The following is a 57,671-nucleotide window of genomic DNA, read 5'->3' as shown; positions in this document are numbered from 1 at the left end:
CATCCGGACATGCAAAACCGAAAAGCAATGAACATGTTTCAGATACTGATCCTGGTTGCGACCGGACTGGCGGCAGGCTACTTGAGTGGACTCTTGGGTTTAGGTGGCGGGGTTATCGTGATTCCGGCACTGATCTACCTGTTGGGGTATTCGCAGCACCTTGCTCAGGGGACCACGCTTGGATTGATGGTATTACCCATCGGTCTGGCGGCTGCCCTGGAATACCACAAGAAGGGTTTTCTTGATGTACGGGCGGCCCTGATCATGGCAGTGGTGTTTGTGATCGGCAGTTACATGGGTAGCAAAATGGCACTGCAGGTAGATGCGGTAACACTCCGCAAGGGCTTTGCCGTCCTGTTGGTTGCCATCGCCCTTAAAATGTTTTTTCAAACCAGATAATTCCTGTTCAAATGACCATACATCAATTTTACGATAAGAACCTGGCACATGCTTCCTACGCCATTTTGAGCAATGGAGAAGTGGCGTTGGTTGATCCGGGCCGCGATCCGCAACCGTACTATACATTCGCTCAGAATCATGGTGCGAAGATCACCAAGGTTTTTGAAACGCATCCACATGCTGATTTTGTAAGCAGTCACTTTCAGATCCACAAAGAGAAAGGAGCTGGCATTTATGTTCATCAGGATCTTGGGGCGGGATATCCGCACATCAAGGTTGGCGATGGGGAAGTGGTTCCCCTGGGAGCAGTCACAATACGGGTATTATACACACCCGGTCATTCCCCGGACAGCATCAGCCTGGTGGCAGTGAATGAGGCAGGAAAAGACGAGGCGGTGTTTACCGGCGACTCTTTGTTCATTGGAGATTGTGGTCGTCCCGACCTGCGCGAGAATGCCGGGAATCTTACCGCCCGGAGGGAAGAATTGGCCCGCATGATGTACCATACCCTGCACCATCGTTTTCTGAAACTTGGCGATGATGTGAAAGTTTATCCGGCACATGGGGCGGGTTCATTGTGCGGCAAGAACCTGAGCGATCAATTGAGCAGCACCATCGGAGTGGAACGTGTTTCCAACTGGTCCATGCAGGAAATGAGTGAGGATGATTTTGTCAAGGCTTTGCTGGAAGGACAACCGTTCATTCCGAAATACTTCGGGTATGATGTGCGCCTGAATAAAGATGGTGCCCCGGATCTGAAGCCTGATTTCGCCTGGATTCCCGTGGTTGCATATCAGCCTGGATGGAAGCCGGATGTATTGGTGGTGGATGCCAGGCCCGCATCGAAATTCAGATCGGGCCACATGCCGGGGGCATTGAACGTGCCTTACAGTGCAACCGACAAGTTTGAAACATGGGTCGGAGCGGTGGTGGCCCCCGACGAAAAGTTCTACCTTGTTGTTGAGGAAGAATCGTCCCGGAAGGCAGCATTGGCAAGGCTGGCGTCTATCGGATATGACGCCCTGGTAAAAGGCGTGATGGTGGTATCGGAGATGGAGGGTGTCATTTCGAGCGAGTTGGAACACGATGCTTTTGAAGATGCATATGGCAACTATGTCATAATAGACATACGCCAGGAAGGTGAACACGCTGCCGGTCCTGTATTCTCGCATGCGGTGAACATACCCTTGTCGGAACTCAGGGAAAGGGTGAAGGAAGTCAATGGTGAAGCGCCGGTGGTGGTGCATTGTGCCGGTGGCTACAGGTCGGCCATCGGGACGAGTATCCTGGAGCGGGCTTTTCCGGGGCGCCATGTGTATGACCTGGGTAATCGCATTAAGACATGGATGGAGCGAATGCCATTATCCGCTTGAAGAATAAAATCTAACAACCAAATAAACACTACAGATATGGGAATTCTTAATATGTTGTTCGGAGGCGGTGGTGCTTCTGAAAAGGTGCAGGAAATGCTGGCCAATGGTGCCGTGGTTATTGATGTTCGCAGTGTGGATGAGTACAGGGGTGGGCATGTGGCCGGCTCCAGGAACATTCCATTACATACGTTGGAAGGGCATGTGGAAAAGATCAAGAAACTTAACAAGCCGGTGGTGGTGTGCTGTGCATCGGGCATGCGCAGTGGTCAGGCAGCATCCCTGTTGCGTCGCCACGGTGTGGAATGTGAGAACGGTGGCGGATGGCATCAGGTGAATGCGATGTTGTGAAAGTCATCAAAGACAAAACAGAAAGGAGTGACGATATGGCAACTTTCAATGAACTGATCAAGGGATCACAACCGGTATTGGTGGATTTTTATGCCACATGGTGCGGACCATGCAAGATGATGGCACCCATCCTGGATGATCTGAAGGCTCAGATGGGTGACCGGTTGACGATCCTGAAAGTGGATGTGGATAAAAATCCGCAAGCAGCCATGGCTTATGGTGTGCAGGGTGTTCCGACGCTGATTCTCTTTCGGGAGGGGCAAGTGCGTTGGAAACAATCAGGTGTGATGCCTGCCGGACAACTCCGGCAGGTCATCGAAGCACATGCTGCGTGAGTAGATTAGAATGCTGCAGACATCATGCCGCCAAGAAAACTGAAGAGAATGACGATGGCCATAAATCCGAGATAGATGGCAGCCAGAATGCCGATGAACTGGAAGTATCTGCGAAGGTTGGAGAGTGCTTCTCCCAGTTCCGTTGCATCGTATGAGTCAACGGCCCTCAGGGTTTTGCTTGAAAAACTGAACAAAAAATAAACTGGGAAAAAGCAGAACGCGGCCATCATAAGATAGATGATGGTGACAACACTGGAGTTCACCATTCCCTGAGTTGCGAGGGCCATCATTCCACCGGCAAAAAAGGCGACAAGCACCATCAGGCCGATGAAAACAAAGCCGAGGATGGAAAGGAAACGGGCCCATTTGGCGGTTCTTTTCAGGTGATCAGCGGCTACGGTACTCAGAGAAAGTTCCGTATTCGGGTTGGTACTTGTGAATTCCGGTGAATCAAGCGGTTTTTGTTCCATGACATGAAAACGGGGTTACGGTTTTGACGGGGAATATATATATAAATACTTTCCTGGATGTGTCCTGTCGGAAGTTGTTCGGTGGTTACGGGCTGATGCGTTTAGGACTGTGTCGTTTGTCCTTCCTGTGTTTCTGTAAATACTTCGTCAACCGGTTCCCATAATTCGATTTTATTGTTTTCGGGATCCAGTATATGTACGAATTTTCCGTATGAGTACGACTCGATTTCATCGCAGATCGTTACACCGTTTTGCCGGAGTTCTTCTACCAGCGCTTCGATGTTTTCCACCCGGTAGTTCAGCATGAATTCTTTTTCCGAAGGCTGGAAGTAGGTGGTGTCTTTTTTGAAGGGACTCCATTGCAGGTATTCTTTCTTCTCGGGGTTACGGGCGGATCTGAATTCAAAGAGTGATCCGTATTCATTCACATTCAGCCGCAAATGATCGCCGTACCATTTTTTCATTTCATCCGGATTTTCGCACTTGAAAAAAATGCCACCGATACCGGTTGCTTTACCTTTCTTGTTTTCCATGATTGATGAGGGTTAAGGCCCCTGAAGGGCATTTTCTTACTTGTTTTATGATGTCTTCCTTGCCGGCATGTTCAGTTGTGACCCAGGGGCGTTCTCCCGGCCTGAACACCGACGGAAGGCCACGGGCGCATATGCCGCTATGTATACATAGCGTAGGATCCCATTGAATGGTGATGTCTTCCTTATGATAGAATTTTTTCATGGAGCCAATATACCAATTCCGGTTGTGTCTGTTTCCGGAAACAGCAAACCCGTTCGCCGGCCGGTTGGCCGAGAACGGGTTTGGAATGGTTACAAATGGCAAAGGGATCAGTATGACCATCATGATGCCTGGTAGAGCGGATGGTCTCCTGATCGGTGAAGCAATGCGGAGAATAGAACATTCAACCTGAGGCCTCCGCGCTGTCACCATTCTTTGCCACTTGCGAAACTTGTGGCTATCAACCGGGATGAACGATGGATCCCGTGATTTCCGTCTTACGCCGGAAGGAACACCTTGCCGCCTTCCCGTGCATCAAACCGCAAATGGTTTTAATTGCGATCAGCAAGGTATACTGGCCCTCCGGCAATTGAATGGGGGTAATCTTGTAGTGGATTGCGGCAAAAGAAGAGAGGCGCTGCGAGCATTCCTAGGGGCTGCCCGGGGATCGTACTTCGCAGCGCCACTTTTTTCCGCTTTCTGGTACCAATTTCCGGCTTGAAACGGTCATTTCCCAAACCGTTGTGGATACCAATTTAGGTTCCCGACATAGGCCTTCCTTGTGGGGTTGACCACAGCTGAACCTATGTGTGAATATAGGTTGGAGCTTACTTGGACCGACCTTCTTTTAGGAGGTCGCGGATGTCTGTCAGCAGCATTTCTTCTTTGGAAGGTGCGGGCGGTGCAGCAGGTGCGGCTTCTTCCTTTTTCTTCAACTGGTTCATGGCTTTGACCATTAAAAATATGGCCAGCGCAATGATGGTGAAATCCAGTGCCGTTTGAAAAAAGTTACCGTAGTTCAGGGTGACAGCGGCCACTTCCTGGCCACCCGCATCTGTGTAAGCATCTTTCAGGACCAGTTTCAGTTCCCTGAAATTCATACCACCGATGGCTAAGCCAAGGGGAGGCATGATGATGTCATTCACCGCAGAAGCGATGATTTTACCGAACGCACCGCCGATGATTACACCGACGGCCATGTCCATTACATTGCCCTTTACGGCAAAGGTTCTGAATTCTTTTAGAAATCCCATGTTCTGTTGGTTTACTGGAATTTGTATGAAAAGCCCACACCCAGTACTTCCTTGAATTGGGTTCTGGGGCCTGATTTGTCGGTCACACCGTCATTGTTCGTGTCCACCGCAATGTTGATGTCGTCATCGTAGATGAGGTCTGTGGTTAAGGTGGCGGAAATGTACTTGTTCACCTTCATGGATACCAGCACCTGCCAGTTGACGTCGATGTTTTCAGGATGCTCAAGGTAGTTGGAAAACAGGTCGAGTTTGGTTTGAGCTGTGATGTTTTCCATTACATCCTTTTTGGCAAAGATGCGCACATAGCCTCCAAGTTCAACCCTGCTTTTTTCCCCGGGTGTGATGCGGGTGCCTGAGGTTTGGTTGTACACGGCAGGTTCTACGCCGAATGCACCCGCATCAGCCAGTGTCTGGTCATTTACCAGGGTGGCCTTGGCGGTGAATGGTGCGAGGAACGCAGTGAAGTTTTTGCTACGCTGGAAGTCGAATCCCAGGGCGCCCAATACATAGGCGGGGGCCAGGGCTTTGGAGATGATTACGGTATCATTCGGGTAATTGTAACCGTTATCCATTTGGGTGCGGAAATTGAAAAGCCCTGCATAGTGCCAGTATTTACTGGCTTTTCTTCCGTACTTCGACATCAGGTCAACCTTGTCATCTGATTTCCACCAGTGTTTCTGGTTTCCGTTTTTGATGCTTCCGTATCCGAGGTCGAGGGTATTTTCCCAGAGAGATTTGCCATGACTGTGATGGGCAAACAAACTGAGCAGTCCACTGGCTGAAACCGAATTCTGACCACCGGCTGCCCAATTGGTCAACGACACCTGGTTCAGGTTAACGGCGATCGTTCCACCGATTTTCCAACCGCTTGTGGTATCGGTTTTCGCATCTTTCAGTTTGTTTTCGGCATCGGTAACCTGTGCGTGAAGCAGGCCCGAGGTAGCGCTCAATATCAGCAGGCATCCGGTCAGTGTGCGCAATGATTTCATAGGTAAGTAGGGTTTGTTTAGCGCGGCAAAGATGAAACATTTTTCCAAAAGAACATTCGGGTGGCCAGATTGTTCGCGTAACAACCGAAATTGGCGGATGAGTGTCCGGGAGAGCCCGTTTTTATTCCTCTTTCAGCATTTCCTTTTTTCGCCGTTTCTTTTCCTCCATCAGGTCGAATTGCTGAAAGATGACCCGCACGCCTTTATCATTGTTGAAATAACTTCTGGTCCAATCCAGAAATACAATCAGCTTGTTTCTGAAACCAACCAGGCTCATGAGGTGAATAAACATCCACACGAACCACGCCAGGAAACCGCCGGTCTTCAATCGGCCCACTTCCACCACGGCCTTGTTCTTTCCGATGGTGGCCATTGATCCTTTGTCGCGGTATCGGAATGGTTTGAGGGGTTTGTTTTTCAGAAGCCTTTCCAGGTTTTCAGCCAGCAGAACACCTTGCTGGATCGCGGCGGGTGCTACCTGAGGATGGCCGTTTGGGAATGCATCACTGATCATGGCGGCGCAGTCGCCGATAGCAAAAACATGCTCGGAGCCTTCCACGCGGTTGTATACATCCACCAATATACGCCGGTTGCGTTTCTCAATGCTGTCAGCCGGAAGTCCGTCTACCGGGCAACCCTTAACTCCGGTGGTCCAGATGAGGGTGCGTGCCGTGTAATCTTTCTGGTTGGTTTGGATGTAGTCGCCGAAGTAGTCCAGTACACGGGTGTTGAGTACCACTTCAACGCCCAGTTTCTCCAGGAATCTTTTGGCACGTACGGATGACTTTTCGGAGAGTGCGGGGAGTACGCGGTTGCCGCTTTGGATGAGCAGGATCCGCATGCGGGAAAAGTCCAATTCGGGGTAATCCCTTGGCAGGATGTTCTTTTTCAGTTCGCCGATGGCTCCGGCCAACTCCACGCCGGTTGGCCCTGCGCCTGCAATGGCGAAAGTCATCAGGCTGTCTTTTTTTCGCTCGTTCTGTATGCTGAGCGCTTTCTCGAAATTCTGCAGGATCAAGCTGCGCAGGTCAATGGCTTCCGCAACACTCTTCATCGGCATGGAACTGATGATCAATCCTTCCATCCCGAAATAGTTGGTTTGTGAGCCGGTGGCGATGACAAGGTAGTCGTATTGGATTTCACCAATGTCTGTGTACACCATTTTTTCGTCGGCCTTGATCTCGCGTACATCGGCCATGCGAAAGTAGTAATCATCATAGCCGTGGAAAATCTTGCGTATGGGGAAACTGATGGAGGCGGGGTCGAGGGCTGCGGTTGCCACCTGGTATAACAGAGGCTGAAAAGTATGGAAGTTCTGCTTATCAACCAGAACCACCTGGAAGCCCTTGTTGCGAAGTTTGCGCGCCAGATGTATGCCACCGAAGCCTCCTCCGATGATCACCACCCTGGGTGATGCTGTAATGGGGATTTCTATGTTCACGTATGCCGGATGTTTGATTGCAGAAATGCATGCACAAGATCATAAAAATATCAAATTCGGTCATGCTCTCTTCCTGTGAATTTCATCCACCGGAAAGTGGTCTCCCGTTATCCTGACATCTGTCATGTTTCAACTTGATGCAGGTCATGCGCATACGCAGCATGGCACTGTACCTTTAAATAAATTTTTAATCAACATTGTTAAACCCTCAAATGCAAAATGCCATGACACTCATTAGGAGGAATTTTTCCAACTGGCCAAATCTCACGGATTTCTTCGATGACGAATGGATCAGGAACCGGTTTGCAAATACCGACCTGTCTCCTGCGGTAAATGTGGTGGATAATGAAGGGAACTACGAGATTGAAGTCGCCGCACCGGGCTTCAAAAAAGATGATATTCAGGTAACAGTTGAAAACGGTGTGCTGACCATTACCGGAAAAGTTGAAAACGAATCGGAGGAAAAGAAGAAGAATTATACACGCAAAGAGTTTTCTTCCCAATCCTTCACCAAGCGGTTCACATTGCCGGAGAACGTAGAGCAGGATAAGCTGTCTGCCAAGTATGAAGACGGCGTGCTCAGGTTGGTGGTGAACAAACGTGAGAAAGAACTTCCATCCAAGAAAAACGTGGAAGTTCAATGATTGATTCGGTTATGCGGGTGTGGGATTCCATGCCCGCATAGCTGAATTAAAAAAGTTTATTGGATAAAAAATAAGAAAATGGAAAATTTTGCCTTACGCCCCAAAAGCGACTACATGAACACTGCCGGTTTTGAATCGCTGGCCGTGCTTACCGAACGCTGGCAATCGAACCTTGATTTTTACAAAGATGAGATCAGGTTTCTGCACAGCCTGATCAGTAAATACTTCATCTGGCTGACCCATGAAGACAATGTGAGCAAAGTGCAACAACTTGCCGCAAAGGTATCGGAAGTGGATAAAGAACGGGGGCGTTTATCGCAAACCGTTGCCAAGCATATGGGGCATCTGACGCTGCTGATGGAGAATGCTTATACGCATGATGAACAAACATTCCGTGAAGAACATGCGAAACTGGAAGATGAGCTGTCGGCTTTTGTGAAAGCCTTCAGAAGCATCAAACAGGAAGTGTTTCAGGTAACGGAAAGGGTGATTGAAAGCGAAAAGCTGAACCGTCTGATCGCTGCGGAATAAATCCCTACTGGTCGTCGTTGCCCATCAGGACAAACTGAACCAGGTTGGCGCCCATTTTCAGTGCCTCTTGTCTTTTCTCTTCCGGGTCATTGTGAACTTCCGGGTCTTCCCAACCATCTCCCAGGTCACACTCGTATGAATACAGGCATACAAGTCTGCCCTGGTAAAACAGCCCGAAGGCTTGGGCGGGTTTGTCATCGTGTTCGTGGATTTTAGGTAATCCCCGTGGGAACGCATATTTCTGATGGAAGACAGGGTGGCTTGACGGAAGTTCAATGAAATCCAGGTCAGGGAAAACCTTTTTCATTTCCGGTCGGATGAACTTATCCATTCCGTAGTTGTCATCGATGTGCAGGAAGCCACCTCCCGTGAGGTAGTTCCTGAGGTTCTCGGCTTCTGCGGGAGTGAACACCACGTTGCCGTGGCCTGTCATATGGATGAACGGGTAGTTGAATATCTCCGGGCTGCCAACTTCCACCACGGTATTTTCTTCCTTCATGGCGGTACCCAGGTTGCGGTTGCAGAATTGAATCAGGTTCGGGAGGGATGTGGGGTTGGCATACCAGTCGCCCCCGCCGCCATACTTCAGCAAGGCAATCTCGAAATTACCGGGCTTCCCTGCCAGCAACGGCAGGAGGAAGAAAACCATCATCCATTTCTTCATCCTTCAAAGGTAGCAAATGTAGGAGACCTGTGACGGATTATACGGGGGCTAGGGGAGGCGCGCGTATATCACGGCTGTGCAGGTGCATGGCGGAGCACCGCACGCAGGACACGTGTATTTTCTTTCCAGGCTGTCTTTTTCCCAGTAGCGATGAATCACTTCCAATGTGTGAAATCCTGATTGCTCGAGAATATTTCCCAGGCCAACTGTTTCATTATGTTTCCAGGTCGGACAAAGAAACACTTTCACGCGCATGCCTGCCAGGAATTGCACTGCATCCTGCACAAGCACGCGGCCGATACCTTTTCCCTGATGCGGCCCGGCCACCGCGATGGTTTTTATAACCCCGACCATGCCTTCTGCGGGAAGCAACGGATGCGTGGTCAGGCCAAGACGGGTGGAAATTTCGGAGGCTTTCAGGAGCAGGATGATGCAAAAAGCAATTGTCTGCTTATCCTGATTGTAGATGATCCTGCACCTGTTGGGTGGTTGCAGGAAGGTAAGGGTGAGTTCGGGTGTCAGGTACCCTTGTCCCAATTGCTGATCCGCAATGGAAACGATATCATTCACATCCGTGTCGGAGGCATCGGTGATCGTATAATGAGTGGCCGACAACCGGGTAGGTTTTGGCCTCAAAAGTACAATTCCTAATCTTGTTTCGCCACCTTCAATGTCTGTTCACCATTATTGATCCGGATCATGTAAATGCCAGAGGGGAAGCCCGCGATGTTGATGCGTGTTTCAATACCTGTGGTTTGCCCGGATGAAATGGTTCTTCCCAGGTGGTCGAGTAGGGTGAAGGGCACGGGTCTGGTGTAGAGATTTTGTTTGAGAATGATGGCTCCGGAAGTAGGGTTCGGATACACCTTCATCCATTCAACTTCAGGTTCGTCATTCAGGCCATTTGTCATGGTGTTGAGGTATACTTTCCAATAAGGATTTACATCAACGCCATACACGTCCCTGGTGGAACCATTCCCTTCGCTGTGAACCACAAGGTCGGTCTTTCCGTCTCCGTTCATATCTAACAAAGCCCATCCCTGGTCACCCGCATCATAACTTCCAGCATCTCCGATGTTGTTGAATCCGAATGTATGTGTACTTGAAACATGGCCGCCATCCGGCATGCTCCAGTGAATGTCAGATGCGGAAAATCCATTTTCATTTCCCTGGTAAACTTTCCAATACGGATTGTTTCCTACGCTGAAGGCATCCCGGTAGGTGCCATCTCCCTGGGAATGTATCACAAGGTCGGGAAGACCATCTCCGGTCATATCCATTGTGGACCACCCCTGGTTGCCGGCACTGTAGCTACCTGAATAGCTGATGTAGCTGAAGCCGTAATTGTGGCCGTTGTACAGGTATCCTCCGTCAGGAACATTCCATTTTGAGAAACTTCCGGTAAATCCATAACCACTGTTGGTGTATACTTTCCAATAGGAGTTGTTTCCTACATCGTAGGCATCTCGGTAACTTCCGGTGCCTTCAGCATAAATAACCAGGTCAGGTTTCTTGTCGCCATCCATATCCATGACGGCCCAACTGTGGTCGCCTGTATTGTAACCTCCGGTATAGCTGAGGTTGTTAAACCCATATGCGTGGGTTGATGAAGTGTGACCGCCTGCAGGCACCTTCCAGGTGAGTGGAGATGCGGCGAAACCCGAAGTGCCGCCCTGGTATACTTTCCAGTAAGGGTTGGTTCCCACGTCGAATCCATCCCGGTATGAACCGTCACCCTGGGAGTGCACGATTAGGTCGGGTATTCCGTCTCCTGTTATGTCTGTAACCAGCCATCCCTGGTCATTGGCTTCATAAGAACCGGCATCTGCGATGTTATTGAAGCCGAATTGATGGGTGCTTGTGGTATGCCCCCCATCGGGAACGCTCCAGTTTTTTGGTGTTTGAGAAAACCCGGAGCCGTTGTTGTAATATACTTTCCAGTACGGACTGGTGCCCAGGCCAAACACATCGCGGTATGTGCCGTTTCCTTCCGAGTTCACGACCAGGTCGGGTTTGCCATCCGCGTTCATGTCCGTTAGCGACCATGCCTGATCTCCCGCTTGATAGGACCCGACATGTGCTGTTGTGTAGAACCCGTACAAATAACCGTTGTTTAAATCGCCGCCATTCGGTAGTGACCAATGAACCTCATTTTGAGAGAAGCCGGAGCCATTGCCCTTATACACCTTCCAGTATTGGTTGCCATCGTTTACGCCGAACGTGTTGCGGTGCGAACTGTCTCCTTCGCAATGTACCACAAGGTCTAATTTTCCATCGCCATCTATGTCCAACACACTCCAGCCCTGATCATTTTTTGTATAGGATCCGGTGCTGGCTATGTTGTTGAAACCAAAAGAGTGGGTGTTGCTCATGCTGCCTCCGAGCGGAAGCTGCCAGTTGAAAGGATTTGATGGAAACCCTTGTGCAGAGCTTCGGGTGTGGGTCATGGTCAATACAACCAGCAGGAGAAGGGGGTAACGGATGCGCATGTGCCTTGGCTTTAAGTGTAATGGATGCATGCTACAAAGGTAGAGCCTTTGACAAAACATGCATGAATGGCCGGGTTGCAGATTGCTTTAGCTGAAAGAATTCTTATTATTCGTGCATGACTACCGATAAATCCATTACATTGACCGAATATCCGTTCACTCGCCTTAGGATATACTTCCCGCTTCGGACCGGGGTAACTTCACGGTGATGGCCGGCGTTTAAAGAAACCCATGTAAATCTGTATCCATGCAAAAACGTTTTCTACTCTTAACCCTGTTGGGTATTCAATGCTGCTTCGCATCCGCCCAGATCGGGCCCGAGGTTTATTCATGGATCATTAACACCACCAATGCCACAGGTTACAACGGCATTCCGTCTAACATCCAACAGGTGCAGTATTCCGACAACAATGTATATGTGAGCGCCACATGCATCCCGGGATATGACATAGGACCGTGGGCCGGAAACCCCAATACACCGGCCAACCAGAATTTCGTTTTCAAAATCACCCGACATCCGGCCAAGAACACGGGCACGCCCATTCAAACCGGATTGGGACATATCGGTGTGTTCAGCAATGGCGTGTCGATCTTCAATCCGAAAGACGCCATGAGTTATAAAAATCAGAATGTGTGGTACCAGAACGCGATCATCGTGGAAGGACCGTCGTTTGATGATTGCCTCGGGCACCCCGCGGGAAACGGTGAATACCATCACCACCTGAATCCTACATGTCTGTATGACGATAGCCTGACAACCGAACATTCACCGATCATCGGATACGCTTTCGACGGATTTCCTGTATATGGTGCTTTTGCCTATGCCAATGCCAATGGTACAGGCGGCATCAAGCGAATGCAGAGCAGCTATGCCAAGCGGAATATCACCAAGCGAAACACCTTGCCTGATGGCAGCACAGCCTCCTCAACCGGACCGGATGTTTCCACCACCTATCCGCTCGGGTATTACGTTCAGGATTTTGAATACATAGACGGCAGCGGCGACCTGGATGAACATAACGGCAGATACTGCGTGACGCCCGAGTATCCGGACGGCATGTATTGTTACTTCGTGACACTCGACAGCGACCTGGTGGCTGAATATCCCTACCTCATCGGGCCAACCTACTATGGAACCGTTCAGACCGGAAATACAGGTCCGGGTAGCGGCCACAACAGCATCAACGAAACGGTGATCACCTACACAGGTACGTCCTCGGTTACCGAACCAACCGGCCGGCTAAAGTGGGGACTTTTCCCCAACCCAACCCGGAACATGCTGAACATTTACGTGGAGAGGAACATGCCCAACAACATCACTTTTGAGCTGGTGAACAGCGTAGGACAGGTTGTGCTCAGCCGCACCAACCTGCAGCCCACCGTTCAGTATTCCTTTGATCTCTCCGAATTCGGGCAGGGGATTTATTTTGCCAGGATGATCGCCGGGCAGGAAGTAGCTACCAGGAAATTTGTATTGGAGTGATTCAAGCGTTCAGCTCGCTCCACGCTTTCCGTGTCAATTCCCATCTTTTTACCGGTTGTTCGAAGTTGATGAAACCGGGTGTAGTCACGTATTCCTTCACAAATCGAAACCCCACTTTCTCCAGCACGCAGTGTGGCGCCGGGTTCAGTGCATAGGGTTCACTGTACAGGGTTTTGAGGTTCAGCTTTTTGAAATAATGCGACAGAGAAAGACGTACCAGTTCTGCCCCAAGACCTTGTCTGCGGATGTTGCTCTTCCACAGATGAAGGTGCATATAGGCATCTTCGCCAAAGCGGGTGGGGTTGGTGTTGGAATGCCCCACCGGTTGTCCGTCTGCTTCCCAGATCAGGGCAAATGATCGGCGTACCTCTACCGGCAGTTGCAACTGAGACTGCAACATGTTCGAGAATTCTTCCCGGGTGGGCATCTTCGCCAGATCAACGCCCATGCCTTCAAGGAAGGCATCGTCATTCTTAAACCAGTAATCAAGCAACAGAGGGAGGTCGGTTTCTGTGAGTTCGCGAACGTGAAGGTGTGCGGGTGATGTTGTCATGCCGAGATAGTCTGTGGTTTGCAGTTTGTAGTTTCTGGTTTGTCACATACATAAACAATGGAGGAGTTGAAATGCATGCAGCATAAAAATTGCGACGCTCGCGATGCGGTACACCAATGTACCCGCCCGGGTTCAAGTTAAGGCGTTTATTCATATGGAAGGAGAGAATCTTATGTATGAACTTTCCCAGGCGAAGAATGGTGGTGATTGGTTGGGTATCAGTCGTGAGTCTGTACTTGGCAAATGTATGTCAGGTCATTTCTGCCGGGCTTAAACAAACCACAAACCTTCTGTTGTCAAAGTCATTGTTTCTCCTACCAACTTGCGACTTTTACACCCCTGTGTCTTTTCCTTTTTTCTCCGTTATGCATAAAAGCCTTCCTATGATACGCTACCTCCTTTTGTTGCTTTTGCCAAGTATGCTGTATGCGCAGGAGCAGCTCAACTATCACCTTCGTGATGCCCGCCCGAATGCCGATGTCCAACGTCAGGTCACATCCGCCTTCAGGCAACTTACCAATGGGGAGGAGGTCGTATTCGACCTCTTGCTGAAAAAAGAAAAACGCCAGCTGTCCTTACAACAGCAAGCTTCCCTGGCGCGGGCACGATCCACCATGCTCGTAGAATACTGCGATGATGTGATGCAGCTTACCCCCAACCAGGTGATGGTAACCACCGTGCCATTCTCCTGCAGCAACAATCCGGCATCCGCATCCAATGCATCTTACCGTCAGTTTGCTACCGCCAGCAGCGGCATCAGCCAGCTGGTGCTGACCAAATCAGATGACCTCTTCCTGTATACCGGTGTCACCGACAGCTTGCCGCAGGATGATGCACAAGTCTTTACGCTGGACCCGAATCAATCGGCCCTTGTGATCGGCAGGAACGGAACTCACGTGATTTTCCGCGAGCATGCTTTCAGGCTGGATGAAGATTCAGTATGCGACCTGGTGACCCTGAAGCTATGGGAGTTTTATACACCTGAGCAGATTGTGATGGGCGGGATGACCACGCATGCCGATCGTGCGATTCTGGAAACCGCAGGTATGGTGCATATGGAAGCATGGTGTGGCGATCGCAGATTGGAACTGGCACGTTCCATCACCCTTAAAATTCCCGCGGATCGGTTGGATGGAAGAATGCAGGTCTTTTATGGAGAAAAGAAACACGGATTAGAGAATTGGAAGGCACAGGGAAAGTTACCGGTAGGTTTTCAAAGAACGGGTGATCTTGTGAGGGATGAATTTGCCGATCAGGTATTGGTTGCTGAAGGAGCCGGCAAAGATCAGGGTGGGTTCGAATCAGAAGTGATGGAATCAGTCAATGACTGCTACGTTTTGAAAAGCACCCGGCTGGATTTTATTAACTGCGACAGGTTCGTAGATGAGCCTGATCCGGTTGATCTGTTGGTTAACCTGGATAAATCCGACAAGGTGGTGGCAAGAATTGTATTCGCCGATCTGAAAGGGGTAATGCCAGGTTACTATTTCGATAACTCCCATACGCAGGTGAAGTTTTCCGGCATCCCCAAAGGCAAATCCGCTGTTGTAGTGGTTTACAGTATCCTGCCTGATCATCGGGTACAATGGGGTGTGCAACCGGTAACGGTTGGCACTGACCGGGAAGTAACAGACCTTGCCATGAAGACGACCAACGTGGAGGAGCTGAGAACTTTCCTCCGCAGTATTCGTTGGGATGCATCGCAGTGACCTAAATTCCTAATTCCTAATTCCTAATTTCTAATTATACCTCACCCTTCCACCACAATCTTAAACCCTGTCAGCAATCCGGCCAGGCCGTCGGATGAAAATCTGGCTTTGGCAATTTTGTTTTTAACTGGATCTATGATATAGCCTATGGCGTCGCTAAAGTCGGCGCCGGAAAGATTGGTCGTGTCAAAAGTGGCGCCTGACAAATCACTGCCTTTGAATATGACGGTCTGGAGGTCAGCCTCGGTGAAGTCGACCTCGTGAAGCCTGCAGTTGATCAGGGATGCACCCTTGAGTTTGCAACGAAAAAAGGAAGCCATGCTCAGGTCGCAGGATGTGAAGTTGGCGCCGAACAAAAACGGATTGCAATCTTCGAAGTGCAATCCCAGCAGCTTGCACTCAACAAAAGTTGTTTCCCGGATGGCGGTGTTCCTCAATTTTGCCATGCTCAGGTCGCACCCTTCGAACCGGCAGGAAGTAAAGGTTATGCCGGATAGGTCGGACTCGCTCAGGTTGCCTCCCGTGAAACGGCAGTTTTCATATTCACCGCTTGCCAGTGGCTGTTCACTCAGGTCTTTTCCGGTGAAGACCCGGCCTTCGAAGTAAGTATCTGATGTGTTGGCTTTCATAAGAGCGTATTTGAACCGGCGGATTCAAAATTGGCGGTTTTTTTTATGAAACACAACGATGTCGTCCGGTGTTCAGGAGACCGCCTTGTTTTTCTTGCGAACAAATACAACGGTTGCCGTCAGGTAGGCCAGGGTGATGGCGATCCACAACGGATACCGTCCGCCTTCTTGGTAGAGGTGATAGGCCATGCCGGCTGCAGCAAGGGAATTCATGGTATTGGAGATAATACCCGACAGCAATGGCAAGTTTACTTGTATGCGCATCACCACCACATTGCACATGGCAGCAAAGGCCATTAATGCGGCCATGGGAATGTGATTGCGGTTGTAGAATTCCAGTGCGAGAATGCCATATAGCACAGCGCTGATCGCGGTTGAGAAACGGCTCAGGCGGTTTCGTTTGGCGTTGGATGACTGCATAAGAAATCAATGGAGGTTATGCAAAGTTCATCTTTCTTCCGGTTCCATACAAGCCCTATCATTATCTGGAAGAATTAGGCTGACAGCAATACCTCCAGTCTCCGAAAGGCCTGGTCACGAAACCGAATAAGTACCTGGTATTCCTCGCTGTCGTAAACTTCTGCGATGGCCTCTCGGTTGGGGAATGCAATGACAGAGACCATGTCTACGGGATTTTCACCCACCATTCGGGAGGTGATGTGATAATTGTGCATCACCCGTGCCGATACATTGTCGTAAAGTTTTATCAGGCCTTGAAGGTATGTGTTCAGTGCTTTTTCTTCGCCTTCATTGATGGAGGCGATGACAATCATGAATACAGAAGTGGTCATGGTTTTTGGTACAAAAGTGCACCGGAAGTCATGCCGGATTCCTTTTCAAAATTGCTAAAACGGATGCTTGCGGAAATGACCGGGTGTGATACCGAATGCCGCCTTGAAGGCGGTTTGCATGGAAGTGCCTTCCGAGAACCCCACTTGCCAGGCGATTTCTTCGATGGTTAGTCGCGATGTTTTCAGCAATTCACGTGCTTTGTAAAGCCGGATCCAACGGATAAAAGCATAGGGTGTCATGCCGCAACATTCCCTGAATACCCGCAAAAAATGAAATTTTGACATTCCTGCTATCCGGCATAGAACGTCAAGCGATAAAGCGGCGTGGTAATGACCATAAATGTAATCCCTTGCTTTGGATATCCGGTCGTACAGTTCATTGCGTATTGCTCTGCTTTCTGCAGGAATTCGCCGGATGGCCCGGGCCGTGTCCCGATGCAAAGTAAGCAGATATGCCAGTGTTTGCATCCAGCCGTAGGGGTTGTCCGGCTCTTTCATCAGGAGTGATTTCATTGCCTTCCACGTATCAGATTGAAAATGTAATTCCTGTTTGAAGTCCGGCACCGGTACCGTGAATTCAGGATCTTCCAGCAATGTTTGATCGCTGCATATCAGGGCCGGTACACATTGCGAAATGAATGCGTGGTTGAAATGTACGTTGCATACCTCCGCGGTTTCCTCGGTACCCAATCTGTAATCCATATGATTATAGGGGTTAACCACCAGCAATGACGCATCGCAGATGCGGTACATTCTTTTTCCGAGGTAAGCCTGTGCATTTCCGGTGATATTACAGAAAATGGACAGGGATGTTTCTGTCAGTTCTTTTTGAAATCCTTTTGTGGATGTATGTACGACCAGGTTGGGCCAGGTGATCTCGTTCCGGTGTTCGCTTTCCGCCCGGTTCCGGAGCATGAGCAATACGTCTTGCGGAGCAAAATCCCGGGCGATCATTCGATGCGCTGTAGCTGAACGTAGTCGACCAGGATGCGACTGTTCGAAGCGGTATCAACCGGGGTGAGTTCGATGAAGGCGCTGATCTTCGCGGAAGAGCTCAGGCTGTGTACAAGGCTGTGGCTTTCCCAGGCCGCATTGGTCACAACGGTGTCTTTGTAGGAGGAGTCAATACCGTTGCTCAGTTTCAGGCGGATGCGGCATTGTGCGAAATGCTGACATTGCAGCCACGTGATCACTTTATACGTGCCCGGTGTCAGGCTGTCTGTGCGGTTGAATGTAGCCGGGAAACGGGTGTGCATGCCTTCGTAGGCCGCTGTGTCCAGGTGCCCTATGTAGAACGACCATGAACCGAAATGCCCTTCGGGAATCAGTTGGTTGGGTTGCTGATAAGTGCTGTCGAAGGGCAACCGGGTGTATTGCCAATGGTTCAGAATGGTGTTATTGGATGGGTCGAACTCGTCGGTGAAGATGGTCTGGATGGTGTTGTTGGGCAGCGCATCAGGATCCGGGTCAGTCTTTCTACAACCGTTCGCAATGCACACACATGTCGTCAACCATGCGATGAAAGTGCCTGTTTTGATATGTGGCCATGTGCCAGGCATGCGGCAATCAATCCAGTTTGACGGGCATGGGAACATCCCTGTCTAACCGAAAAACCGGGTAGCGGTTGTGTTCTTTTTCGTAATGAACGGAGTGGGCGTACACCCAGTACAATTGCTCCCGCGGGTTCTCCGCAAATGAATCGTCTTCGATCTTTTTCAGGTCGAACTGTTGTTTCAGGGCGGGGTCGTTCTTCAGCATTTCTGCCGCTTCATCTTCGAACAGATAAGGAGAAAACCATTCCTTCTGCATCAATACATTGTCAAAAAAGTTCCAGGCAAAGTAGCTGTCCGGGGCATTCGGTTCAAGGGTTTCCACGATGAAGCGGTTCTTGGTTTGGTTCACATATACGACCATGTCGTCTTTGCGAAGCTGTATGGGTTGTGCGTCCTTGCTCACCTTGATGTCATAATGCAGGTAGTGCCCTTCATAGGGGTGATGGACCGTCTCGTACCCATCGATGTGATATGCGCTCAGCTGCATGACCGTGTCTTTGGTGACCCGGTGCATCATGATCTTATTCATTTTCAAAAGCTCGATCACTTCCCGCCATGCCTGGGGAATGATGTAGGCTACCGGTGCTGTGACCTTTGCGGTGACCTTGTATTTGTTGTAATATGGAATCTGTTTTTCGTAAGGTTGGTTGCGGTCATAATAGAGCCTGTCCTTCCCTGTTACTTCACTGGGTTTGTAGGCGGCGGTATATCCCTTGAAAGTAATGGTTTCGGTTTGGGTTGTATCCAGTTCCCAGCGCAGGCCGAAATCTTTTTGTGTTCTTCCGTCCTGCAAGGCAATGCCCCTGATTTTGCCCAGGTATTCACAATTCTCATAGCTATACTTCAAAACGTTAGTAAGGAAGTGATAGGTTGCCTTTACGCGGACAGGATAAGGTTTCAGCATATGCGCCTCCGTGATGAAGCCGATGGTGTGGAACAGGGCCGTATACCCGGTTGAATAGCGCGGTGTTTCCAGGAAAGCCACCAGTCCGTTGTCAGGCGTGTCCCCTTTCATGTCCACGTAAGGTGTCATTTCATACCCGTCATCCGCCATGCCTTTGTACAGTGCGGGCAGCATGTTGTCTTTCATGTATTGCCCTATCAGCGGATTGATTTTGTTGGGTTGGGTCGCGATGAGGGTCATGCTGTAGCTGTAATCGGCACCGTCGGAGGTATGTGTATCGATGAAGATATCCGGCCGCCAGGTATGGTAGATCTCGGCGAAGGCACGGGCATTGCGGCTGTCGCATTTGATGAAGTCGCGGTTCAGGTCGAGGTCTTTTGCATTGCCGCGGAAGCCGTACGTTTCCGGTCCGTTCTGATTGACACGCGTTACGCTGTTCCGGTTCATCATGCCGCCGATGTTATAGGCAGGGATGATGCAGATCACCGTGTTGTCAAGGTAGAGCTGGGGCAGCTTTCTTGCGAGCAGGTCGGTGGCGAATTGCAGACTGGCATCCACGCCACAGGGTTCACCCGGGTGGATGCCATTGTTGATAAGGATGATGCGTTTGTCGCGTTTGCGGAGTGAAACAGGATCCACATCCCCGTCCTTTGAAATCAGCAACATGTGCAGGGGTTTGCCTGCATCGGTGGTGCCGTAGGTGAAGAGGAAGGCCATCGGGTTGTTTTCCGCCAGTTTCTGGTAGGCGGTGATGACCTCATCATACGAGAGGGTTTGATTTTGTTCGTAAGCCGGCGTTTGTGCACGGCTCATCAAACTACAGATGAGAAATACGCACGTGGTTCGCCAGCCTTTATTTGATATAACGGAAATCATGGCCTGCTTTGAGTTGGATCAGTGTTTCGTACATCAACCGGATCACGTGGTCGATGTCGTCTTTGTGTACTGTTTCCACCGTGGTGTGCATGTACTTCAGTGGAAGGGAAATCAGTGCCGACGGAACACCTTCTGCTGAATAAGCAAAGGAATCGGTGTCTGTGCCGGTGCTCCGTGAGGCTGCCGCACGCTGGAACGGGATCTTTTTCTTTTCCGCAACATCAATGATCATGTTGAGGAGCTTGTTGTGTACGGCCGGACCTACCGTGAGTGACGGTCCTTTGCCACAGGAGATATCCCCTTCTTCTTTCTTTTTATAGGGTGGTGATTGGGTGTCGTGGGTAACATCCGTAACGATGGCTACATTGGGTTTAAGGCGGCGGCTGATCATCTCCGCACCGCGCAGTCCGATCTCTTCCTGAACGGAATTCACCACGTACAAACAGAACGGAAGTTTTTTCTTGTTGGCGTGAATCATGCGGGCTACTTCTGCGATCATGAAACCGCCGATGCGGTTGTCGAGTGCCCTACCGGTGTAAAAGTTTTTTCCCAGTTCCATGAGGCCGTTCTCGAAAGTAATGACGGTGCCCACATGGATGCCCAGCTTTTCAACTTCGGCTTTGGAACTGCACCCGCAATCGATGAAGATGTTTTTCAGCGACGGTGGTTCTTCCTTGTCCTTCTGGCGTACGTGGATGGCTGGCCATCCGAACACGCCTTTCACAATGCCTTTTTTGGTGTGGATGTTCACCCGCATGGAAGGAGCGATCTGATGATCCGATCCTCCGTTACGAATTACAAAAATGTACCCGTCGTCGGAAATGTAGTTCACAAACCATGCAATTTCATCGGCATGTGCTTCGATCACTACCTTGTATGGGGCTTTGGGATTGATCACTCCCACGGCTGTACCATATACATCTGTCTGATACGTGTCAACGAACGGCTTGATATAATCGAGCCAGATTTGTTGTCCGCTTTTCGTGCTGCCCGGAAGTTCGGATTCAAAGCCGGTGGGCGATGCGTTGTTCAGGTAGTTCTCTAAAAATGCTTTGCTGGATTTGTTCATTGCATATGGTTTTGGACAAACAAAAATGGTGCTGGGATGGGCAAAAGTATGAAAATATGTTTGGTTGTTGGTTTTTAGTTATTGGTTACTGGAGGCGTTGAGTTGAACTTTGATGGGTAGGTTTTGTGGGGCTGGGATGTTTGGACGTTTGTTCCTGAATATGATGCCCCATATCCCATCCAGGAGCAAGTATTGGCGGCTAACATAGCAATCTGTTTCGCTATAAGCATAGAATCTGCCGGGCGAACCATTTCTCATCAGACCCCCAAATAACCAACAACCAATAACCAATAACCAACAACCAATAACCAATAACCAATAACCAATAACCAATAACCAACAACTATTAACCAACAACGAAAAACTATTAACCAACAACGAAAAACCAAAAACTAAAACCCCTACCTTCGCAACCCTGATGATTAAGCTGGAAGATACGTATCGCCATAAGGGCCTTCGCAAGCGGCTCATGGCTGTTCTAAGGGAGAAGGGTATACACGACGAGGCCGTGCTGGCCGCCATGGAACGGGTGCCCAGGCACTGGTTCATGGAGTCGGCTTTTCTGCAATTTGCTTATGACGACAAAGCCTTTCCCATCGGTGCGGGCCAAACGATTTCACAACCTTATACGGTGGCTTTTCAAACATCCCTCCTGGAATTGAAAAAAGGGGAGAAGGTGTTGGAAGTGGGTACCGGAAGCGGGTATCAAACCTGTGTGCTGTTGGAGATGGGGGTGAAGGTTTTCAGCATCGAAAGGCAAAGGGAGTTGTACGGTAAAACCAAGAAGTTACTGGAAGTGATGAACTACCGCCCGCGTCTGTTCTATGGTGATGGATATGCCGGGCTTCCCGCTTTTGCGCCTTTTGATAAAGTCCTGGTTACCGCCGGTGCCCCATTCATTCCGCCGGCCCTGATTGAGCAGCTTAAACCGGGCGGATGCCTGGTGATCCCTGTGGGAGAAGGGGGTGTGCAGGTTATGACGGTCGTGAAAAAAGACGAAGGCGGTGACATTGTGCGGGAGACTTTCGGAGAGTTCCGGTTTGTGCCTCTCCTGGAGGATAAGTCGTCGTAAGTGGCTTCCTCCCAGTTATTCGCGTGATTTTTCTGATGCCCGGGTGCAGCCATCACTGAACCCCGCTGAAATCTCCGGAGCACATACGGGCTATTTTTTTTCAACAAAGTCCGTGTCTTTTGTTGAAAACTACCGCCACGCAAGGATTTGCGGCATTTTGGAATTGGTTATCTTCGCAATCCACCCTGAAAATCCGCATGTCCGAAGAAGTTAAATATACCGAAGACAATATACGCACCCTCGACTGGAAAGAACACATCCGGTTCAGGCCCGGTATGTACATCGGGAAGCTGGGTGACGGTTCTTCACAGGACGATGGAATCTACGTGCTCCTGAAAGAAGTCATCGACAACAGCATCGATGAGTATGTGATGGGCCACGGTAAATACATCGACGTGAGCATCGATGAGGGGAAGGTGACGGTACGTGATTATGGCCGGGGCATTCCGCTCGGGAAAGTGTTGGATTGCGTATCCCGCATCAACACAGGGGCCAAGTACGATACCAAAGCATTTAAGAAATCCGTCGGGTTGAACGGTGTGGGTACCAAGGCCGTCAATGCACTGTCTGATTACTTCCACGTGGCATCTGTCAGGGAAGGCAAATGCAAATCCATCGAGTTCAAACACGGAGACGTTACCCAGGATCATAAGCTTACCAAGTCGGACGACAAGGAAGGAACGAGCATCTCCTTTCTTCCCGACCGCACCATCTTCAGCAACTACAGGTTCCGCAATGATTATGTGGAAAACATGCTGTGGAACTACGTGTACCTGAACCCCGGACTCACCATCCGGTACAACGGACAACGGTTTCATTCCAAAGACGGGTTGCTTGATTTGTTGAATTCCCGCATAGACGGCAACATCCTGTACCCGATCATCCACCTGCGCGGCGAAGACATTGAAGTGGCCATGACGCACGGTTCGTCCTACGGTGAGGAATACTACTCTTTCGTTAACGGCCAGCACACCACCCAGGGCGGTACCCACCAGGCCGCCTTTCGTCAGGCCGTGGTGAAGACCATCCGTGAGTTCTATAAGAAAGACTACGATGCGGTCGACATCCGCAGTTCCATCATCGCAGCCGTCGCCATCAAGGTCGTGGAACCCGTTTTCGAATCGCAAACAAAAACCAAACTCGGCTCCCAGGAGATTGAACCCGGCGGGAAATCCATCCTGGCCTTCGTGCAGGATTTCCTCACCACCGAACTCGATAATTATCTTCACAAGAACCCGGAGGCCGCCGAAGCCCTGCAGCGTAAGATCCTGCAGTCGGAAAAAGAACGCAAGGAGCTTTCCGGCATCCGCAAGCTGGCGCGCGACCGGGCCAAGAAGGCCAGTCTGCACAACAAGAAACTGCGTGATTGCCGTGTGCATTTCGCCGATAAACACGAACGCAACCTGGAAACCACCCTCTTCATTACCGAAGGGGATTCGGCCAGTGGCTCCATTACCAAGTCAAGAGATGTAAACACCCAGGCCGTTTTCAGCCTGCGGGGTAAACCGCTGAATTCATACGGACTCACCAAGAAGATCGTATACGAGAACGAAGAGTTCAACCTCATCCAGGCAGCGCTCGACATTGAAGAAAGCCTGGAGAGCCTCCGGTACAACAACATCGTGATTGCTACCGATGCCGATGTGGACGGCATGCACATCCGGTTGCTGTTGATCACTTTCTTCCTCCAGTTCTTCCCCGACCTGGTGAAAAACGGTCACCTGTATATCCTGCAAACACCGCTTTTCAGGGTGCGCGACAAGAAAGAAACCATCTACTGCTATTCCGAAGGGGAAAAGCAAAAGGCCATCCGCAAGCTGAAAGGCAAAGTGGAGATCACCCGATTCAAAGGACTCGGCGAGATATCGCCGGATGAGTTCAAACATTTTATCGGCAAGGACATCCGGCTGGAACCCGTGGTGGTGGGCAAAGAATCTCCCATCAGCACATTGCTGGAATTTTACATGGGCAAGAATACGCCCGAAAGACAGGAGTTCATCATCGAAAATCTCAAGGTGGAAAAGGACATGATGGACGATGAGGAAGAGGAAGAAGAGCAAGAACAAGAACAAGATGAAGAAGGCATGGAAGCGGTGGCTGATGAAGAAGTGAAGAAACCTGCAAAGAAGAAAACCGGCGCAACCGCCAAAAAGAAAAAATAACGCACCCATCCGGTGAGCGAAGAGGAAGAACATATCGAATCCGACGAGAACGGAAATACCCCCGGTTCTGACGAACAGGTCGTACACCTGTCCGGCATGTACAAGGAGTGGTTCCTGGATTATGCATCCTATGTGATCCTGGAGCGTGCCGTGCCTGCCATTGAAGACGGGTTGAAGCCTGTGCAGCGCCGCATCCTCCATTCCATGCGCGAACTGGAAGACGGACGTTATCACAAAGTGGCCAACCTTATCGGGCATACCATGAAGTACCACCCGCACGGGGATGCTTCCATTGGTGATGCATTGGTGCAAATCGGACAGAAAGACCTGCTGATCGACTGCCAGGGAAACTGGGGGAATATCCTCACCGGCGACGGTGCGGCTGCCGCACGTTACATCGAAGCACGCCTGACCAAGTTTGCACTGGAAGTCGTCTTCAATCACAAAACCACCCAGTGGCTGGCTTCTTACGACGGCCGTGCCAAAGAGCCGATGTACCTGCCCGTGAAGTTTCCGCTGCTGCTTGCGCAGGGAGCGGAAGGTATTGCGGTGGGACTCTCCACGCGCATCCTGCCGCACAACTTCAACGAACTGGTGGATGCTTCCATCCGTGTGCTGCGCGGACAAAAGCCCACCTTCTATCCCGATTTCCCGACAGGTGGGATGGCGGATTTCTCCAACTACAATGACGGACAACGCGGAGGCAAAGTGCGTGTGCGCGCCCGCATTGCCAAGGATGATAACAAAACACTTCGCATCTACGAAATTCCATTCGGCACCACCACAAGCAGCCTGATTGAGTCCATCATCAAAGCCAACGACAAAGGCAAGATCAAGGTTCGAAAGATTGAAGACAACACCGCAGAACATGTGGAGATCCTGGTGCACCTGGCCACCGGTGTGTCGCCGGATAAGATGATTGATGCCCTGTATGCATTCACTGATTGTGAAGTTTCCATTTCACCCAATACATGCGTAATTGAGGCCGATAAGCCACGCTTTATCGGTGTGAGTGAAATGCTGCAGGTATCCACCGACAGAACACTGGAACTCCTGAAAATGGAACTGGAGATCCGCAAAGGTGAACTGGAAGAACAGTGGCACTTCGCATCGCTGGAAAAGATCTTCATTGAAAAACGCATCTACCGCAAGATCGAAGAATGCGAAACCTGGGAAGAAATTCTGGAGACGATCCACAAGGGATTGAAGCCGTACGTCAAAGACCTGGTGCGGGAAGTCACCGATGAGGATGTGACCCGTCTGACCGAAATCCGCATCAAACGTATTTCAAAGTTCGACAGCTTCAAGGCCGATGAACTGATCAAAAAACTCGAGGAGGAAATCAAGCAGGTCAAGTACCACCTGAAGAACCTGGTTGATTACGCCATCGAGTATTTCAAGAACCTGAAGAAGAAGTACGGCGAAGGCAGGGAACGCAAAACAGAGATCAAAACCTTTGATACCATCCAGGCAACCAAGGTGGCCGTGGCCAATGCCAAGTTGTATGTGGATAAGGTGGAAGGCTTCATCGGGCACGGACTCAAACGTACCGAGTCCGAATACGTATGCGATTGCTCCGACATTGACGACATCATCGTGTTCCGTGAAGACGGAAAAATGATCATCACGCGCATCACCGACAAAACATTCGTGGGCAAAGGCATCATCCACGCCGGCGTATGGAAGAAAGGGGATGAGCGCACGGTGTACAACATCATTTACCAGGATGGTAAGATGGGTGCGGCCATGGTGAAACGATTTGCTGTTACGGGCATCACCCGCGACAAGGAATACGACCTGGCCCGGGGCAAAGAGGGCTCACGTATCCTGTATTTCTCCGCCAATCCCAATGGGGAAGCGGAAGTGGTTACCGTGCACCTCCGGCCCAAACCCAGCCTCAGGCGTACACAGATGGACCTGAATTTTGCTGATGTCATGATCAAGGGACGTGGTGCCGGAGGCAACATCGTCACCAAAAACGCCGTGCGCAAAGTGGTGAAAAAGGAGGAGGGGATTTCCACCCTCGGCGCCCGCAAGATCTGGTTTGATGATGTGGTGCATCGCCTCAATTCCGAAGACAGGGGTACCTACCTCGGCCAGTTCCGGGGAGAGGATAAAATCTTCGCCGTATACCAATCGGGTAACTTCGTGCTATACGGCAATGAACTCAGTACACATTTCGAAGACGACCTCGTGCTGATTGAAAAACATCGTCCAGCCAAGGTTGTTACCGCCATTTATCTTGACGGTGAAAAGGGACTTTACTACGCGAAGCGCTTTACCGTAGAACCCGGGTTCCGCAACAAAACACTTTTTATTCCTGAAGAGAAGGATACGCGCCTGGAGATGGTTACCACCAAAAAACATCCGGTTGTTCAGATTTCTTTTTACAAGGAAAAAGGAAAAGACCGTGACCCGGAAGAGATCGACCTGGTGGAATTCATCGGTGTGAAAGGGTTCAAGGCCAAGGGCAAGATGCTATCAAACTATCGCATCAAAGACATTGTGCTGCTTGCATCCGAGGAAGAGGAAGAAGAGGAGGAGGAGATTGAAGAGGTAATTTTGGATGAAGCTCCCGACGAACAAATGCCTGAAAAATCCACCCCGGAATCAGACAAAGAACCGGATGCGCCTTTGACAGAGGTGCCGCGCAAAATTGTGCCTAAAAATCCGGGGGGTGCGAAAAACCAGATCAGCCTGGATCTGGAATAGCCACCTGCATTATTCTTCCAGTGTGAGTGCGTAAATGCGCGGCCACATTTTTCCGGTCACATACAACATGGATGTTGTCGTGTCATAAGCAATACCGTTCATTTCCTGACATCCGCTGTATTGCTCGCGGGTTTCCTCCGCCAGGCGGGTGAGGTCCATTTTGCCCGTCACCTTTCCTGTGGCCGGATCAATCCTTACGATCTCGTTGGTGCGCCATACATTCGCGTAAAGCATTCCGTTAACGAATTCCAGTTCGTTCAAGTAATCTTTTGCATATCCACGTTCGGTTACCTTCAGGCGCCGCACCACTTTCCAGTCTGCGGGATTAAGGTAGGTGATCACATCGGTGCCGTCGCTCATCACGAGGTGGTGGCCATCTGTGGTGAGGCCCCAGCCTTCCGGACTCGGAATCATGAATTCGCTCAGCTTGCGGTAGGTGGAGTCTTCATAAACGAAGCCCACACCACTCTGGTAGGTGAGCTGATATACCTTGCCGTTCAGAAAAGTGATCCCTTCGCCGAAATAGCGTTTCTTGTCAATTTCCACCTTGGTATCAATCACACCGGTTTCCATGTTCACTTCCCCGAACAGCGATCGTGTTTGCGGAAGCCCTTTCGTTGCACCGGTGCTCTCAAACAGTTTTCCTTTGTGAAACAGGAAGCCTTCGGTGAAAGCCTGTTTGTCGTGTGGATATGATTTCACCACGTTGAATGCAATGTTCGGTACGGGCGGAGTTTCAGGAGGAGCTGATGTATTAGTTCCCTGAGAGCTGCCATCGTTTCGGCATCCTTGCCATACCATGATGGCACATCCCAAGACCAACAGGTAACGGTAAACGCGGAAATATGGAATTGGAGGCATGGCGTGTTTCAACTGATTTTTCGCGCCAAAGGTAGCATTCCGCTGCATGACATGCCACATACGGGGCTGTTTTTTCGCCTGATCCGACTCCGGCCGTATGCGGTCAGGATGCAAAGTAACTCACCGTTAACAAACCGGCGACAAGAATGGCAAGACTTCCGGCAACCAAACCCGCCAGTGCCATCCATTTTCCTTTGTACAGATCGGGGCGTCTCCTGATATCCCGTAGCGCCCGCAAACTGGCAGCTATGGCAAGGATACCGAAGAAGGCGCAGACGTAAAACGAAACAGCCAGGCATGTCAACGCAAGCAAACCGGCGCTGAAGCCGACAACCGCCAATCCATGTACCCGTTGTTTCGGTTGGCCGGCAGGTTGGGGATCTTCCGGCTTAACCTTTGAAACAACCCGGGTATGTTCTTTTTCCGGGTGCAGGGATGTATGCAGGAATGTGCCAGGACGAACCGGTACTCCGGTGGGTGTGGTGTATTGGGGAGGTGGAGGAGCATACATGGGAGAAGCAATCGGGAGGGGTGCCATTGACCGCATAGGTTCAATTCCGGGTTGGGCATGTTTGCGATCGGAGTGCAGCGACCATTCCACATGGTATCCCGGCCGGTACATGCGTTTTTCAACCTGGCAGGAAGTTGCGAACAGGATGCAGCAAGTCATCGCCACCAGGCATACGGAATGCGGGGAGAGAACAGACGTTTCATGGCGCGAAAGCTTCCTCAAAAATAGGAAATCGGGTTGAGGTAAAACATCTTCTTCCAACCCTGGTGGCTGCTGTCGATGCGCCAGGGATATGGGATCAGTGTAACAATGGAATAGTGCAGGTGGGCGGGCTTTCCTTTGGCATTCCCGGAATTTCCTACCGTGCCGATCAGGGTTTGGTGATCTACGAAACGACCGGGTGACACCCGGCTTTCCTCAAGGTGGGCGTAGTAGTGAATACGCCATTTGGGCCCCAGCACCAGCACCACGTTGCCACCCATGCTGATTTCTCCTGCGAACACCACCACGCCGGATGTGGCAGCATGCACGGGCGTACCCTTTCGTGCGAAGATGTCAACGCCCTTGTGGGTAACGGATTTGCCCCATGGGTAAAACCAGAACGATTTGTGGTGATAGCTGTTTGGTCCGGCGCCTTCAACGGGCATGAGCAGGTCCTGCGGCCAGGCGAGTCCGCCAATGAGGATCACAAGAACGACCCATCGCCAGCGCTTTCTACGTGATTTATTTCGATGTTTTCCTGCCATGTCAAGGTTGATGGACAGAGTCGGTTGACATGGGTAGCATGTCCAGGGAATCACGGATGGCTTCCAGTCGTTGCCAGCGTTGCAGGTCATCGGGATGCAGCAACATGTCCCTGTAGGCTTGCTGGTAGGGGTTTTCTCCGGGCCAGAAGGCATACACCAGTTTTTCGTAAGGAATGGTCATCAACAGGATGCCGGCAACCAGCAAAGGGATGGCACGGGAAAGCATGCGTTTGACGATCTCCGGATATTTATTGGACAAAAAGAAATACCCGATTCCCGCACCAATGCCTGTTGCAGCTACTCCGAAACTCAACATCATACCCGACCCGGGCCAGAACATGATTTTAAACATAATGCCGGAAGTAAGCGTTGCCAGCACCCAACTGGATGCAAAGGCGACACCTGCGCCCGACTTGCGTTCACGCACGGATTTGAAGAACTCCCTGATCGTTTCGTTTCTGAGCAGAAGAATGCCCAACGGGAAATATAAGATGGCCAAGGTGGTCAAACCAAGTACGGATGCCATGCCTCCACCCGGGACGTGAAGCAGGCGCATGATGGTGCCCAGGATGGCAAGTACGGCGGCAAATTTTTCAGTGATGCGCATGGGGCTTGTGCTTATAAAACCATAACGGCGAAGATACCGGATTTGGTTGATGAATGGATGGTTGAATGTCCGGAAGTTGCTTACCAGCTTCCGCCGGCACCACCGCCGCCAAAGCTTCCACCTCCGAAACCCCCGAAGCCTCCGCCTCCGCCCCCGAAGCCGCCACCTCCACCACCGAAGAAACCGCCTCCGCTTCCACCGCCGCGTCGGTTGTTCATGGAGTTCAGGATCCAGAAGGCCGTCCAGAAAGAAAGGTCATTTGCTCGGGCGTAATGCCGGACACGGGAATACCCGATCAGCAGGACAAGGGATGCGATGCCAAGAACCATGAGGATGCCCATCACCACGGTGACTATTTTCTGACGTGCCTGACGTTCCTCCAGCTGACTCACGGTGATCTCTCCGCTGGCCAGTTGCATGAGTACGTCAGTCGCCTGATCAATACCGTCGTAATAATTGTTTTCCTTGAATTTTGGGATCATGGTATTTTCTACGATCCGTTTGCAGATCGCATCGGGGATGGCGCCTTCCAGTCCGTACCCGGTGGCAATGAAGGTTTTTCTTTCACCCGGGCTCACCATCACCACAATGCCATTTTTGAAATCTTTTTGTCCTACGCCCCATTGATTGCCCACGGCAATGGTGAACTCGGCGGGGTCATACCCGTGCAGGTCATCGGTGATGAGTACCACAATCTGGTTGGATGTGGTGTCATCGAAGGCAACCAGTTTGTTTTCGAGTTGGTAAACCTCGGACCTGGATAGTGTGTTTGTAAAGTCGTTGACCAGCGTAGGTGGACTCGGTCGTTCTGGGATGCCTTTCTTAAAAGGTGCTTCGGCATGAATAAAACCGAAGCATGCGATGAAAAGAAATAGAAATAGTTTTAGTTTCATGATGAACCTCCGTATGAGATCTCATCCGTCAACTCGTTTTTGTCATCGGATCTCAGGGGGAAGTGTGATTTCAGTTGTTCACCGGCCATGCGAATGCCTTCCGCCAAACCTTCCCCGTATTTGTTTTCCCGGAAGCGCGACACCAGGTGCTCGCGGATGTTTTCCCAGAAATTTTCAGGCACGGTTTTATTGATGCCTTTGTCGCCCAGGATGGCCAGCTTCTTGTCTTTCACCGCCACATAAAATAAAACGCCGTTGCTTTCGCGGGTAGCGGTCATGCCCAGCTTGTCGAACAGGAACACGGCACGGTCGATCACATCACCCTTGCAACGGTTTTCCAGGTGCAGGCGTATTTCCCCTGACGTATTGTTCTCGGCATCCCGGATCGCTGCCAGGATGCCGTTCTTTTCTTCGGGTGTAAGGAACTTCCGAATATCCATATCAGAACTTGACTTCAGGCGCTTTTGCACTGGAGGCTTCGGCTTCGAAACCCTGCATGGCTTCGAACTCACCGTCGTCGGCCATCCATCCTATGAAAATTTTCGCCGGGAATCGGCGCAGGTGTGTGTTGTACGATTTGGTGGCGGCGTTGAAGTTTTCCCTGGCCACGGCAATCCGGTTTTCGGTGCCTTCCAGTTGCGCCTGCAATTCCAGGAAATTCTGGTTCGCTTTCAGGTCGGGGTATTTTTCAACGGTCACGAGCAGGCGTGATAAAGCGGATGACAATCCGGCCTGCGCATCCTGGAATTTTTTCAGATTCTCCGCATTCAGGTTGGAGGCATCAATGTTCATGCTGGTGGCTTTCGCACGCGCTTCCGTCACCGCTACCAGTACATTCTCCTCATGATCGGCATAACCTTTTACGGTGCTTACCAGGTTAGGGATGAGGTCGGCACGGCGCTGATAGGTGGCTTGAACATCCGCCCATTCGGCCTTGACATCCTCCTGTAGTTTTACAGCTTTGTTGTAGGCATTGGGGACGGCGAAGATGAGGAAAAGTACCAGGAGGCCGCATACGCCCCAGATGATGTGGGATTTTTTCATGTGAGTGTTAAATGGTTTGTTTGCCTTGTTGTGTACAAAGCATGTTCCATTCAATGATCGGTGCCAATGTGGCAGGGATTCGGGATTCGAGGTTCGTTTCTCGGTGTCAACATCGAAAAATAAACCACGAATCGTCTTAAAATCTTCCCGTCAGCCGGAGGTTCAGCTGGCGTGATGTCAGGTAATTCGGAACGGCCCATTCCAGGTTGTCCACATCCTTGATCCAGAGATATGAGTTGGTGTTGTTCACCTGGAGCAGGTTGAATACCTCCAGGCTGAGCCACATGCTGTTGAAGTGACTGAAGAAACCTTGCGTGACGGGCTTGCTGTTTTCGCCGATCAGTTGCTTGCTGAAACCGATGTCTACCCTTCGGTACGGCGGCATGCGTTTGATGGCATCCGGTGTGCGTTGCGCATGTGGTGGCCAGATCGGCAGGCCCGTGCCGAAAAGCAGGTTCAGGTGTACTTTGTAGGTTGGGTTCTTGGGAAGGTAGTCCTGGAAGTAGATGCCTACGTTCACCCGTTGGTCTGCGGGGCGCGGCACCGAACCGATGGGGTGCGTTACCCCGCTGGTATCCATATAAGAGTCGTTGCTGATGTCTTCCCTGGTTTGAAGCAGGGAGAGGTTGAACCACGAATCGATGCCCGGAACGAATTCGCCGTTGATCTTGAAATCGATCCCGGTGGCATAGCCGGTGGATGTATTTTCGGCTGCATACCTGATGCGGAGGTTGTCTACCTGGTAGGGGATCAGGTTCCGGAGGTATTTGAAGTACACTTCGGTCACCCATTTGAAGGGGCGGTTCCAGGCATGGAAATATTGATCTGCGCCTGCGATGAAATGGATGGACGTTTGGGCCTTGATGTTCTTGTTCAGCTGGCCTTCGGTGTTGCGCAGTTCGCGATAGAAAGGGGGCTGATGGTACACCCCGCTGGCGAAACGGATCACGGTTTCCCTCTTCCAGTTGGGTTGAAAGGAGAGCGAGGCGCGCGGACTGAATAACCACTGTTCATTCACGTCCCAGTATTGGGTGCGTACGCCTGCCGAAAGCTCCATGTCGATGCTGTCATTCAGCGTCCAGGTTCCCTGCGCGTATCCTGAATAACGATGAGATGAGAGACCCAGCCTGGCTTTCGATACGTCGAACAGATCCAGTGTACTGCCTGTGCCATGAGGCAGGGAGTAGCCCGCCGAATCGATGAGCGTCCATTCACTAAGCTGGTCATGGATGAGTTCTTTGCCAACCTTGAAACCCCAGTAGTATTTGGCGTTGCCATCTTTGTATTCGCCTTTGTGTTCGGCGGTGATTACTGTTGCATCCAGATAGTTGCGTGCGTGGTTCAGGAAGGAGCCGACGCCGCGGTTGAAGGCTACATCACCGAAGTTATCCTTCCCATAATCGGTTTCCAGCTCGCCCAGGTAATATTGCCCCAGTATGTCGAAGGTCTCGCTTTCATATGTTTGGAATGCGCTGCTGATGAAACGCAGTTTCGTTTTGCTGTTGGGTTTGACGTTCAAGGCGAGCGCGCCGAAATAGGTATCGAATTCATCCACTTCTTGTCCTTCGAAAAACACCCTGAGCTGCAGCGCCTGCTTAACGGTTCCGAATTCTGTGGTTCGGCTTTGGGGTACCATGGTGTAGTGATTGCGTGACCAGTTGGTGAGGGCTTCCAGCTCAATTTCAGGCGTGATGTCATAGGTAAGCAGCGACTGGAAATCGGTGAAATAAGGTTTGTATTCACCGTCGGTGTCCAGGCTTTTCAATACGTATTGGTTGGTTTTGTAGCGGAGTCCGGCCACATAGGTGAACCGGTGATTGTCGGATGCATTTTCCAGGTGAACGCTGCCTCCGAGAAGCGAACCGGAAACGGAGCCACCGAATTTGAGCGGATCTTTGTAGCGGATATCAAGCACCGATGACATCTTGTCGCCGTACCGCGCCTCGAAACCGCCGGCGGAAAATCCCACGGAGGAAACCATGTCGGGGTTGACGAAACTGAGGCCTTCCTGCTGACCGGAGCGCACCAGAAAGGGTCGGTAGATTTCAATGTCGTTCACATACACCAGGTTCTCATCGAAGTTGCCTCCGCGAACGGAGTATTGCGATGACAATTCGTTGTTGGATGACACACCGATGCCCACCACTTTCAGCAGACCTTCGATGCCCGGATTCGGTCCGGGAAGGGTGGCTGCAGGTTTGGGGTCGATGCTGCTCAGCATGTGTCCCTGTCGCTTTTTGACTTTCTCGATGTCCACCGGGTTAAGCAATGTTGCTGAAGCTTGCAGGGTTTTGTCGAGCCGGCGCTTTTCCCCGCGCGGCACGGTAACCTGTTCGGTGTACATCCCGAATGACAAGTGCGAAAAAATGATGGTGGCGGGTTGGTTGGACGGGACCCAGATGTTGTAGCGTCCGTTTTCGTCGGAGGTGGTAACGTGGTCGGTTCCCTGAAGGTGGATATGCGCCGCTTCGATCGGTACCCCGTCCTGGTTGATCAGTCTGCCGTAGACCAGTGATGTATCCTGGGCTGCGGAACGGAAGGCAATGAAAGAGAGCAGCAGTATGAACAGGGAGCGGGCCAACACATCGGAATTTAATCCTTCTTGTTTTTGAAGTCGCCCCGCTTCCATGCCTGTATGAATTTCATCCAGGCGATGGGGTTCAGCAAATGGTTGGGAGGTAGCTGGCCAGCATAGTAAAGTCGCGCCGACTCCTGTTGCATGAAGTTCCTGTAGTTCATGTTGGCGGTCATCGGTGTAAGGTCATATTTCTCTGCCATGATCTGCTTGTTCAGGTTCCGTTCGGCCCTGGCCATGTCATCATCCGGTACACGCAGGTTCATGAATGCTTCCCTGAACTGTTCCTTTGTGGGCCAGGGGTAGATAACGGTCTCCGGCAGTTGAATCGTATCATTCTGTAAAGTTTGCATCAGCACATAACGATCTTTTGACAACGTATCCGGAACGATGAAATGGGCGGATTTGTATCCTACGGCTGAAAAGATAATGGTGTCTTGTTTGCGGGCGACCAGTGAAAAATATCCGAAGTAATCAGCTGTGGTTCCCCGGTATGAGTTTTTGATGAGGATGTTCACGAACGGGATGGGAACGATGCTGTCCGAACTGATCACCACCCCGGATAATTGAATCAGGTCCTGGCTCTCCTGTGCGCTCACTTTGGCGTTAAACAAGCAGCAAAACAGGGTCAGGTAAAATAGAATACGCTTCATAGTTCCGGTTTCGGTACCCTGTGTTGCCAGCCGGCGAAACAGGGTGTGAGGTCTTGCAGGTTAGTTGCCGCTCAGCATGACTGGCATCACCAGCATCAATACATCTTCACCTTCTTCGGTTTCTTTGGGTGCGAAGATGCCGGCGCGGTTCGGTTCAGACATGGTCAGCAGCACTTCGTTGCTGTCGAGGTTGTTCAGGATATCAACGATGAACCGTGAGTTGAAACCGATTTCCATGTCCTGTCCTTCATACTGACAGGCGAGGCGTTCGTTGGCTTCGTTGTTGAAATCCATGTCCTCAGCGGAGATGTTCAGTTCACTGCCATTCACTTTCAGGCGAACCTGGTGGGTGGTTTTGTTGGAAAAGATGGATACACGGCGGATGGAGTTCATCACCTGGCTGCGTTCCATGGTCAGCTTGTTGGGGTTGTTCTTCGGGATCACCGCATCGTAGTTGGGATACTTGCCATCGATGAGGCGGCATACCAACGTGAGTCCGTCGAGGCTGAAGCGGGCATTGGTTACGTTGAAGTCGAGCGTAACTTCACCTTCGGTTCCGGTAAGTGCATTGCGCAGCAGGTTCAGTGGTTTCTTCGGCATAATGAAAGAGCTGGACTGACTGGCCTTGGCATCGGTGCGGATGTAACGCACCAGCTTGTGTGCATCGGTGGCTACAAACGTGATGCTTTCCGGACTCAACTCGAAGAACACGCCCGACATCACGGGTCGGAGTTCATCATTACCTGTGGCAAAAAGCGTTTTGGCAATGGCACGTTCGAGGATATCTGCTTTGAGTTTGATGGTGGATGCGGATTCGATCTCCGGTACTTTTGGAAACTCATCTCCATTCTCGCCTGCCAGCTTGTATTTTCCCATCTCCGAAGATATTTCCACCGCATGTGACTTCGGGTCGATGATGAAGGTGAGCGGTTGATCGGCAAAAGTTTTCAGTGTATCCATCAACAGCCGCGCAGGTATGGCGGTCTTGCCGGTTTCCTTTCCTTCCACTTTCATGGTGGTGGTGATGGTGGTCTCCAGGTCTGACGCTGAAATCTGAAGCTCGCCGTCTTCCAGAACAAAAAGGAAGTTGTCGAGAATGGGTAAGGTGTTGCTGGTGTTCAGTACGCCGCCTATCTTCTGGAGGCCTTTCAACAATGCATTGCTGGATACGATGAATTTCATAGTGCTTTTTCTTTATCAATCAACCCCTGGACATCCGGGGCCACACAAATATAATCGAAGTCAGTCTTTCATCAACTGACCTCTTTTTCTTTTTTCAGGAATTCCTGCATGGGCAACAGGATCTTGTCGAAAACAAAATATTGGATCAACACAAAATCCTTGTTGTCATGGATCAGACCGTACAACCTGTCCACATCATACGGAAGCGGGTTGCCCTCTCCGTCGAGCTTGCCATTGGCAGGCCTGAGAAAGGTTTTGATGCTGTAGGTTTTGCCTTCAAGGTCTGTGATGGTAAGAACGTTCAGTGGGGTAGAGGAGATGACAGAGTCGATGAACGCCGGGTCGAGTTGAGTGGCAGGCGCTTCATAGTTCACTTTCCGGAAATGGAAGAAGTACTGCTCCACCATATCCATGTCGAGGTCCTTTTCTTCATACACCTTACCACTGGCAAGGGCCTTCAGTTCAAACTTCTGTTGGGTCAGATCATGGGTCAGCTCCCATGAGTTTTCCGGTGTATGCGGGCTCTCGAGCCGGATATTGGTGATGGCCCTCGGCTCCAGGTTGAAGATTTCCCTGCTGCGCCAGTCGTCGGATTTGGCGAAGTAACGGGTGGAGAGGTAACCGTCAAATCCCGGGATGTACATCACAAAAGGACGCTTTGCATTCTCCAGCATCATATAGGTGCCGAGTTGGTCGGGCGTTTCTCCGCCAACATAATACACCTTGAGTTTTTCGTCATCACTGTAAATCTCGATCTTGACCGACCGGCTGGCAAGCTGCTTGATCACCGTATTGTATGCGGCTTTTCCAACCGGCGCCTTCACCCGCAGGTTGCGGATCGTTTCCAGCAAGGTATGGATGGCGTCTTCCCTGGCCTCGTATTGGTTGTTCACCATCCAAACACCGAACTTGTTTCTTTCCAGCGTAACGCTGTGTTCTTCCTTGTCGGCCAGAAAAATCCTGGTAACCGACGCCGTGTCGGTCACCTCAAAATCTTTCAGGTCTTCGCGGATGGTGCCTGAACCGGATCCGCGGGAAAGAAGGAAAGCGGCAATGGCCAGCACAATTGATAGGGCAACGATCAATAAAGTTCTTCTCTTCATGCTTCAGGTGTCGACGGATTTTTTTGTGATGATGCAGACGTGCTGCGGCCGTACTTTTTCCTGCGCATCCAACCGAAGATAACGGCGAAGATCAGGATGAGCAGTACGGGGGCACCCATGTTGAAGGCTTGCCAGGTACCAACTTGTTCGCTGAGTTTCTTCTTGTCCATCAGGCGCAGACGCAACTCCTTGGAACGTACTGTGAAGAGGCCCGATTTATCTACCATGTAGTCAACGGCGTTCAGGATGAATGTACGGTTTCCATACGGTTGCCGTGTATATCGGTCCTGGTCCATCGGGTAAATCATGCCCGTACTTTTCTTCACGTCGTTTCTGATCACATCACCGTCGCCCACCACGATGATGGTAGTGGGTTCTCCTTCCTCCCGGAATTTGATGTCTTGGCTATGCAGCAATGTTTCGGGCAGGCGGTTTTTGAAAACCGATTCAAATTTGCCTTCCAGCAAAACACCCACCGGAATGCTGCCATGGTTGTACAGCGCGGGGTCCATGTCGTTCAGCACCTGGAGGCTCACGCGTGCCGGTGCGTTCATGATGCGGCTGTATGGAGATGTGCTGAGAAGAATGGTTTTGTGTATGTTCGGACTTCCCACCGTGTCCACCGAGTTGGCGAATTCCATTTTGATGCCATCCAGGTTCTTTACAATGGGGTGTTGAGAACGAGGGAGGATCACCGGGAAGAAGGGCCAGGGCAGGAGCGACTGTTGCGGCATGCCGTTCATCTGCCCGGTAACCACGGGAATCTGTGCAGCCAGTTGGGCATCCATCACCAGGTTGTTGTTGATGCGTGCACCATACTTGAACAGCATGTCAGCCAGGTTCACATCCACTGCAATGCCCGGTGCGAAGTTGGAGGTCCGCAGGCTGTCCATGCTGGTATATACCGCATCCAGCAGGAACAGGGCCTTGCCTCCGTTCATGATGAACTGATCGAGGATGTATTTGTCTTTTTCGGAGAAGGCGGAATCGGGTTTGGCCACGATCACCACATCGGTGCCGTCGAGGCTGTGGAGTTGGCCGTCCATTTGAACCCGGTTCACGGTGTAAGCGTCCGACAGCCAGGTGGTGATGTCCTGTACATCGGTTTTGTCCAATTCGCCGTGTCCTTCGATGAAGGTAACGGTGGGTTTCTTGGGTTGGGTGAGTTTGTGGATGGCATTGGCCAGTTCGAACTCGATGGTTTGCACTGAGTTGTTGAGAACCACTTCCGGAGGAACGCCGATCTTGTTTTGCAGCAGTTGAACCGGTAGTTCGCGGCCGCGGTAACTGATGATGGCGCCGGGGAAGATCACTTTGCTGCTTTCGCCGGCGTCCAGTTTTTCCTGGTAGTTGGTGGGTTTAAGTCCTTTTGAAACCAGTTGCTTGAAGATGTCTTTTTTCTGATTGTCATCCGCACCTTCGAACGGGTCTACGAATTCATACTCCACATTGTCGCCGGCATACACGCGAAACTCATCCAGCATTTCCCGGGTGGCATTCCTCAGGTTTTTAAATCCGGCGGGGAATTCACCCTCGAGGTATACGCGGACAAAAGCCACGTCTTCCATGTTCGACAGCATGTCTTTGGTTGCCGGCGAGAGCGAGTACCGTTTTTCGGAAGTGAGGTCGAGTCGGGTGAATACATAGCTGCCTACTACATTGAGCAGCACGATGATCACCAGGCTCAGCAGGAGTTGGATCAGGTTTTGCCGTTTGATGTCTTTCCTTTTCATCCTACCACTTCCTGCTTTCAAGAACAATTTTGGTCAGCACCACGAAGATGGCACTGAAACCACCGAAGTACAACACATCCCTCGTATCAATCACACCCCGGCTCATGGAATTGTAATGGGCATCGATTCCCAGCAACTGCACCACCCGGTCTGCCGCTCCCAGCCATTGCATGGTGCTCACCGATTCAAAACCGTAGTAACAGAAAAAGCACAGGAACACCGACAGGATAAACGCCACGATCTGATTTTCCGTGATGCTGGAAGTGAAGATACCGATGGCCACAAACGAACTGCCGAGGAACAGGAGCCCGAGATAGGATCCCCACAGACCGCCGAAGTCCAGGTTGCCCGGAGGATCGGCAAGCACGTATACGCTGACAATATATAACAGGGTGGGGATGAGGCTGAATAACACCAGCAGGAGCCCGGCGAGGTACTTGGCGAGGATGATCTGCAGGTCAGTGAGCGGTCGGGTCATCAGCAACTCAATGGTTCCGATCTTTTTTTCATCGGAAAAGGAACGCATGGTGATGGCCGGAATGAGAAAGAGGAATACCCAGGGGGCGATGCCGAACATGGGAGCCAGGGTAGCGAACTGGGCATTGAAGATGTTCGTGTCCTGGGGAAGCAACCACAGGAAAAGCCCGTTGACCACGAGGAAAACGATGATCACGATGTACCCGATCAGGGAGTACAGGAAACTGTGGATTTCTTTTTTCAGCAGGACGAACATTGTCTGGGCATATACCGGTAGGGAACGTCAAAAATATAAAGATATGGTAACTGCTGTTTCATTTGCCGGCAGGAGTTATCCACAGGAATTGTGAAAAAGAACCGGTGACGGTGTGAGGCTTTGGTGCCCGGGCAAAATATACCTCGGGTGCGGTGCGTGATTTTCCAACTGCCTTGCGTACCTTTGCGGTCCTACGAAAATGCCTTGAATTATGTCACAAACCATTCAGATCACCCTGCCGGACGGATCGGTCCGGTCGGTGCCTGCGGGAACCACGGCGCTTGATGTTGCGAAGTCGATCAGTGAAGGACTTGCCCGCAATGTACTGGCAGCGAAAGTCAATGATGAAGTGTGGGATGCCACCCGACCTATATATAAGGACGCCACCCTCCGGCTGCTGACATGGGATGACAAGGAAGGGAAGTCTACCATGTGGCACTCATCCGCACACTTGCTGGCGGAAGCGGTTGAAGCGCTGTACCCCGGTGCCAAATTCGGAATAGGGCCACCCATCGAGCATGGTTTTTATTACGATATTGACCTGGGTGACCGGGTGCTTTCAACGGAAGAGTTCGAGAAAATCGAGTCGAAGATGAAAGAGTTGTCGAAGCAGAAGAACACCTACGTTCGCCAGGAAATCGGCAAGAAGGATGCCATCGACTACTTTACAAACAAAGGAGACGAGTACAAGCTGGAACTGTTGCAGGACCTGGAAGACGGGAAGATCACCTTTTATACACAAGGTAACTTCACTGACCTGTGCCGCGGGCCGCACATTCCGGATACCGGCTTTATCAAGGCCATCAAAGTACTGAGTGTGGCGGGTGCTTATTGGCGGGGAGACGAGAAGCGGAAACAGTTGACCCGTTTGTATGCCATTACCTTCCCCAAACAAAAAGAGCTCGACGAGTACCTTGAGATGCTGGAGGAAGCGAAGAAACGCGACCACCGGAAGCTGGGAAAAGAACTTGAGATATTCACTTTTGATGATGATGTGGGTCCGGGCCTGCCGTTGTGGTTGCCGAAAGGTGCCGAGATGATCGAGCAATTGGAAGCTTTGGCAAAAAGAACCGAACGGCGTGCGGGTTATGTGCGGGTGCGCACACCGCATCTGGCCAAGGAGTCGATGTACCTCACCAGCGGTCACCTTCCTTATTATGAAGATTCGATGTTCCCTGCGATGGAGTTCGAAGGCGGGAAGTATTACCTGAAGGCCATGAACTGTCCGCATCACCACAAAGTATATGCTTCCCAATCACGCAGCTACCGCGATTTGCCTTTGCGTGTGGCTGAATACGGTACCTGTTACAGGTATGAAAAGTCGGGAGAGCTATTCGGACTGATGCGTGTGCGGTCATTGCAGATGAACGACGCCCATATCTATTGCACCAAAGAGCAATTCGCGGATGAATTCAAAGCCGTGAATGAAATGTACGCGAAATACTTCCGCATCTTCGGAATTGATAAATACCTGATGCGTTTCTCAACCCATGCACCCGAGAGGTTGGGCAAGAAGTATGTGGACATGCCCGAATTGTGGAAGGAAACGGAAGACATGGTGCGCAATGTGCTGGAAGAATCCGGGGTTCCTTATGTGGAAGTGGCGGACGAAGCCGCTTTCTACGGACCCAAGATTGACGTGCAGGTGTGGAGCGCCATCGGCAAGGAATTCACACTGGCCACCAACCAGGTGGATTTCGCGCAGCCGCAGAGTTTCAACCTCACCTATACCAACGCGGATAACGAGCATGAACGCCCCATCGTAATTCACCGGGCACCGCTCGGTACCCACGAACGCTTCATCGGTTTCCTGATTGAGCACTACGCGGGCAACTTCCCACTGTGGCTGGCACCTGATCAGGCGGCCATTTTACCCCTCAGCGATAAGTTTGCCGATTACGCGCAAAAACTTTTACAATTGTTAAAAAATTCCGATATTCGCGCCTTTCTTGACCACCGCAGTGAAAAAATAGGTCGCAAAATCCGTGATACGGAGATGAAAAAAGTGCCCTATATGCTGATTGTGGGAGAGAAGGAAGCCCTTGAAAACACAGTATCCGTGCGTAAACACGGAGGAGGTGATCAGGGAACCATGACCATAGAGGCATTTGTTAAAATGGTCAAAGAGGAAGTCGCCGCCAGTTTGGAGGAGACTTCTTTACAAGTAAATGAAGTTTAACCCAAAACTGTAAAGACAATAGCTGGTCCAAGAAAACCCTTCGTACGTCGCGTAAAGAAAAGGGAACATTTGATAAATGACGAGATCAGGGCCCCCAAGGTAAGGCTCGTCGGCGATGATGTGGAACCTGGAATATATCCCATCCAAGAAGCCCTGAAAATTGCTGATGAAGCAGGTTTGGATCTGGTTGAGATCGCTGCCAAAGCGGATCCCCCGGTTTGTAAGGTGATCGACTACCAGAAATTCGCATACGATCAGAAGAAGAAGAAGAAGGAACTGAAGGCGAAGGCTTCCAAGATCGTGGTGAAGGAAATCAGGTTCGGTCCGAATACGGATGAGCATGATTTCAACTTTAAAACTAAACATGCATTGAAATTCCTGCAGGAAGGCGCCAAGATCAAAGCCTTTGTGCTGTTCCGGGGAAGAGCGATTGTTTATAAGGACAGAGGTCAGATCCTCTTGCTGAAACTGGCCCAGGAACTGGAAGATGTTGGAAAAGTGGAGCAGATGCCGAAGCTGGAGGGAAACAGAATGATCATGTTCATTGCGCCTAAGAAATAAAATTTGGAAAGTCGAAACACCCTGTTGTTATGCCTAAGATGAAAACAAATTCCAGTGCCAAGAAAAGGTTCTCCTTTACCGGCACGGGTAAGATCAAAAGAAAGCATGCTTTCAAGAGTCACATCCTGACCAAGAAAGCCACCAAAAGAAAAAGAAACCTGACCCAGACCACATTGGTTCATCCAGCGGATATGGGGAACGTGAAAAGAATGCTTGCCGTCGGTAAGTAAGTCAATCGGTGTTTAACCCGGCATCCAGCTTGCAAGTCCCTTCGAGAACGGGCGCTGTCTGCCAAAATATGTAAACCATGCCAAGATCAGTCAATTCCGTAGCGGCGAAAGCCAGAAGGAAAAAGATCCTGAAACAAGCCAAAGGCTATTTCGGAAGAAGAAAGAATGTTCATACCGTTGCGAAGAATGCGGTTGAAAAGGGATTGAAGTATTCCTACATCCACAGACGTGCCAAGAAACGCGATTTCCGTGCCCTGTGGATCCAACGTATCAATGCCGGTGCCCGCCTGCACGGATTGTCTTACTCCGTTCTGATTGATAAACTCAACAAGAACAATGTGGAGATCAACCGGAAAATGCTGGCTGAAATGGCCATGAACGAACCGGAAGCATTCAAGTCACTTGTTGAAGGACTGAAGTAAAAATATATCGCTTTCAAATGAAGAAGGCCGTCCCAATCGGGGCGGCCTTTTTTTTTACCACCTGTGAGCCGGCCGTCTTTGAGGCAGACCGGTCACAATGACCACTTAAAGTTTTTGAACTTTGTCTAACAAGGTTTCCCGGAAAAGTTTTCCTATGGGTACTTCCTTCTCACCGATCTGCAGGGTACTCGCCTGGATGGATTTGATGTGGTTGAGGTTCACAATGTAAGATCGGTGTACACGACAAAATCCGTAAGGAGACAGTTTTCGCTCGATCTCTTTCATGGTACGGTTGATAATGTACCTTTTCTCTTTGGTGTATAACAGTATATAGTCCTTCAATGCCTCCACCCACAATACTTCCGACAGGTCAATACGCTGAAAATTTTTTCCGGTGTTTATGAAGATTGGGTGCAATGGTGTGGGATTTTTTTACCCTCCTACGCTGCGGATGGGATTTCGTTTCAAATTCCTTTACGGCTAGGTAGCATTACGTAACCCCTGGTGCGGTTAGGAAAATTGCAAGTTCCGTCGTTGGCATAGATAGCGCTGCATCCTGCACGGCCAGATACCCTTTTTTAAACCTTTGTTAAATTTTTGCCACCGCCGTTGTGTCGAATTCATACCTGTTCGTTACATTGTAAAAGATGAAAGTGATGCGTGTATTGGTGGCATGGGGTTCAATGATCCTCATAGGTTGTGTTTCCCTGAAGGCCCAGGAGATATTGCCCAACGGAAGTTTTGAGGATTTCTCCCAGGGGAGGCCTGATGCCTGGCGTCAACCTGAACCACCCTTCTTTCACTACACATTCGGAACCAAGGAAAGTCCGGCTGAAGACGGCCAGTTTTATAATGGCCTCTGCGTTCGCAACTCCATGCTGAACGAAAACCTCCAGGTTCCCCTCAACCACCCCCTGGCCAAAGATTCACTTTACTGCTTCGCCATGCAGTGGCGTGTGAACCCGCTTCAGAAGAACGGATTGTCCAACCTGAAACATATGTCCCTTTTCTTTTCCGAGGATTCGATCTACGTAAAAGGAACCCGGCTGCTAAGTTTGCCTCCACAGGTTGATCTATCCACCGCGGCCCTCAATACCGAGTGGTCTTCTGTGGAGGGTAATTACTGTGCACGAGGAGGAGAGGCATATATGCTGCTGGGGGCCTTTGCGGTGCCCAGAGAAATCACAAAGACCTATCAGCCGGAAGATTTCACCAATGTAGATGCCTACCTGGCAGAACGCTTCAGTCAACTTGATGCACAACAGGAGAAGGAAAAGGAAGCATTTCACCACGAACGGGACAGCCTGGTGGCTGTTGTTCGGAATTCAATGTCCGAAGACCCATCTTCCAAAAAGAAAAACAAAAAGAAAAAAGACAATGTGGATGTCCGTACCCTCATCGGTGAACTGAACATGAAAGAGCAAATGCTGCCCCAGCGATTTGCCGACCAACGCAAGCAGGTCATGCAACACCTGGTCGATTCGCTGGCCGGACGACTGGTTGGATCGGATGGTAACCCCGGGTATGATGTGCGGGTGGAATTCGATCACCTGTCGCTCATACCCTGTGCCGATCAGGGAGAAATACCGGTTGCCATAGCAACCCCGGAAACATTCCCAGCACCTGAGGACGGTGCCATTGAACTGCGTGATGTGCTTTTCGAAACGGCCCAGGCCACACTGGTTCCTACATCGGTGCATAGCATAGACAGCCTGGTGCATGTACTGGAACAACAGCCGGATTGGCATGTGAGGCTGCTGGGGCATACGGACATCGCAGGTGACGAACGCAGCAACTACGATCTGTCCAATCGCCGCGCGCAGGCTGTGGCCGACTACATGGTAACATCCGGCATTGCAAAGGATCGCATCAGCTGGGTGGGCTATGGCAGCAGCCGACCCAAGTATCCGAACGACAGCAGCGAACACATGCGCCGCAACCGTAGGGTGGAGTTCATCCTGGAGAAATGAGCAGCTACAAAAAAGCCGGAAGGTTTCGCTTCCGGCTCGTCTGCATGTTATGATTTTTTTCCGAAGACCCTTTTCAGGAGATCCGTTACCTGGGCGGCAGGATTGGTACGGATCTTTTCCTCCTCTTGCGCAATCAGCTTGAAGAGGCCGTCCATTGCCTGCTGGGTCACATATTCATCCAGGTCGGGGTTCATCTTCTCCACCATGGGGATCTTGTTGTAGGCTTGTATCAGCGGAGACCAGTATTTGGTCAGGTTCACGCTTTCCGTTGCGTCATGTACCACCGGCTTAAAGGTGTCATGCAATTGTGAGGTGGTCTTTTCCTGTAAATATGAGGTTGCCTGGTTGTTCGAGCCTTTCAGGATGCCCATGGCGTCGGTGATGGTCATTTTCTTGATCGCATCAATGAAGATGGGTGCCGATTTCTTGGCCGCTTCTTCTGCGGCCCGGTTCAGCGTGAGGGTGAATTCATCCACCTGTTTGCCCATACCGATTGCCCGTAACTTTTCTTCCATCTTTTCTGCTTCCGGAGGAAACGGAATATGTATCAGGGGGTTCTTGTTGAACCCGTCTATGGCGGATGCTTTGCCGGATGAGTTGTTTGTGCCTACCTCCAGTGCCTCACGGAGTCCGCGGGCCACTTCATCTTCGGTGAGCGGCTTTTCAGTTTTAAGGATGTCGCCGAGATCGCCGCCTGCTGTTTTCTCCAGGTCTTTCAAAAGCTTCTGAGAACAGGCTTGCAGGGCGAGGCCGCAGAACAGGGCAGCCATGATATGGGATTTCTTCATGATCTTCTTTTTCCTTGATGAAGCAACAAACATACCATAATTTCGCTCCCGTTAAAATCTCAATGAAAGCAGAAATCATAACCATAGGTGATGAGATCCTGATCGGACAGATCGTGGATACCAATTCCGCCTGGATGTCTTCCAGGTTGAACGGGATAGGGGTGAAGGTGGCACAGATCACATCTATTTCCGACCGCCGTGAGCACATCCTGGAAGCTTTAAAAGAAGCGGAGGGCCGCGCGGATGTAATCCTGATCACGGGTGGACTCGGACCTACACCTGACGACCTGACCAAAGATGTACTGGCCGAGTATTTTCAAACCCATCTGGTGCGCAATGATGAAGCATACCGCCAACTCGAAGGGTTTTTCAAAAGCCGCAACAGGGAAATGTCTGCACTGAATGCAAGGCAGGCCGATCTTCCTGCCAACTGTACCATGCTCCCGAATCCCAACGGTACGGCACCGGGTATGCAGTTCGAAGAAAGGGGCAAGGTATTCGTGTCCATGCCGGGTGTGCCATTTGAGATGAAAGCCATGATGGATGATCATGTCTTACCGTGGCTGAAAAACAAATATGTACTTCCGTTTATCCTTCACAGAACCATCCTCACACAGGGCATTGCAGAGTCTACCCTGTATGAGATGATCGCTTCTTGGGAAGAGGCCCTACCGGATTCCGTTCGGCTGGCTTACCTGCCTTCCGCAGGCATGGTGCGGTTGAGGCTTACCGCCACGGGCGAAGAAAAAACCTGCAAGGAACTTATAGCAAAGGAGGAGGAAAAGCTTCGCAAACTGATCCCCCAATATATTTACGGTGCGGATGACGAAACCCTGGAAAGTGTGATCGGACGTTTGTTGCTGGAACGCAATGCCACCATGGCCATTGCCGAAAGTTGTACGGGCGGATACATCGCACATCGCATCACGTCCATACCGGGTAGCTCGGCATATTTCCTGGGTGGTGTGGTTTCGTACGCCAATGAAGTGAAAACCTCCTTGCTGGGTGTGGATGCAGGTTCATTGCGCACGCATGGAGCGGTAAGTGAAGATGTGGTTTTGCAAATGGCTGCCGGTGCCAGAAAGGCGACCGGTGCAAACTATGCGGTAGCCACCAGTGGTGTTGCAGGTCCTGACGGTGGCACTGAAGAAAAGCCAGTGGGCCTGGTGTGGATCGCAGTGGCAGGGCCGACATTTACCGAGGCAAAACAGTTCCGGTTTGTCAAAGACCGCATGCGAAATATCGAACTGGCCACACAAACCGCATTGGGTTGGTTGAGGCGTAAGCTGGAAGAATCCCCTCATTGATCAGCGCATCAGGTGGGGCGAACCTGCCGAATTTCCTATCTTTGCCCGAAGATTCAAGTACTATGAACCAAGATATCCGCCACAACTGGACCCGTGAAGAGATTCGGGCGATATACGACAAACCCCTGATGGAACTGCTGTATGATGCAGCTACCATGCATCGCAGGTACCATGACCCACTTGAGGTGCAGGTGAGTTCCCTGCTCAGCGTTAAAACCGGCGGATGTCCGGAAGACTGCGCGTATTGCCCACAAGCCGCCCGCTACAACACAGGCCTGGAAGCACATAAGTTGATGCCGGTGGAGACGGTGGTTAATTTTGCTTCCAAAGCGAAGGAGAGCGGGGCTTCCAGGGTTTGCCTCGGAGCTGCATGGAGGGAAGTGCGCAACAACAAGGATTTCGACAACGTGCTGGAAATGGTACGTGGTATCACCGCCATGGACATGGAGGTATGCTGCACCATGGGGATGATCACAGAGGAGCAGGCGGAGCGTCTGGCAGATGCCGGGTTGTATGCCTACAACCACAATGTGGACACCAGCAGTGACCACTATGAAAGCATCATCACCACCCGCAAATATGAAGACCGGCTCGACACGCTGAACCATGTGCGCAAAGCCAAAATATCGGTTTGTTCGGGAGGCATCATCGGCATGGGAGAAAGCACAGATGATCGCATGGGCATGCTGCTGACCCTGGCCAACCTGGAGAAACACCCTGAATCAGTACCCATCAATGCCCTTGTTCCCGTGCAGGGTACGCCGCTGGAAAACCAACCGTTGGTGCCCATCTGGGACATGGTTCGCATGATTGCAACCGCCCGTGTGGTGATGCCCGCATCTTTGGTTCGCCTGTCTGCAGGCCGCACGCAGATGAGTCAGGAAGGACAAGCACTTTGTTTTGCGGCCGGTGCCAACAGCATCTTCGCCGGAGATAAACTGCTTACCACACCGAACCCCGCCTTCTCGGAAGACATGCAGTTGTTTGCTGCGTTGGGTCTGAAACCCAGGGAAGCATTCAAAGAAGTAAAAGCCGAAGGCGCCCTGGTGTCCTGATCCATACAGTCATGCAGGTACCGGCCTCCATCGTACGCAAGTTGGAGATGCGCCAGCAGGAAGACGCCTTTCGTGTTCTCCGGGTGCAAGACCCCGGCCGGATCGATTTTTCATCCAACGACTACCTGGGAATTGTCAGAAGTGGTACCCTGAAACCACAAGAGGGGCTGGCCACAGGTGCTACGGGTTCACGGCTGCTTACCGGTCATGCCGTTCTTTGTGATACGGTTGAAGCGCAAATCGCCGTCTTTCACAAAGCAGAATCCGCCCTGATTTTCAACAGTGGGTACGCCGCCAACCTCGGACTGATCGCGAGTGTCCCTCAGCGTGAAGACACCCTGCTGTACGATGAACGTTGTCATGCCTCCATTCGTGATGGTGTTCGGCTGAGCCTGGCCAGATCCTATTCATTCCGTCACAATGATGTGGAAAACCTGAGGCAGAAAATCAGGAATGCATCCGGAGCTGTATACATCGTTGTGGAGTCGGTTTACTCAATGGATGGTGACCGGGCACCACTGACGGAACTGACAGACGTTTGCCTGGAGACGGGTGCGCATCTTATCGTGGATGAAGCCCACGCCACCGGTCTTTTCGGTGAAAAAGGGGAGGGGATGGTGGTTGAAATGGGATTGGAACAGGAGGTGTTCTGTCGCGTACATACGTTCGGTAAATCCCTCGGATGCATGGGTGCGGCTGTGGTCGGGCCACTGCAATTGCGCGAATACCTGATTAATTTCGCCCGACCACTTATATATACCACAGCCCTACCTCCGGTGGCCGTTGACATCATCCGCCAATCGTACGCATTGTTTCCCGGGATGATGAAAGAACGTGATGATATCGCATCCCTAACTACCTACCTGTACAACGCATTGGTCAGTCGGTTCGGTGGCAGGGTCACCGGCAAGCATGGCCCCATCCTGTCTTTGCAGGTGCCCGGAAATGCAGAAGTGAAAAAATGGTGTGCTGTTTTGCAGCAGGAAGGAATGGATATTCGTCCCATTTTAAGTCCGACCGTGGCAAGAGGCACCGAACGCATCCGCATCTGCATACATGCCTACAACACATCGGGAGATGCCGATCTTTTGCTGTCTGTTCTTGACGGCATGGCATGAATCCGTATCTTCGGGTGCTGGTCTTTTCCGACACGCATATTGAAACGGAAGTCTCATTCATCATACAATGGATATGCAAAAGTATTTCCTGACGGGTATTGGCACCGATATCGGGAAGACAATCGTTGCCGCAACACTTGTGGAGGCCTGGGAGGCGGACTACTGGAAGCCGGTGCAAACCGGTGATTTGTCGTTTGGCGATTCCCGGAAAGTTCGCTCTTTGCTGTCGAATCCCAAATCGAAAATTCATCCGGAAGCTGTCATGCTAAGAAACGGAATCAGTCCGCACGCCGCTGCACCCATGGATGGCACCCACATCGAACTGAAAAATTTCAAATTACCGGAAACCGACAACCACCTGCTCATCGAAAGTGCCGGTGGCGTGATGGTTCCGTTGAACCAGAAAGACCTGATGGTGGATCTCATCGAGCACCTGGGTTGTGAGGTGATCCTCGTTTCAAGAAATTATCTGGGCAGCATCAATCATACCCTGCTGACGGTGGAATTCCTGAACAAAAGAAAAATCCCCATCAAGGGAATTATCTTCAACGACGAGACCATGTACCCGGCATGTGAGGAAATCATTCTTTCCTATACCGGTCTGCCGTGTATCGGGCGAATCCCGAGGTTATCCGATATAACACCGGAGGTGGTTCGTATGATCGGACAGCAATTCAAGGGGCTTCCGGAAAAATGGTCGAAGCATGACAGCGTGGTTTGAAGATGACAAACAATATGTGTGGCACCCGTTCACACAAGCCAAACTGAGCGATCCCCCCATCCCGATTGTTTCCGGAGAGGGTGCATGGCTGATTGATAAAGACGGGGGGCGATACCTGGATGCGGTGGCTTCGTGGTGGACGAACATTCACGGTCATGCCCATCCCTACCTGGCAGAAAAGCTGGCTGAGCAGGCCCGGAAGCTGGAACATGTGATCTTCGCCGGGTTTACACATCAGCCGGCGGTTGACCTGGCCGGTCGATTGCTGAAGCGTCTGCCCTCCAATCAAAGCAAGATTTTTTATTCCGATAACGGTTCGACTGCGGTTGAGGTGGCCTTGAAAATGGCCATACAATACTGGCATAACCGGGGTGAACGCAGGCGCAAGTTCATTGCACTGCGAGGTGCTTATCATGGCGATACCTTCGGGGCGATGTCAACCAGTGCAAGGGGTACCTTCACCCAACCTTTCGCAGACATGCTGTTTGATGTCATCTTCATTGATCCACCATATCCGGGAACGGAAGAGGCAACCATGGAGCAATTGCGGCACCAGATAGAGGTGAACGGAGATCAGGTGGCGGCATTCATATTCGAACCCCTGGTGCTCGGAACCGCAGGTATGTATATGTATACCCCTGCTGCGCTTGCTGCCATGATGCGCATGTGCAGGGAAAACGGGTGGCTCACGATTGCAGACGAAGTGATGACAGGATTCGGTCGCACCGGTACCTTTTTTGCGTGCGACCAGGTGGATGAAAACCCCGATATCGTATGCATGTCGAAAGGCCTTACAGCCGGCATGTTGCCGATGGGTGCCACCAGTGCCAGTGACCAAATATACCAGGCCTTCTGGTCGGATGATCGCAGCAAAACATTGTTTCACGGTCATTCATTCACGGCGAATCCGTTGGGATGTGCAGCCGGACTCGCAAGCCTGGACCTGTTTGACCAAAACAATGTGATGGATGATGTGCAAAGGATCGCGTTGAACCATGCTACATTCAGGACCAAGATCCGGCACCACCCGTTGGTGAAGGATTGTCGCCATACCGGCGTCATCATCGCCATCGAAATTGAGACCGGACTGGAATCATCCTATTTCAGTGCGCTCAGGGACCAGCTATATCGCTTCTTTATCAGTCAGTACGTGTTGCTGAGACCCCTCGGCAACATTGTGTATATCCTGCCTCCGTATTGTATCTCAGATTTCGAACTGGGACTTCTTTACCAAAGCATTGAGGAGTGCCTGGATAAATTGTCTGTTCAAATTCACAATTCATGAACATTGATCTTACCGGGAAACATGTATTGCTGACCGGTGCCACACGTGGTATCGGTGAAGCCATCGCAAAAAACCTGGCCGCTTCAGGCGCACGTGTATCGGTGCATTTTCTCAGACACAGTAAGCGTGCAGAGCAGTTGGCCGCAGAGTTGGGCAATGGTGCAAAGGCTTTTCAAGCCGACCTGGCACATCCCGAGCATTGCCTGCGTTTGTTTAATGACGTATTGAATGCATTCGGCCACATAGATGTGCTGGTGAACAATGCGGGCATCGCTTATAAGTCGCCGTTGGATGAAGATGATGATGACTGGCTGGTAGATTGGCACAGTACGATTGCCGTTAACCTGACCGCAGTGGGGTTGTTGTGCAAAAAGGCCATTGAGCATTTCACCGTCATGGGAGGGGGAAGAATCATCAATATTGCTTCAAGGGCCTCTTTTAGGGGAGATACACCCGATTACCTGGCGTATGCAGCTTCCAAGGGCGGTGTGATTCCGCTGACACGTTCCATTGCCCGATACTTTGGTAAACAAGGGATCAAAGCATTCAATGTTGCGCCGGGATTTGTGCGCACCGATATGGCGCAGGATTTCATGAACGAGTATGGAGAAGCATTTGCTGTGAATGACATTGCATTGCCCGAACTGACCGTTCCTGAAGACCTGGCCCCCCTGGTCACTTTTCTGGCCAGCGGTTTATGCGACCATGCAACCGGAGGTACGTTCGATGTGAATGCGGGCAGCTACGTGCACTAAGCCAGCGAGTCTTTCACCGAATCTACCCAACGACGCACAAAGGATGCATTCAACATCATGGTGTCGCGGTCGCTTTGGGTGGATACCTTTTCCAGGTTGTTGCTGTATTCAAGCAGGAGGTCTTTGGGTAACCTGGGGAAATCCTCACGCTTGATCAGGGTTTTGAAAAAGTCGAGCGTGATGGTTTCGATGGGGAATATTTCCTTCTTTTTCCTGAATACGTATTCGGCTGAGGCAAGGGAGGATTTCAATAACTCATACGCACCTGATTCAAAATACAGGAACAGGCTGATGAACTTCATGAGGGCATAACTGTCATATCGGCTGTGCAGGCTTTTCTCATTCATGTAGTAATGCAAGACTGCCGTGGCTTGCTTGATGTAGCGATGCATAAAAAGCCCGAGGCATATATTTCGATAGAGCAGTGCTTGCTGGCTGATAGGGATGCGGTCGCGGTTGACATTCAGATAGTCCAGGAATTCCCCGGATTCTTGTTCGACACGTGCGGCATCGCTGGTAGAAGACCACATCAGGGTTCGGAGTATATTCAACCTGCACGATTGAGCGATTTGCAGGTTTTCAGACCGGATGGAAAGAGCGCCCAGCCGCTGGATGGCCGCTTCAACGGCTTTCTTCTTTCCGAACAGGCTGTTCACCACACCATGGTGGTAGAGAATCTTGATGTACAGAAGGGCTTGTGATTGCAAAAGGCCCACATTGGATTGTTCGAGCAGCTGCGTGGCTTGATCGAGGTGGTACTTCGCCTTCTCAAAATTAATGTCTACATAGGAATACAGCCCATAATTGATGTAGTGAAGATATACCGAAGCTTCCACAGAAAGGGCTTTGCCGGGATCGGTCAACAAGGGGTGTGAAAAATATTCGGATGTTTCCGGATCGGCTTTGGCAAATACCCCCCCATTTTGAAGTGATGGAAGCCAGCCTGAGGTAAAGTGATTTGTACTGGCTTGCATTCTTAAGTACCGCAAAGCTCTGAAGTTTTTCCTCCAAAAGGCGACTTACAGTTTTTTCACTTTCATATTCACCCAGCAGGGTGTCCACCGTCAGTTCTTCCCATTTGGCAATGGAAATGAGAAACTCATGGCGTTCATGCAATTTGGCCAGCTTTTTTGCTTTTCGCAGGATCCGTTGACTTTCTTCATAAAACCCTTTCATGATCAGTACTTCTGCCTGGTTCATCAGGTCGCGCAATTGTAAACTGGAAGAACTGTTGCGATGAAAGGCAGCCAGGTCACGCAGCAACATGTTATGCAGGTAATGCTTGAGTGATGGGAGCTGGCGGATGAAGGTGGCGTTGGAAGAATGTTTGGCCAGGATCTTCGGCGAATCGTTACCGTATTTGTCAATCAGGTCAAACAACAAAACATAATTGCCTTTGCCTCCCTTTGCATTGCGGCTTGCCTGGAGCTTGAAATGACGTTTTTCGTTTTGCGAAAGCGATTGAATGAGCTTCACCAATGCACTTTGTTTGCCTGTATTTGATTTCACGTATCCGGGAGAATTTCTGGTATGGAATATTTATTAAAGAGTGCGTGATACTTTGTTCTGGTGATGTGTGTGTTGTTCAGTGGATGGTTTTAATTGTTTATCAAAGTACAAAATTTTCATTGTGCAATAAACCCGGTTGAGATATTTTATCAGCTTATGTGGTGCAAACCTGTTTCCGGATGGCTCCCAATGTTTACTTTCTGGAAGTTATGCTTCGAAACCATTGGCAGTCAATTGGCGTAAAGCACAAGTATATAAATGAATATGCGTGGTGGATTCCGTTTGGGCATGATATGGAATAGACGATCGTCTGTGATTTCTTCAATTTAACGGTTTTAAAAGCTTGAATGCCTTGCCTGAAGCGCATCGACCTATGTCAGTGAAGAACTCTTGGGCATTATTTTAGAAATAGAAACCTAAAAAAAACAGAAGATTATTTTGTTCTTGGTTGTACAGATACTTACATTGATGCGTGCATTGTTAAGTAAAGGACAATTCTCCGTCCTGCTCCGTAACCGCTTTTATAAACCTATTGACATGAAAAAAGACTGTTGCCGCATACATTGTATCCTGGGAATTGCCGGTTTGTTGTGTATGCTGGTGATCACAGCCCATGCCCAAACCCTGTTGCCACTTCCTTCTCCCGACGCAGTTTACGGTGTAGACTGCGGAAGCAACCTGGGCTTTGAAAGCGGAAATCTTTCAAATTGGGAGGGGTGTTATTTTTCCGGATGTCCGGTGGGGCAGAAGTTTCCCAATTCATGTCCTGCAGATTGTTTTTCCACCAGCCTGACCTATGAAAACGGTGCATGGGTATGTACCTGCAACTCTTGTGGAGCAGGCAGCAGCCCGACCAAAAGTCCTTGTTGCCCCATCAAGTGTGATCAGGCGGGTTTGCAGCCGGGTGTCAACTCCGTCAATGGAACCCTTGGAACGTGCAGCGCACTTACGCCGACAGCCGGCAATGTGCGTCATACGGTAACTACGGGTGGCGGTACAGATCCCAACAGCGATGGCAACATTCCCGTGGTGGCTCCGGGAGGAGGCAATTTTTCCGTACGCATCGGGAACCAGGAGGCCGGATGGGAAGCAGAATGCCTTTCTCAATCATTCACCGTTTCCCCGCAAAATGCCCTGTTTACCTATATGTATGCGGTGGTGTTCATGGACCCGCCGGGACATACTGACGACAACCGTCCCCGTTTTGAGATCAACATCACCGATCCCAATGGCGATCCTGTTCCCTGCGGAGGAGAGTACCTGGTTGTGAGTAAGGATGCCGAAAGCCAGGAGGGCTTCAAAAAAGCCACCAGCCCGAATTGTTCTCGTGACTCGGAGGGCGACACCACGAACGTGTGGTACAAAGAATGGACGCCGGTTGCAACCGATCTTTCATCTTTCATCAACCAACAGGTGACCATTAAGTTCTGTACCGCTGACTGCGGACAAGGAGGACATTGGGGGTATGCCTATGTAGATACGTATTGCAGTCCGCTTGAAATATCAGGTTCCAATCTTTGTGTGACAGGTGGTAACGTTACCCTCACCGCGCCCCAGGGTTTCAGCAACTATACGTGGTACAGCGGTGGTGTTCCGGTAACCCCGCCCAGCATCGGTAACAACATCACATTGACCGTTCCCGCCACCAATGGTGCGATCTATACGGTTCGTATGGAGAACGTGGCCACACCGGGTTGCTACACGTACATCACGGATACCATTTCCGTTTTTGAGGCTGAGGCTTCGGGCGATACAACCATTTGTGAACTCTCCACCACACCACTTCAACTTTCCACCACCACCAACGACGGCGCCACCACATACAGCTGGAGCCCGACCACGGGCTTAAGCTGCACCACCTGCCCCAATCCGCAGGTTAACCCGCCGTTCTCCAATATCACCTATTCCGTAACGATGACCAGTCCGCTGGGATGTACGATTGATGACCAGATCACCATCACTACGGAAGAGTGCAGTCCGCATGTCACCGCAACAGCTGATACGATGTGTGCAGGCGGATGCGGAGATGTAACGGCAGTGGGAACCGACGGTGTGGAACCCTACACCTACACATGGTTACCCAACATCGGTAGCGGAGCCGGACCGCACAATGTGTGTCCCGCCACCACCACGGTATACCACGTCACCATCACCGATGCCGACGGATATACCGATAGCACCACCACCACCTTTGTCATTTACCCGGTACCCACGGTAACCATGTCACCCGATCTGAACGTATGTTCGGATGATGATCCGACCTCCGACCTGACAGCAACCGTCAACGGCGGCACCGGTCCGTTTACCTATGTATGGGACGATCCCAACTCAGGCGCCACGCCCACCGTCACAGTCACGAACGTGCTGAATACATCGGTTACCTATCATGTATCCATCACCGATATCAACGGTTGTACCACCGACGGTGAAGTAACCGTGGTCACAGCCTGCACACCTTTTGTGACCATGGACCCTGATGAATATTGCCAGGGCGGATGTGCTAGCCTCGAGCCTCAGGCCAGCGGAGGTGCACCTCCCTACACCTGGAACTGGGATGATACTTCCCTGAGTGGGCCGGGGCCGCACAATGTGTGCCCTGCCACCACCACCACCTATTGCGTGACCGTTACCGACCAGAATGGGGAAACGGCCAACACCTGCGCCACGGTCACGGTGAATGATCCACCGCAGCTGACAACGTCGGCCACCACGGCCACCTGCGGACAGTGTGACGGTTCGGTTACGGTGACTGCCACGGGTACCGGTCCGTATACCTATGTGTGGGACAGTGGGTGTACTTCAGCCTCATGTACAGGCATGTGTGCCGGCAATTATTCGGTCACTGTCACCGATGCCAAGGGATGTCAGTCGGAAACATCCGAATCGGTGAACAACACCAACGCGCCGGTGATCGAAGTGATTTCCGACAGCGTGGCCTGTTTCGGAGATTGCAACGGAACGGTATCTGTGAACATGACAAGCCCCGGCAGTCCGCCTTATACCTACCAGTGGAGCCCTGCTGGCACCGGCTCTGCATTAACCGGCCAGTGCGCCGGCAACTACTCGGTTACCGTGACCGATAATGTCGGTTGCCAGGGATCGGCAAGTGGCTTCATCTATGAACCTTCGGAAATGACACAGTCGGTTTCACACACCGACCTGTTATGTTATGGTGATCAGAACGGCACCATTACGTGGACCGTTTTGGGAGGCACTCCTCCCTATACTTACAACTGGGCACCAGGTGGGTATACCACTTCGGTGGTAACCGGGCTCTCCAGTGGTACATACAATGGTACCGTGACGGATGCCAATGGTTGCACGCTCACCACATCGGCAACGATTACCGAACCCACCCAATTGGTGCTGACCACCACACCGGTGAATACCACCTGTTCCAATGCAGATGGTAGTCTGACGGTAACCGCGTCAGGAGCCACGCCTCCATATTCATATCTGTGGAACAACGGTGCCACCACGTCGGTCATCTCGGGATTGGTGCCGGGAACCTATTCGGTAACCGTGACAGATGCCAACGGTTGTGAGGTAACCACCGATGATGCGGTGCAAGGGCTTGACTTACCCTCGGTAGATATCACCGGCAGCACCGACCCGCTTTGTTATGGCGATTGCACCGGTACGGCCACTGCCCAGGGAAGCGGAGGCACACCTCCTTATATTTATACGTGGGATGATCCGGACAACCAGACGGTGGCCACAGCTACCGGACTTTGTGAGGGTAGCTATTCGGTTTGTTTGACAGATAGCAAGGGATGTATGATTTGTGATTCGGTGGTGATCAATCAGCCGCCACCGGTTACGTTGAGTACCGGCGCTACAGATGAAACCTGCCATGATTCCACCGGAACGGTATACGCCACCCCGGGTGGAGGTACGCCACCTTATACTTTGGTTTGGAATGACCCGACCGGTTCCACTACAGATACGGTGGCCGGGTTGAGTGAGGGCACCTATACAGTGACGTTCACCGATGCCAATGGATGTGTGATCACCGGCAGCGATGTGGTGGAAAACATCCAGATCCTGCCGGTTGCACAGTTCGTGCCTGATCCGTACGAGGTGTTGCTGATGAATCCGGTGATCAACTTCTTTGATAAATCGAGTGATGCCATCAGTTGGGTGTGGGACTTTGGTGACAGCACCACGT

Annotated in this window: 58 protein-coding genes (2 of these 58 only partly in view); 24 read left to right on the top strand and 34 right to left on the bottom strand. The window is 51.0% G+C overall.

Features of this window, described 5'->3' with window-relative positions:
• The 5 genes in view from H6585_08145 to trxA are tightly spaced (at most 36 nt apart) and all read left to right on the top strand, a layout consistent with a single transcriptional unit that may run on beyond the window.
• Positions 1-31, top strand: partial view of a DUF2892 domain-containing protein gene (locus tag H6585_08145; GenBank protein ID MCB9448299.1) — the end only. Its footprint begins 179 nt before the window's first position; 31 of the gene's 210 nt are visible here — the last part of the coding sequence; its start codon lies off the left edge, out of view; it ends in the stop codon at positions 29-31.
• Positions 32-33: 2 nt separating this feature from the next.
• The gene (locus tag H6585_08140) at positions 34-399 is read left to right on the top strand and encodes a sulfite exporter TauE/SafE family protein (GenBank protein ID MCB9448298.1); all 366 of its coding nucleotides are present in this window, start codon (positions 34-36) and stop codon (positions 397-399) included.
• An 11-nt stretch (positions 400-410) separates the two neighbouring features.
• Positions 411-1,772 (top strand): MBL fold metallo-hydrolase, encoded by a 1,362-nt coding sequence (locus tag H6585_08135; GenBank protein MCB9448297.1) that lies wholly within the window; start codon positions 411-413, stop codon positions 1,770-1,772.
• Between the two features lie 36 nt (positions 1,773-1,808).
• The gene (locus H6585_08130) at positions 1,809-2,120 is read left to right on the top strand and encodes a rhodanese-like domain-containing protein (protein MCB9448296.1); all 312 of its coding nucleotides are present in this window, start codon (positions 1,809-1,811) and stop codon (positions 2,118-2,120) included.
• Positions 2,121-2,155: 35 nt separating this feature from the next.
• Positions 2,156-2,455 carry a thioredoxin gene (gene trxA / locus H6585_08125; protein ID MCB9448295.1) on the top strand — a complete coding sequence of 100 codons (300 nt, stop codon included), beginning with the start codon at positions 2,156-2,158 and terminating at the stop codon, positions 2,453-2,455.
• A gap of 5 nt (positions 2,456-2,460) precedes the next feature.
• On the opposite strand, the gene H6585_08120 is transcribed toward trxA, so the two are convergent.
• The 6 genes from H6585_08120 to H6585_08095 form a co-directional block, all read right to left on the bottom strand.
• The gene (locus H6585_08120; GenBank protein MCB9448294.1) at positions 2,461-2,925 is read right to left on the bottom strand and encodes a hypothetical protein; all 465 of its coding nucleotides are present in this window, start codon (positions 2,923-2,925) and stop codon (positions 2,461-2,463) included.
• A gap of 101 nt (positions 2,926-3,026) precedes the next feature.
• A complete protein-coding gene (locus tag H6585_08115) occupies positions 3,027-3,458 on the bottom strand; it encodes a VOC family protein (protein MCB9448293.1) in 432 nt (143 codons plus the stop codon).
• A complete protein-coding gene (locus H6585_08110; protein ID MCB9448292.1) occupies positions 3,439-3,660 on the bottom strand; it encodes a (4Fe-4S)-binding protein in 222 nt (73 codons plus the stop codon). Before H6585_08110 ends, H6585_08115 begins: the two co-directional genes overlap by 20 nt.
• A gap of 605 nt (positions 3,661-4,265) precedes the next feature.
• Positions 4,266-4,691, bottom strand: a complete 426-nt coding sequence (mscL, locus tag H6585_08105) for a large-conductance mechanosensitive channel protein MscL (GenBank protein ID MCB9448291.1) — start codon at positions 4,689-4,691, stop codon at positions 4,266-4,268.
• Between the two features lie 11 nt (positions 4,692-4,702).
• Positions 4,703-5,680, bottom strand: coding sequence for a DUF3078 domain-containing protein (locus tag H6585_08100; GenBank protein MCB9448290.1), 978 nt, complete (start codon positions 5,678-5,680; stop codon positions 4,703-4,705).
• Between the two features lie 121 nt (positions 5,681-5,801).
• Positions 5,802-7,115, bottom strand: a complete 1,314-nt coding sequence (locus tag H6585_08095; protein MCB9448289.1) for an NAD(P)/FAD-dependent oxidoreductase — start codon at positions 7,113-7,115, stop codon at positions 5,802-5,804.
• Between the two features lie 230 nt (positions 7,116-7,345).
• On the opposite strand from H6585_08095, the gene H6585_08090 reads away from it, so the two are divergent.
• Together H6585_08090 and H6585_08085 are read left to right on the top strand one after the other, a co-directional pair.
• Positions 7,346-7,765, top strand: a complete 420-nt coding sequence (locus tag H6585_08090; protein MCB9448288.1) for an Hsp20/alpha crystallin family protein — start codon at positions 7,346-7,348, stop codon at positions 7,763-7,765.
• A 78-nt stretch (positions 7,766-7,843) separates the two neighbouring features.
• Complete coding sequence (locus tag H6585_08085; protein ID MCB9448287.1) at positions 7,844-8,296, top strand: hypothetical protein; 453 nt, start codon at positions 7,844-7,846, stop codon at positions 8,294-8,296.
• 4 nt (positions 8,297-8,300) lie between these two features.
• Here H6585_08085 and H6585_08080 read toward each other — a convergent pair whose 3' ends face one another.
• From H6585_08080 to H6585_08070, 3 genes are read right to left on the bottom strand one after another with little or no spacing between them, the layout of a single operon-like run.
• Positions 8,301-8,960, bottom strand: coding sequence for a DUF4159 domain-containing protein (locus H6585_08080; protein MCB9448286.1), 660 nt, complete (start codon positions 8,958-8,960; stop codon positions 8,301-8,303).
• A gap of 48 nt (positions 8,961-9,008) precedes the next feature.
• Positions 9,009-9,575: a GNAT family N-acetyltransferase gene (locus H6585_08075; protein MCB9448285.1), complete on the bottom strand. Its 567-nt coding sequence runs from the start codon at positions 9,573-9,575 to the stop codon at positions 9,009-9,011.
• Between the two features lie 32 nt (positions 9,576-9,607).
• Complete coding sequence (locus tag H6585_08070; GenBank protein MCB9448284.1) at positions 9,608-11,449, bottom strand: T9SS type A sorting domain-containing protein; 1,842 nt, start codon at positions 11,447-11,449, stop codon at positions 9,608-9,610.
• Positions 11,450-11,696: 247 nt separating this feature from the next.
• Here H6585_08070 and H6585_08065 point away from each other — a divergent pair, with 247 nt between their 5' ends.
• Entirely contained in the window at positions 11,697-12,932 is a 1,236-nt protein-coding gene (locus H6585_08065) for a YHYH protein (protein MCB9448283.1), read from the top strand.
• Between the two features lies 1 nt (position 12,933).
• Here the strand turns inward: H6585_08065 and H6585_08060 are convergent, their stop codons facing one another.
• Complete coding sequence (locus H6585_08060; GenBank protein MCB9448282.1) at positions 12,934-13,485, bottom strand: GNAT family N-acetyltransferase; 552 nt, start codon at positions 13,483-13,485, stop codon at positions 12,934-12,936.
• Between the two features lie 383 nt (positions 13,486-13,868).
• Here H6585_08060 and H6585_08055 point away from each other — a divergent pair, with 383 nt between their 5' ends.
• Positions 13,869-15,194 (top strand): hypothetical protein, encoded by a 1,326-nt coding sequence (locus H6585_08055; GenBank protein MCB9448281.1) that lies wholly within the window; start codon positions 13,869-13,871, stop codon positions 15,192-15,194.
• A 41-nt stretch (positions 15,195-15,235) separates the two neighbouring features.
• Here H6585_08055 and H6585_08050 read toward each other — a convergent pair whose 3' ends face one another.
• From H6585_08050 to H6585_08020, 7 genes are all read right to left on the bottom strand, one after another.
• A complete protein-coding gene (locus H6585_08050; protein MCB9448280.1) occupies positions 15,236-15,823 on the bottom strand; it encodes a pentapeptide repeat-containing protein in 588 nt (195 codons plus the stop codon).
• 72 nt (positions 15,824-15,895) lie between these two features.
• Positions 15,896-16,243, bottom strand: a complete 348-nt coding sequence (locus H6585_08045) for a hypothetical protein (GenBank protein ID MCB9448279.1) — start codon at positions 16,241-16,243, stop codon at positions 15,896-15,898.
• A 74-nt stretch (positions 16,244-16,317) separates the two neighbouring features.
• Positions 16,318-16,614, bottom strand: a complete 297-nt coding sequence (locus H6585_08040) for a DUF1330 domain-containing protein (GenBank protein ID MCB9448278.1) — start codon at positions 16,612-16,614, stop codon at positions 16,318-16,320.
• Between the two features lie 54 nt (positions 16,615-16,668).
• Positions 16,669-17,568 (bottom strand): helix-turn-helix transcriptional regulator, encoded by a 900-nt coding sequence (locus H6585_08035; GenBank protein ID MCB9448277.1) that lies wholly within the window; start codon positions 17,566-17,568, stop codon positions 16,669-16,671.
• Positions 17,565-18,173, bottom strand: coding sequence for a hypothetical protein (locus H6585_08030; protein MCB9448276.1), 609 nt, complete (start codon positions 18,171-18,173; stop codon positions 17,565-17,567). The genes H6585_08035 and H6585_08030 overlap by 4 nt, the downstream gene beginning before the upstream one ends.
• 7 nt (positions 18,174-18,180) lie before the next feature.
• The gene (locus tag H6585_08025) at positions 18,181-19,884 is read right to left on the bottom strand and encodes a hypothetical protein (GenBank protein ID MCB9448275.1); all 1,704 of its coding nucleotides are present in this window, start codon (positions 19,882-19,884) and stop codon (positions 18,181-18,183) included.
• Between the two features lie 40 nt (positions 19,885-19,924).
• Positions 19,925-21,016, bottom strand: a complete 1,092-nt coding sequence (locus H6585_08020; GenBank protein ID MCB9448274.1) for a M42 family metallopeptidase — start codon at positions 21,014-21,016, stop codon at positions 19,925-19,927.
• 427 nt (positions 21,017-21,443) lie between these two features.
• On the opposite strand from H6585_08020, the gene H6585_08015 reads away from it, so the two are divergent.
• The 3 genes from H6585_08015 to H6585_08005 all read left to right on the top strand — a co-directional run bounded on the left by H6585_08015 (position 21,444) and on the right by H6585_08005 (position 26,962).
• Positions 21,444-22,088, top strand: a complete 645-nt coding sequence (locus H6585_08015) for a protein-L-isoaspartate(D-aspartate) O-methyltransferase (GenBank protein MCB9448273.1) — start codon at positions 21,444-21,446, stop codon at positions 22,086-22,088.
• A gap of 197 nt (positions 22,089-22,285) precedes the next feature.
• On the top strand, positions 22,286-24,250 hold the full coding sequence (locus tag H6585_08010; protein MCB9448272.1) for a type IIA DNA topoisomerase subunit B: 1,965 nt from the start codon (positions 22,286-22,288) through the stop codon (positions 24,248-24,250).
• A gap of 12 nt (positions 24,251-24,262) precedes the next feature.
• Positions 24,263-26,962 (top strand): DNA gyrase/topoisomerase IV subunit A, encoded by a 2,700-nt coding sequence (locus H6585_08005; protein MCB9448271.1) that lies wholly within the window; start codon positions 24,263-24,265, stop codon positions 26,960-26,962.
• Between the two features lie 9 nt (positions 26,963-26,971).
• Here H6585_08005 and H6585_08000 read toward each other — a convergent pair whose 3' ends face one another.
• The 13 genes from H6585_08000 to gldF all read right to left on the bottom strand — a co-directional run bounded on the left by H6585_08000 (position 26,972) and on the right by gldF (position 39,603).
• Positions 26,972-27,823, bottom strand: a complete 852-nt coding sequence (locus tag H6585_08000) for a glutaminyl-peptide cyclotransferase (protein MCB9448270.1) — start codon at positions 27,821-27,823, stop codon at positions 26,972-26,974.
• Positions 27,824-27,926: 103 nt separating this feature from the next.
• Positions 27,927-28,556 (bottom strand): DUF4190 domain-containing protein, encoded by a 630-nt coding sequence (locus H6585_07995; GenBank protein ID MCB9448269.1) that lies wholly within the window; start codon positions 28,554-28,556, stop codon positions 27,927-27,929.
• Positions 28,553-28,981, bottom strand: a complete 429-nt coding sequence (locus H6585_07990) for a M23 family metallopeptidase (GenBank protein MCB9448268.1) — start codon at positions 28,979-28,981, stop codon at positions 28,553-28,555. The genes H6585_07995 and H6585_07990 overlap by 4 nt, the downstream gene beginning before the upstream one ends.
• 100 nt (positions 28,982-29,081) lie before the next feature.
• Entirely contained in the window at positions 29,082-29,687 is a 606-nt protein-coding gene (locus tag H6585_07985; GenBank protein MCB9448267.1) for a hypothetical protein, read from the bottom strand.
• A gap of 80 nt (positions 29,688-29,767) precedes the next feature.
• Positions 29,768-30,580, bottom strand: coding sequence for a TPM domain-containing protein (locus H6585_07980; GenBank protein ID MCB9448266.1), 813 nt, complete (start codon positions 30,578-30,580; stop codon positions 29,768-29,770).
• Complete coding sequence (locus tag H6585_07975; GenBank protein ID MCB9448265.1) at positions 30,577-31,020, bottom strand: TPM domain-containing protein; 444 nt, start codon at positions 31,018-31,020, stop codon at positions 30,577-30,579. The genes H6585_07980 and H6585_07975 overlap by 4 nt, the downstream gene beginning before the upstream one ends.
• A gap of 1 nt (position 31,021) precedes the next feature.
• The gene (locus H6585_07970) at positions 31,022-31,624 is read right to left on the bottom strand and encodes a LemA family protein (GenBank protein MCB9448264.1); all 603 of its coding nucleotides are present in this window, start codon (positions 31,622-31,624) and stop codon (positions 31,022-31,024) included.
• A 136-nt stretch (positions 31,625-31,760) separates the two neighbouring features.
• Complete coding sequence (locus tag H6585_07965; protein ID MCB9448263.1) at positions 31,761-34,253, bottom strand: carboxypeptidase-like regulatory domain-containing protein; 2,493 nt, start codon at positions 34,251-34,253, stop codon at positions 31,761-31,763.
• Positions 34,217-34,852: a carboxypeptidase-like regulatory domain-containing protein gene (locus H6585_07960; protein ID MCB9448262.1), complete on the bottom strand. Its 636-nt coding sequence runs from the start codon at positions 34,850-34,852 to the stop codon at positions 34,217-34,219. Before H6585_07960 ends, H6585_07965 begins: the two co-directional genes overlap by 37 nt.
• Before the next feature lie 60 nt (positions 34,853-34,912).
• Positions 34,913-36,034, bottom strand: a complete 1,122-nt coding sequence (gene dnaN / locus H6585_07955; GenBank protein ID MCB9448261.1) for a DNA polymerase III subunit beta — start codon at positions 36,032-36,034, stop codon at positions 34,913-34,915.
• A gap of 71 nt (positions 36,035-36,105) precedes the next feature.
• Positions 36,106-37,137 carry a DUF4340 domain-containing protein gene (locus tag H6585_07950; protein ID MCB9448260.1) on the bottom strand — a complete coding sequence of 344 codons (1,032 nt, stop codon included), beginning with the start codon at positions 37,135-37,137 and terminating at the stop codon, positions 36,106-36,108.
• Positions 37,134-38,870 (bottom strand): gliding motility-associated ABC transporter substrate-binding protein GldG, encoded by a 1,737-nt coding sequence (gene gldG / locus H6585_07945; GenBank protein MCB9448259.1) that lies wholly within the window; start codon positions 38,868-38,870, stop codon positions 37,134-37,136. Before gldG ends, H6585_07950 begins: the two co-directional genes overlap by 4 nt.
• 1 nt (position 38,871) lies before the next feature.
• Complete coding sequence (gene gldF / locus H6585_07940; protein ID MCB9448258.1) at positions 38,872-39,603, bottom strand: gliding motility-associated ABC transporter permease subunit GldF; 732 nt, start codon at positions 39,601-39,603, stop codon at positions 38,872-38,874.
• A gap of 211 nt (positions 39,604-39,814) precedes the next feature.
• Between gldF and thrS the strand changes: the two genes are divergently transcribed.
• From thrS to rplT, 4 genes are all read left to right on the top strand, one after another.
• Positions 39,815-41,782 carry a threonine--tRNA ligase gene (thrS, locus tag H6585_07935; protein MCB9448257.1) on the top strand — a complete coding sequence of 656 codons (1,968 nt, stop codon included), beginning with the start codon at positions 39,815-39,817 and terminating at the stop codon, positions 41,780-41,782.
• A gap of 72 nt (positions 41,783-41,854) precedes the next feature.
• Complete coding sequence (locus H6585_07930; protein MCB9448256.1) at positions 41,855-42,343, top strand: translation initiation factor IF-3; 489 nt, start codon at positions 41,855-41,857, stop codon at positions 42,341-42,343.
• Positions 42,344-42,372: 29 nt separating this feature from the next.
• Positions 42,373-42,573, top strand: a complete 201-nt coding sequence (gene rpmI, locus H6585_07925; protein MCB9448255.1) for a 50S ribosomal protein L35 — start codon at positions 42,373-42,375, stop codon at positions 42,571-42,573.
• 77 nt (positions 42,574-42,650) lie between these two features.
• Positions 42,651-42,995: a 50S ribosomal protein L20 gene (gene rplT, locus H6585_07920; protein ID MCB9448254.1), complete on the top strand. Its 345-nt coding sequence runs from the start codon at positions 42,651-42,653 to the stop codon at positions 42,993-42,995.
• A 105-nt stretch (positions 42,996-43,100) separates the two neighbouring features.
• On the opposite strand, the gene H6585_07915 is transcribed toward rplT, so the two are convergent.
• A complete protein-coding gene (locus H6585_07915; protein ID MCB9448253.1) occupies positions 43,101-43,412 on the bottom strand; it encodes a LytTR family transcriptional regulator in 312 nt (103 codons plus the stop codon).
• 230 nt (positions 43,413-43,642) lie between these two features.
• On the opposite strand from H6585_07915, the gene H6585_07910 reads away from it, so the two are divergent.
• The gene (locus H6585_07910) at positions 43,643-44,965 is read left to right on the top strand and encodes an OmpA family protein (protein MCB9448252.1); all 1,323 of its coding nucleotides are present in this window, start codon (positions 43,643-43,645) and stop codon (positions 44,963-44,965) included.
• 47 nt (positions 44,966-45,012) lie between these two features.
• On the opposite strand, the gene H6585_07905 is transcribed toward H6585_07910, so the two are convergent.
• Positions 45,013-45,756, bottom strand: a complete 744-nt coding sequence (locus H6585_07905; GenBank protein MCB9448251.1) for a DUF4197 domain-containing protein — start codon at positions 45,754-45,756, stop codon at positions 45,013-45,015.
• Between the two features lie 59 nt (positions 45,757-45,815).
• Between H6585_07905 and H6585_07900 the strand changes: the two genes are divergently transcribed.
• The 6 genes from H6585_07900 to H6585_07875 all read left to right on the top strand — a co-directional run bounded on the left by H6585_07900 (position 45,816) and on the right by H6585_07875 (position 51,994).
• The gene (locus H6585_07900) at positions 45,816-47,060 is read left to right on the top strand and encodes a competence/damage-inducible protein A (protein ID MCB9448250.1); all 1,245 of its coding nucleotides are present in this window, start codon (positions 45,816-45,818) and stop codon (positions 47,058-47,060) included.
• Between the two features lie 62 nt (positions 47,061-47,122).
• The gene (gene bioB / locus H6585_07895; GenBank protein MCB9448249.1) at positions 47,123-48,115 is read left to right on the top strand and encodes a biotin synthase BioB; all 993 of its coding nucleotides are present in this window, start codon (positions 47,123-47,125) and stop codon (positions 48,113-48,115) included.
• Between the two features lie 11 nt (positions 48,116-48,126).
• Positions 48,127-49,233, top strand: a complete 1,107-nt coding sequence (locus H6585_07890; GenBank protein MCB9448248.1) for an aminotransferase class I/II-fold pyridoxal phosphate-dependent enzyme — start codon at positions 48,127-48,129, stop codon at positions 49,231-49,233.
• A gap of 73 nt (positions 49,234-49,306) precedes the next feature.
• Positions 49,307-49,954, top strand: a complete 648-nt coding sequence (bioD, locus tag H6585_07885; GenBank protein MCB9448247.1) for a dethiobiotin synthase — start codon at positions 49,307-49,309, stop codon at positions 49,952-49,954.
• Positions 49,938-51,239: an adenosylmethionine--8-amino-7-oxononanoate transaminase gene (gene bioA, locus H6585_07880; protein ID MCB9448246.1), complete on the top strand. Its 1,302-nt coding sequence runs from the start codon at positions 49,938-49,940 to the stop codon at positions 51,237-51,239. The genes bioD and bioA overlap by 17 nt, the downstream gene beginning before the upstream one ends.
• Positions 51,236-51,994, top strand: coding sequence for an SDR family oxidoreductase (locus H6585_07875; GenBank protein MCB9448245.1), 759 nt, complete (start codon positions 51,236-51,238; stop codon positions 51,992-51,994). The genes bioA and H6585_07875 overlap by 4 nt, the downstream gene beginning before the upstream one ends.
• Here H6585_07875 and H6585_07870 read toward each other — a convergent pair.
• Both H6585_07870 and H6585_07865 read right to left on the bottom strand, forming a co-directional pair.
• Positions 51,991-52,830, bottom strand: a complete 840-nt coding sequence (locus tag H6585_07870) for a hypothetical protein (protein ID MCB9448244.1) — start codon at positions 52,828-52,830, stop codon at positions 51,991-51,993. The genes H6585_07875 and H6585_07870 overlap by 4 nt on opposite strands.
• Positions 52,769-53,503 carry a hypothetical protein gene (locus H6585_07865; GenBank protein ID MCB9448243.1) on the bottom strand — a complete coding sequence of 245 codons (735 nt, stop codon included), beginning with the start codon at positions 53,501-53,503 and terminating at the stop codon, positions 52,769-52,771. The genes H6585_07870 and H6585_07865 overlap by 62 nt, the downstream gene beginning before the upstream one ends.
• A 537-nt stretch (positions 53,504-54,040) precedes the next feature.
• Between H6585_07865 and H6585_07860 the strand changes: the two genes are divergently transcribed.
• Positions 54,041-57,671, top strand: partial view of a gliding motility-associated C-terminal domain-containing protein gene (locus tag H6585_07860; GenBank protein MCB9448242.1) — the 5' portion only. 398 nt of this gene lie beyond the right edge of the window; 3,631 of the gene's 4,029 nt are visible here — the first part of the coding sequence; it begins with the start codon at positions 54,041-54,043; its stop codon lies beyond the right edge, outside the window.

Source organism: Flavobacteriales bacterium, from assembly GCA_020635855.1.
Taxonomy (GTDB): Bacteria; Bacteroidota; Bacteroidia; order JACJYZ01; family JACJYZ01; genus JACJYZ01.
This window is presented reverse-complemented; position numbering and strand designations above follow the sequence as displayed.

Excerpts from the sequence above, each read along its gene's own strand:
- H6585_08140 (MCB9448298.1), top strand. The coding sequence starts at position 34 with ATGTTTCAGATACTGATCCTGGTTGCGACCGGACTGGCGGCAGGCTAC.
- H6585_08135 (MCB9448297.1), top strand. The coding sequence starts at position 411 with ATGACCATACATCAATTTTACGATAAGAACCTGGCACATGCTTCCTAC.
- H6585_08130 (MCB9448296.1), top strand. The coding sequence starts at position 1,809 with ATGGGAATTCTTAATATGTTGTTCGGAGGCGGTGGTGCTTCTGAAAAG.
- trxA (MCB9448295.1), top strand. The coding sequence starts at position 2,156 with ATGGCAACTTTCAATGAACTGATCAAGGGATCACAACCGGTATTGGTG.
- H6585_08120 (MCB9448294.1), bottom strand. The coding sequence starts at position 2,925 with ATGGAACAAAAACCGCTTGATTCACCGGAATTCACAAGTACCAACCCG.
- H6585_08115 (MCB9448293.1), bottom strand. The coding sequence starts at position 3,458 with ATGGAAAACAAGAAAGGTAAAGCAACCGGTATCGGTGGCATTTTTTTC.
- H6585_08110 (MCB9448292.1), bottom strand. The coding sequence starts at position 3,660 with ATGAAAAAATTCTATCATAAGGAAGACATCACCATTCAATGGGATCCT.
- mscL (MCB9448291.1), bottom strand. The coding sequence starts at position 4,691 with ATGGGATTTCTAAAAGAATTCAGAACCTTTGCCGTAAAGGGCAATGTA.
- H6585_08100 (MCB9448290.1), bottom strand. The coding sequence starts at position 5,680 with ATGAAATCATTGCGCACACTGACCGGATGCCTGCTGATATTGAGCGCT.
- H6585_08090 (MCB9448288.1), top strand. The coding sequence starts at position 7,346 with ATGACACTCATTAGGAGGAATTTTTCCAACTGGCCAAATCTCACGGAT.
- H6585_08085 (MCB9448287.1), top strand. The coding sequence starts at position 7,844 with ATGGAAAATTTTGCCTTACGCCCCAAAAGCGACTACATGAACACTGCC.
- H6585_08080 (MCB9448286.1), bottom strand. The coding sequence starts at position 8,960 with ATGAAGAAATGGATGATGGTTTTCTTCCTCCTGCCGTTGCTGGCAGGG.
- H6585_08070 (MCB9448284.1), bottom strand. The coding sequence starts at position 11,449 with ATGCGCATCCGTTACCCCCTTCTCCTGCTGGTTGTATTGACCATGACC.
- H6585_08065 (MCB9448283.1), top strand. The coding sequence starts at position 11,697 with ATGCAAAAACGTTTTCTACTCTTAACCCTGTTGGGTATTCAATGCTGC.
- H6585_08060 (MCB9448282.1), bottom strand. The coding sequence starts at position 13,485 with ATGACAACATCACCCGCACACCTTCACGTTCGCGAACTCACAGAAACC.
- H6585_08055 (MCB9448281.1), top strand. The coding sequence starts at position 13,869 with ATGATACGCTACCTCCTTTTGTTGCTTTTGCCAAGTATGCTGTATGCG.
- H6585_08050 (MCB9448280.1), bottom strand. The coding sequence starts at position 15,823 with ATGAAAGCCAACACATCAGATACTTACTTCGAAGGCCGGGTCTTCACC.
- H6585_08045 (MCB9448279.1), bottom strand. The coding sequence starts at position 16,243 with ATGCAGTCATCCAACGCCAAACGAAACCGCCTGAGCCGTTTCTCAACC.
- H6585_08040 (MCB9448278.1), bottom strand. The coding sequence starts at position 16,614 with ATGACCACTTCTGTATTCATGATTGTCATCGCCTCCATCAATGAAGGC.
- H6585_08035 (MCB9448277.1), bottom strand. The coding sequence starts at position 17,568 with ATGATCGCCCGGGATTTTGCTCCGCAAGACGTATTGCTCATGCTCCGG.
- H6585_08030 (MCB9448276.1), bottom strand. The coding sequence starts at position 18,173 with ATGCCTGGCACATGGCCACATATCAAAACAGGCACTTTCATCGCATGG.
- H6585_08025 (MCB9448275.1), bottom strand. The coding sequence starts at position 19,884 with ATGAGCCGTGCACAAACGCCGGCTTACGAACAAAATCAAACCCTCTCG.
- H6585_08020 (MCB9448274.1), bottom strand. The coding sequence starts at position 21,016 with ATGAACAAATCCAGCAAAGCATTTTTAGAGAACTACCTGAACAACGCA.
- H6585_08010 (MCB9448272.1), top strand. The coding sequence starts at position 22,286 with ATGTCCGAAGAAGTTAAATATACCGAAGACAATATACGCACCCTCGAC.
- H6585_08000 (MCB9448270.1), bottom strand. The coding sequence starts at position 27,823 with ATGCCTCCAATTCCATATTTCCGCGTTTACCGTTACCTGTTGGTCTTG.
- H6585_07990 (MCB9448268.1), bottom strand. The coding sequence starts at position 28,981 with ATGCCCGTTGAAGGCGCCGGACCAAACAGCTATCACCACAAATCGTTC.
- H6585_07985 (MCB9448267.1), bottom strand. The coding sequence starts at position 29,687 with ATGCGCATCACTGAAAAATTTGCCGCCGTACTTGCCATCCTGGGCACC.
- H6585_07980 (MCB9448266.1), bottom strand. The coding sequence starts at position 30,580 with ATGAAACTAAAACTATTTCTATTTCTTTTCATCGCATGCTTCGGTTTT.
- H6585_07975 (MCB9448265.1), bottom strand. The coding sequence starts at position 31,020 with ATGGATATTCGGAAGTTCCTTACACCCGAAGAAAAGAACGGCATCCTG.
- H6585_07970 (MCB9448264.1), bottom strand. The coding sequence starts at position 31,624 with ATGAAAAAATCCCACATCATCTGGGGCGTATGCGGCCTCCTGGTACTT.
- H6585_07965 (MCB9448263.1), bottom strand. The coding sequence starts at position 34,253 with ATGGAAGCGGGGCGACTTCAAAAACAAGAAGGATTAAATTCCGATGTG.
- H6585_07960 (MCB9448262.1), bottom strand. The coding sequence starts at position 34,852 with ATGAAGCGTATTCTATTTTACCTGACCCTGTTTTGCTGCTTGTTTAAC.
- dnaN (MCB9448261.1), bottom strand. The coding sequence starts at position 36,034 with ATGAAATTCATCGTATCCAGCAATGCATTGTTGAAAGGCCTCCAGAAG.
- H6585_07950 (MCB9448260.1), bottom strand. The coding sequence starts at position 37,137 with ATGAAGAGAAGAACTTTATTGATCGTTGCCCTATCAATTGTGCTGGCC.
- gldG (MCB9448259.1), bottom strand. The coding sequence starts at position 38,870 with ATGAAAAGGAAAGACATCAAACGGCAAAACCTGATCCAACTCCTGCTG.
- gldF (MCB9448258.1), bottom strand. The coding sequence starts at position 39,603 with ATGTTCGTCCTGCTGAAAAAAGAAATCCACAGTTTCCTGTACTCCCTG.
- thrS (MCB9448257.1), top strand. The coding sequence starts at position 39,815 with ATGTCACAAACCATTCAGATCACCCTGCCGGACGGATCGGTCCGGTCG.
- rpmI (MCB9448255.1), top strand. The coding sequence starts at position 42,373 with ATGCCTAAGATGAAAACAAATTCCAGTGCCAAGAAAAGGTTCTCCTTT.
- rplT (MCB9448254.1), top strand. The coding sequence starts at position 42,651 with ATGCCAAGATCAGTCAATTCCGTAGCGGCGAAAGCCAGAAGGAAAAAG.
- H6585_07910 (MCB9448252.1), top strand. The coding sequence starts at position 43,643 with ATGAAAGTGATGCGTGTATTGGTGGCATGGGGTTCAATGATCCTCATA.
- H6585_07900 (MCB9448250.1), top strand. The coding sequence starts at position 45,816 with ATGAAAGCAGAAATCATAACCATAGGTGATGAGATCCTGATCGGACAG.
- bioB (MCB9448249.1), top strand. The coding sequence starts at position 47,123 with ATGAACCAAGATATCCGCCACAACTGGACCCGTGAAGAGATTCGGGCG.
- H6585_07890 (MCB9448248.1), top strand. The coding sequence starts at position 48,127 with ATGCAGGTACCGGCCTCCATCGTACGCAAGTTGGAGATGCGCCAGCAG.
- bioD (MCB9448247.1), top strand. The coding sequence starts at position 49,307 with ATGCAAAAGTATTTCCTGACGGGTATTGGCACCGATATCGGGAAGACA.
- bioA (MCB9448246.1), top strand. The coding sequence starts at position 49,938 with ATGACAGCGTGGTTTGAAGATGACAAACAATATGTGTGGCACCCGTTC.
- H6585_07875 (MCB9448245.1), top strand. The coding sequence starts at position 51,236 with ATGAACATTGATCTTACCGGGAAACATGTATTGCTGACCGGTGCCACA.